Source organism: Streptomyces sp. NPDC046862 (assembly GCF_040704615.1).
In the GTDB taxonomy this organism is placed as follows: domain Bacteria; phylum Actinomycetota; class Actinomycetes; order Streptomycetales; family Streptomycetaceae; genus Streptomyces.
Window position 1 is genome coordinate 54,596 of the sequence record NZ_JBEYXP010000016.1, and the last position, 56,568, is coordinate 111,163.

Here is a 56,568-nt window from a genome sequence, read left to right on the forward strand (position 1 = left end):
CGGTACCCGCGCTCACCGCGCTGCTGATCGACGCCGTCCCGGGGGAGCGCGCGGGGACCGCCTCAGGGCTGCTCAACTCCTCCCGCCAGACCGGCGGTGCGCTCGCCGTAGCCCTCTTCGGCAGCCTGCTCTCTGCTCCCGGGGGCGGGTTCTCCCTGCCGGGTATGCGCCTCGGGCTTCTGGCTGTTGCCGGCCTCCTCCTCGCCACCGCCGCCCTCTCCCGCCTCCTCCTGCCCCGCGGCTGACCTCGCGTCAGCCCCGTCTCACCCGCCCGGCCGCGATGCCACGGGAGTCAGCGCCCAGAGTCCCGGTTTTCCGGGAGAGGGCTGTTCCGGGCGGGCGGTGGGCTGTGCGCTGTCGACTAGGTTGTCCCGTATCTGCTGGTCACGGATGAGGTGATCTTGTGGAGGTTCGGGGCGTCACTCGCGTTCCAGCCCCGCAAGTGAGTCCGAAAGGGAAACCGGGGCGCCGGCCTGATCATCCCGCACCGCCGTCGAGCACGTCTTCGCGCGGATGAAGACCTGGAAGGTCCTGCGCGACCGCCGCCTGAAAGGCGACGGCGTTCACACCGCCACGCTCGGCATCGCCCGGCTGCACAACCTCGCCCTCACGAAGTAACTCCCGCCCCCATCGGTACCAGAGAAGTCATCCAAGGGAGGCGGCTCCCCACCTCCCCGGCTCAGAGAATGCTCAGTCGATACAGAACTCGTTGCCCTCGATGTCCAACATCGGGATGCACGCGTCCTGGCCGTCATACAGCGTGCGCACGTGTATCGCACCGAGCGGGACCAGTCGGGCGCATTCGGCCTCAAGCGCGGCGAGGCGCTCTTCCCCCACGAGTCCGGTGCCCACCCGCACGTCCAGGTGCAGCCGGTTCTTGGCGGCCTTCCCTTCGGGGACGCGCTGGAAGTACAGTCGCGGGCCCACACCTGAGGGATCGCTGCAGGCGAACCATGAATCCCGTTGCTCAGGCGGCTGCGAACTCTTGAAATCGTCCCAAGTGGCAAAGCCCTCCGGTGGCGGCGGTACGACGTACCCCAACACCTCGCACCAGAAGCGAGCGAGTCGCTCAGGTTCTGCGCAGTCAAAGGTGACTTGGAACTTCTTGATCGCTGACATCGGCGCACGATAGCAAGGGACCTGGGGGCGCGCGCTGGTCCGGCAACAGTGCGGCGCGAGCCTCCTCGTCGTACTCGGCGGCACCGGGGGCACTCGGGTCGCATGCCGAAGTGGGTGAACAATGCGGGCTCGGCACTGGCGTTCTATGTGTTGCTGGTCTTGGTGATCCGGTTCGGGGGCGGTGGAACCGGTTGGGGACCGGCCCTTCTGGGTGCTCTTGTGGCGACGCCGTTGGGGCTGTGGATGATCTGGTTGCGTCGCCGACGCATGGAGCAGGCGCGGGAGTGGGGACGGCGGAGGGGGCAGCCGTGGCCTGAGGAACGGCGCCGCTGAGTCGCCTTCCACTGCTGGTCGAGTCGGGTGCGCCGTTGACCGATGAACTGCTCGGCGGCGGCGAGGGGACTTGACCCTCACGCCGCGTGAGGGCTCACGCTGGGTGGCATGTCTGAGCTCTTCAATGCTTTCGAAATCAGTCCGGTACCCCCGCCGGGTCCAGACGCGGTGCCGCCAGCACCGTTTCGTGGGATCTACGGCATGCCGATGTTTGTGACGGTCCCCACTCGCGATCTGGCCGGGTCGACGGACTTCTGGGTACGTGGCTTGGGTTTCTTCGAGTTCTTCTCGATCCCGGGGCAGGTGGTGCACCTGCGGAAGTGGGCTTTCCAGGACGTGCTGCTTGTGCCTGCCGTCGAGTCGGAGGACCTTCGTGAGTCGGCGATGCGGGTCAGCTTCGCGTGCGTGCTGAGCGAGCTCGCCCCGGTCGCCGAGGCCTGCAACGCGCTTCGTCCGGGGTGCGCGACAGCGCCGTTCGACACTCCGTGGACCACTCGCGACGTCGAGGTCGTCACTCCTGAGCAGGTGCGTGTCGTGTTCACCGCGGCGAAGCCCGCCGACCCCGGGAGCGAGGAAGCCAAGAGGCTCGCGGCTGTTGGCATCGTGGCGCCGACAGACGAGGACGACAATGTCGTACATGACGGATGAGGTGACGCGCGATGGTCTCACCGTGGGCGCGGTCGCGGATGTCGCAGGTGTCACCGTCCGCACCCTCCATCACTGGGATGAGATCGGCTTGGCCCGCCCGTCAGGGCGCACCCCCTCGGGCTACCGCCTGTATACACAGTCGGACCTGGACCGGATCGACCGCGTCCTCGCGTATCGGGAATCAGGACTCGGCCTGGACACGATCCGCGCGCTCCTCGACGACGCGAGCCCGGAGGTCGGTGCCATCCTTCGTGAACAACGTGCGCAGCTCGCGGAGCGCATCGGCGAGCTGCAGAGGGTCGATGAACGACTGGCGCGAATGAGCCAGGCGCACGAGCGCGGCATACTCCTGACCGACGCGGAACAGATTGCGACATTCGGCAACGACTGGGACCCCGAGCAATCGCAGACGGCTCGCACGCTCTGGGGCCGGACTACACAATGGGCTCAGTTCGCCGAGCGCTCCGCGTCACGCTCACGCGCAGACTGGCAGCGGCTCTCAGACGCGATGCGCGACATGCAAGCAGCTCTCGCCAACGCGATGGACAGCGGAGTTGAACCAGGAACCCAGGAGGCGGGGGAACTGGTAGAACGCCACCGCGAGCTGTTCTCCACCTTCTTCACCCTCACTCGACACATGCAGGTCTGTCTAGCGCGCATGTTCGAGGAGGATCCCGGATTCGCGTCCTACTACAACGGCCTCACTCCGGGGCTGGCGTCATGGTTCCGCCAGATCGTCGACGAGGCCGCACGTGCCCACGGAATCGACCCCGACACAGCGACCTGGCAATAGGGCGTCATCCGAGCCGACCACCCCGCGTAGCATCCGTCGGCCGGCTCTTACGAACGTGCCCGGAATCATCCCTACCCTTCGGAGAAGCCCATTGGTGCACCCCAACTCCGTCCTCACTCCGCGCACGAGACCCGTCTCGCACGAATGATCGTCGAGGAGCAGAATCCCGTCGTCCACGTCGGGGCTAGCGGCCGACCTCAGGCGAACCCGGACGTCGCGGTGCCCCGGGCACGGCCGGCGCGGCAGGCCGGGTGCGTGCCAGCATGATCGCGGGCACCGCAGCGAGGACGAAGAGCGCTCCCGCCATCGCGACGTAGAGGTACACGCCGGTCGCCGTGCTCACCGGAGCACCGTCGGCAAAGGTCCCGGGAATCTCGGTCGCTTTGAGCACCTCGCCCCCGGCGATGTTGAAGACGACCGAGCCGAGGGCGAGTACGACCGACACCAGACCGGCGATCGTGCCCTGCCGCTCGGGCGCTTCGAGACTGGTCGCCAGGTTGTAGCCGGAGGCGCCGATCGCGCCGGCGGCCATGCCGAGCAGGGCGCCGCAGGCGATCGCCGGCGGGAGCGCCGATACGCCCGCCAGCATCGCGAGGGTCGCCACTGTCCCGACGGCGATGCCGCCGAGGAGGGGCAGTGCGGGACCGAACCGCCCCGCGACCCATCCGGCGCACATGCCGCCGATGACGATGCCGAGATTGGGCGTGGCGAGCAGCACTGCGACCGCCTCTCCGTCGCCCAGCCCGTAACCGAGCCCCAGGCCGGGAGGAACCTGGGCGATGATGCTCGTCAGTTGCAGCATGCTCCGGAAGGAGCCTGCTGCCAGTACCAGGGCCAGCAGCGTCAGCAGGATCGGACGGCTGAGGGCCCGGATGTCGATGATGGGTTCGTCGACCCGCAGCGCGAGGTACGCCCAACCGGCCAAGGCGGCGGTACCGGCCACCAGCAGCGCGAGCATGCCCCCGGACAGCCATCCGAGGTCGCTCCCGAGGCTGGTGTAGGCGAGCACCGCGCCCAGGCCGCCGCCAAGCAGGAGCGCCCCGCGCACGTCGATCCGGCCGGTGCTGCGGACCGGCGACTCCGGGAGGAAGGAACGCACGCAGAGCGCGGCCGCCGCGGCGAGCAGCGCCGCCACGACGAACACGCTCCGGTAGCCGAACACATCAATGACCGGCTTCATCAGGAACGGCTCGATGATTCCGACGATCGACGAGCCGGACGTCACGAGCCCGACCACTGCCATCGCCACCCGCGGGGTGCAGATCTGGCGTGCGAGGGCCACCGTGAGGAAGACCGCGGCGAAGGCGGCGCCTTGGAGGAAGCGCCCCACCAGGAAGATCCAGACGTTGGGGGCAGCCAGGCAGACCAGCGCTCCTGTGCCTGCGAGGAGCAGCGTGCCGATGAGTATCCGGCGCTTGCCGAAGACGTCCGAACTCTTCGCGAGCAGCGGCGACCAGATGGCCCCGGCCAGCAGCGCGCTTGCATTCAGCCACGCGGCCTGGTCGGTGTCGAAATGCGCCAGTAACTGGGGCAGGACCATCATGGGCGAGCCGATGACGACGTCGGCCAGGACGTTGGCAAGGGTGAGAACGGCCGCCCACAGGATGAGCCGCTTGCTCCAGCGGTGTTCTTGGGCGGCGGGGGCGGGCTTTTCCAGCGTGTCTTTCACTATGCCTTCTCTCCAGGGCATTTGGGGTGAGATCCCGGGGAACGGCACGCCCCGTCGGCGCGCGGTCGGCGCTGGGTGCGGCCATTGGACGTTGTCCGCGTGACGCCGGGGGACCGGATACCAGTCGCATCGCGCCAGGTTCAGGGCGCGCCGGTGCCGGCCGCTTGCAGTGCCTTGTCGCGGGCGGCAATGGCAGCCCAGGTGGTCGGCAGCATGCGGTCGCGACCGCCGTAGACCCGGTCCTGGGCGAAAGTGACATAGGGGCGCTGCCGTGCCTCGTACCGTGCGAACGCGGCGGTGTGGTCATTGCCGCACCGTTCGAGTTCTTCGGCGAGGAAACGGGCGCCGGTGAGTGCGAGTGAGGTGCCCCGGCCGGACAGGAAGGCCGGGCTGTACCCGGCGTCCCCGACGAGGACGACGCGGCCGCGGTGCCAGGAGGGCAGGTGGATCTGGCTCGCGGAGGTGAAGTAGAAACCAGGGTCGGCTCGGGCCGCGTCGAGCAGCTCCGGGATCCGCCACGACCGGTAGCCCGCGAAGGCGTCGATGAGGATCTTCTTCTGGGCGTCCAGGTCGTGGTGGTCGTACTCGATGAGTTCCGAGCGGAACTGGAAGACCGCGACGGCCTTGCCCTTGTACCGGAATATGCCTGCCATCCGGCTGGGGACGTTGTATATCGAGTTGGCGCCCTCGGATTGCGCCTCACCGGGGTGGTCGGCGAGGGCGAAGTAGACGCCGAGGTGCCGGAGATAGTCCTCCTCGGGCCCGAACACGAGCCTGCGTACAGCGGAGTGCTGCCCGTCGGCACCGAGCACCAGGTCGTACCGCCCGGTGCGGCCCGATGCGAAGCGCACGTCGACGACACCGCCGTCGCCGTCGACGCCGCCGTCGGTCAGTGTCTCGATCGAGTCGTCGAAGCGGATCGCCGCGGTGTCCGGGAGCGCATCGGCGAGGATACGCACGAGGTCCTCGCGGAGCAGCTCGATGTCGTCGTCGGAGTCGCTGACCTCCGCCATCGGGATCCGGGCCACCGGCTCGCCCCCGCTGTCGACGAACTGGGTGAGCTCGGACATCCGGACTCGCTGCTTCTGGATCTTCGCGAGCAGTCCCATCCTGTCCGCGGCCTCGATCGCATCGCCGCGGATGTCGATGGGTGTGCCTTTGAGCCGCAGGCGGCGTGCGCACTCGACAAGGGTGACGTGGTGGCCGCGGATGCCGAGCTCAAGTGCGCAGGCGAGCCCGGCGATACCGGCTCCGGAGACAAGGATTTTCACGTGTGCGCTCCAGGTTTCGCTGAGGTGGGTGTGCGATCGGACCGGCCGCCGCTCGCCGGTCGGGCAGGCGAACCCGCGGAGCGGCGCGGCAGGCGGGCAGGCCGCCGACGCGGCAGCCCGACAGCTAAAGCGACGAACTGTTGCTTTTAGCGAGCCTACTTACCATCGGCTTGCACCGCAACGCGGCACCTGGCCACAATCGGCACCCGAGCAGAGAAGAGGAGATGAGCGCGGCGATGGCCAACGGGACCGCTGACCGGCCGCCTGCACGGCGCCCCGGTGGCCGCAACGCGCGGGTGAGAGAGCAGATCCTCGCCGCGACCGCCGAGCTCGTGGCGCGCGACGGCATCGCGGGCTTCCGCTACGAGGAGGTCGCCGAGTTCGCCGGCGTACACAAGACCAGCGTCTACCGCAACTGGCCCGACCGTGAGGAGCTGGTGGTCGAAGCCCTGCTGCGCTACGCCGAGGATCTCGCCTCGGTTGCCGACACCGGCGACATCCACCGGGACCTGGTGGACTTCCTGCTGGCCCTCGCCGGTGGCCTGGAAACGCCGTTCGGCCGGACGCTCGAACAGGCCATCCAGCCCGCCCGCCAAAGCCCCACTGTCCAGGCACTGACCAGGGTCCTCGACCAGCGCGTGGCCGCCATGCGGCGGCGGGTGGACACCGCCGTCGACCGGGGCGAGCTCCCCCCGGTCGACAGCTCCTTCCTCGGCGAGATGATCTCCGGCCCGATGCGCCTCATCGTCAACCGCGGCATGCGCCCGTTCACCCGCACGGACGCGGAGCGCATCGTCGGCGTGGTGCTCGCCGGCATCCGCTCCACGGCACCGCACGTCTGAGTAATCGCCCTGGCCGCACCGTTCAGGCCGAAGGCCGGAGCGCCCGTCATATCCGTTTCCAGCGCGGCAAGTCGCGGTGTCGCGTCAGTTCGCGCGTGCAGGGACGCGAACCGCCGACGGGTTCAGGAAGCGCTGGTTTCGCGGCGGTGGACTGGACCCGCCGACCGCCCGGCGCGCCGGTGCAGCCCGGGTCGAGTGTCCGCGTCGGCTTGGGCATCGATGGTTGCTCGCGGCCCATTCGGCTCTCGTTTCACGGGCGAGGCCGGGCAGTCGACGACGCCGCCGCGTGCGAAAACCTGGGGCCGGATCGGCGGACTCCGGTGGTGCGCGGACGCGGCTCGCGGAGCGCTCCGGCCGAGTATCGATGGCGGGCATGATCTGCTTCAAGACCGGCGAGCGTTCCCGGTTGATCTGCGCGACCGGGAGTAGAAGGGCGCGAGGAGCAGCCGAAAGGCGCTGGTGCGCCGTGCGGTGCCTCGACGCAGTCCGGCGCACGCTGGACGGACTGGTCCGGGCCGCTGCCGGGGAGTTTGTGGGGCACCCAGCCAGAAGGCCGACGCAACCCAGCAACTCATGGGCGCCGTCGACTCCGGCGGCCCCTTCAGCCGCCCGGTGTCCACCTGGTCGTAGCCGACACCGACGACCGGCCGGATGTGCACCGGCTACCTCACCGTGTAGAGCGTCGAGCCTGCTCGGCGCCGCTGAGGGCCCGGTCTCCGACTCGCTTGCCGAGGTTGCTTGTTCGGGTGGCCTGGTGCGGCCACAGGGTCAGGGCGAGGAGTACCAGCAGGGGCCCGGTGCCGGGGTCGGTGGCGTGACCGGTGAGCAGTCCGCCGAGGTCCTGGCCGAAGACGCCGGTGGCAGCCGCCAGGCCGATGCCCGCCACGAGGGCCCAGCGTCGCGTGCGCGGGGCCAGGACACCCACGCCGATGAGGATCTGCAGCAGCCCGAGGACGAGGGCGAACGCGATGCCCCGCCCGGTGAAGAGACCGCCCACCGCGCGGTTGACGGCGGAAATCGGGGCCGGTTCGCCCTCTCCTATGTTGGCCAGCTGGGCGGCGGGCACATGGCTGGCGGCTTCCAGCTCCAACGCCGCCGTTCCGGTCCACAGGACCAGCCACGACCAGCGGGCCACCACCCCGCCCAGGAGGCCACCGTCCGCGACGCTCGGACCGCTGCGGTCGCGACGCGGCCACAGCACCACGGCGACCAACGCGTACAGCAGGGCCGCACCCGGGGCTCCGGTCAGCAGGCTTGTACCGCTCATGAACAGGCCGCCGAAACCCTCACCGACGACCCACACCCCCAGCGCCCACGCGATCGACAGCCCCAGCGCCACGCGGGCGGTGCGTCGCCACAGCAGTCCCACACCAAGCCCCACCTGCAACGAGGCGAACAGCGCGTTCCACACGACAGGGTGTGCGGCGAGCATGCTCGCCGCGGCGGACTCCACCGCGGCCACCGGCCTCGGAAGACCCATGTTCGCCATACCGAGCGTGTCGACGAAGAAGCCGCGGGTGAACATCGACGGCTGAAGCTGCAACCCCCCGTCCAACAGCCACAGCACCCCCAGCGTGATCTCCAGACCACGCCGAGTCACCCTTCGACGACTCCGCCACGGGCCAGCCGCGCCCCCGCGCGGCTCCTCGGCCTGCCCGACCAGCCGAACGGCGGGGTCCTGGATGGAAGAGTCCCGGTCCCGCAAGCCCATCGTCCACATGAGCCGGCCCCTTCGATCGCCTGCCATCGCCTGCCTCACCCTTCACTACGAACGAGACGGACCGGCGGATGTCTGTTGCCGACCCTTTCCTACAGCAACTTCATACAAAACCAGCGACTGATCAGACTGATCGGGACGAGGCCGGCTATCTCGATGACCACGGAAAAGCTGATGCTCAATCCCTGGCGCCTGGTAAATTCCGATCTGACGCAAACTGAATCTGTCGTTCCTTTGCGGACAGCGAATCGCGCGGCACATCGGCCACGACCTCGCCACGAAAATGCCACGGGCCACTGCTCTCCGCGGTAATCGATGAGCCCGACAGAGTCGCTCTTTTAAACGGATCCTCCACTGCGGCATCCAGTAGTTGCACAGGGAAATTCCAGGTGGACTGGGCCTACGGCTGCAACCGGATGCTGAGGTTGAATTCGTGACCTAAGGCTTGTCCTGCCTTTCGAGAGGTGGGCCTGATCTGATCCCTCGTACGATCGAAGGCCCCGGGGGCTCCGGGTGTGGCTGCTAACATTCCAGCCGTAATTCGCGATCTCGTTGGTCAGAAGCGGTGCGAGGACAGATACCGGCAGGGGGGGGCAGGGCCCCTCGTCGCGGCAAGCTCTCAGGCCGACGCGGTCGACGACGTCATTTCCTCCAGCTTGTTGAGACTCTGCGTCCAGCCTTCCTCGTGAAGAGTTCGGCGCCGCTCAGTGGCGAAGTCGCCCTGGGTGAAAACCAGCTCGACCGATGTACCGCCGAGGGTGCGAAGCGACAGCGTCACCACTGTCTCCCGATCCTCGGGATCGGGAGGCTCCCATCGGAAGGTGTAGGACAGGCGTTCCGGAGGGTCGACCTCAAGGAACTCGCCCACCAGGTAGAACAGATCGCCTTCCGGAGGCTGCATTGCGATCCGATAACTGCCTCCTGGCCGAAGGTCGCTTTCCACACGCAGGGTGGCGAACCCGTCAGGGCCCCACCACTTGGCCAGTTCCTGGGGGTCGGTCAAGGCGCGGAATACGACCGAGCGCGGTGCGCGGAGGACGCGCTGCATGTGCAGCCTCAGCTTGCCACTGTGCGTCATCACGAACCTCCTCCAACCGAAGGCATCGGGATTGACCAGCATCTCGATCTTAGTACTCCACCCTCAGATCGCGAGCTCGCTGGTCAGGGGCGGTGTAAAGACAGGTGCGGCCACCGGTGATCTTCGCGTGTTGTGCGGACAAACGAAGATCAGACGGTGGCCGCAGGCCATAGCGTAGACCTCGCTCGCTGGCTGGATATCTTTGATGCCCTGATGGGCCGGATTGCGGGGCGTTTCGCACGGTCGAGCCGCGGCGCCGGGCACGGTCGCTCGTCCTGGGGCTGATGTCGGACCTTCCGCGCAAGAATTGCTGGACCATCGCCGAGCATGCAGGACACGCCACCCCGGACGGGCTTCAGCACCTGCTGGCCCGGGCCAGGAGGGACGTCGAGGCGGTCCGCGACGACCTGTGCGGATACGTCGTCGAACACCTCTGCAGCGACGACGCGGTGCTGGTTGTCGACGAGACCGGCGATCTGAAGAAGGGCACCCACACGGTGGGGGTGCAGCGTCAGTACACCGGCACCGCGGGCCGCATCGAAAACTCCCAGGTGGCCGTCTGCCTCGTCTACTCACCACCGGCTGGACACGCCGCGATCGACCGGGCGTTGTATGTCCCGCGCTCATGGATCGATGACCCGAACCGCTGCCAGGCTGCCGGGATCCCGGCGAGGTCGACTTCGCTGCCAAACCGGCCCTTGCCACCACGGTGATCACTCGCACCCTGGACGCCGGCATCCGCGCCCCCTGGGTCACCGGCGATGAGGTCTACGGCGCCAGCCCACACCTACGCTCCGCCCTCGAAGCCCGACAGATCGGAGAACGTCCACGCCGGGATCACGGCACCGGGCGATCTTGCGGGCAGGACCATCGGCGAGTTCGGCGTCTACGCTCAGGACTCCGGTGTGCGGGCCAAAGGGATCCTGATGGACGAGTACGGATTCAAACCCGAGGAGAGCCGTTGGGTGATCGGTGGCCTCCCGCGCCCCCCTTCGACTTCCTCCCCCATCCGCACCCGGCCGAAGTCGACGTGCGCGTCGCGCCCGATCAAAAGACACTGAGCGCGATGTTTGACGCCGGTGAGATCGATGCTCTGTTCTCGGCGAATGTCCCGCAGTGCGTGCTCGACGGATCCCCGAACGTCACCCGGCTGTTCCGCGACTTCGAGCCGCTGGAACGCGACTACTACCGGCGCACCGGCATCTTCCCGATGATGCACACCATCGTCATCCGGCGGGAACTGCTGCGGGACCACTCTGCGGACCACCCCTCGGGCCGGCCAAGAGAACCGCACTTCACGGCTGGCCTGATCCAGACGACGGCCCTGGTGCTGCGCCGCGGAAGTTGTGCCGATGAGTTTTTGGCGGTTGTGCGGTCTACCCGTCGACGAAGGGAGCGCACCATGCGCAAGATCATCGTTTGCACGTTCCTGACGCTGGACGGCGTCATGCAGGCGCCGGGCGGTCCGGACGAGGACGCTGAGAGCGGCTTCGAGCACGGCGGCTGGCAGAAACCGGTGGCCGACGACGAGGTCGGCACGGCCATCGCCGGTTGGTACGAGCACTCCGACGCGATGCTGCTCGGCCGCAAGACGTATGAGATCTTCGCGTCGTACTGGCCGACCGCCGATCCCGACAACCCGTTCACCGATCGGATGAACAGCATGCACAAGTACGTGGCGTCTCGGACCCTGACGTCCGTCGAGTGGCAGAACTCCACGCTGCTGGACGGCGACATCGTCGATGCCGTACGCAAGCTGAAAGCGTCCGACGGCGGCAGCATCAACGTCGTCGGCAGCGGCGACCTCGCCCAGACCCTCATGCAGCACGGCCTCGTTGACGAGTACCGGCTGACCATCCATCCGGTGATCATCGGCACCGGTAAGCGGCTGTTCGCCGACGGAGCGATCCCCACCGCGCTGGAGCCGGTCAGCGTCTCGACGACGATGGGCGGCACCATCGTCGGCGTCTACCGGCCGAACGGTAGGCCCAGCTACGACAGCTACTAGGTGTGCTGTCCGGACAGGTTGGTGACGCGGTTGGCTGGGGTCTGGCCGCGGCGGGGAGAACACAACGGCACCGCCCTGTGGGGCCAGAGGAGGGAGGTGAGGTGGCGCAACGGCAGTATGCGGCGATGTGGTGGTCGGCGCCGGCGCCGGCGGCGAAGCGCCACCAGAAGCGGGCGCCGTTGCTGTTGGAGGGCGTCCGATGGGGGTGAGGGCGGCCCGGATCGTCAGCGCGACCTGCTCGAAGTCAGTACCGGCGGACCGGGCGCGGTCGATGCGCGGGCAGGATCCGGTCGGTTGGCCATCCGGGCTCTCTTCACTGGGAAGGCCGCCGTCCAGCGTCGGTGAGAGCCGCCTCCAGCATCCGGGACAGGGTCGTCTTGCCGATGCCGCCCACCCCGTGGAAGACGAGCACGTGGTTGCGGGGCGCCTCGAGGTCCTCCGCGTCGATGCCGGGGGAGTTGATGTGCTGGAGGTGCTCGGTGAGGGTGGCCGCGACCGGTTCCCACTGCGAGGACCGGTTCGTGAACGCCTCCGTGGCCTGCACGCTGCGGTCGTTCGTACTGAACAGGGCCCTGAGACCCCGGGTGGCTACGCGCGACCCGACCAGCGCGGACGCGGTCGCCGCCGCGTCGAAGGCTGTTGACGCCGCCCGGGAACGCACTGCCGAGTACCTGCTCACGGTGCGGCTGGAGCTGCTGCGCGGGCTTCCAGCCTGTTCGTTCGGTGAGACTTGTCCCGTAACCGCTGTTCAGGGCGATGCAACGGATGCGAGGGCGGGGTCGCTCAGTGGGCGGTGACGGCGATGTCCCAGGGGCCCGCTCCCAGAAGGAGGAAGGCGTCCAGCTGACCGGTCGCGACCAGGAGGGCGCCGTGGCAGGTGCCTGATCCGGTGGACGGTTTGCGGGGCGTTGGCGTGGTGGGATCCTCTGCAGTCCAATCGAGCAGCGGTCGGACCTGCTTGACGGCCCGGACCTGCTTGACGGCCCGGGCCAGCTTCGCGGCCACGGCGCGTTCCTGCTGGTCCAGTCTGGGCGGAGGCGGCCAGATACCGATGGCTGCGTTCTGGGCACTTCCGCCTTGGGCGAGGCCCGGCGCGGCCGGCGGCGAGTATGCCGCCGAACTCCCCGCGCGCACCGCCGCGCACGTCCTCGTGGCCAAGCGATGAGCGGCAGGGCCCCGGCCCCCTGCCGCGGCCCGTACAGAACGAGGAAGGCTGTCGACCACGGTCGTGGTCGACAGCCATCCTCGTCGGCGTACAGCTCAGCCTGCGGCATCTGCCGCATCACCAACCCGGCCCGCACATCGCCCCACGGGACCGGCCCAGGTGGACATGGCTGCCACCGGTCCCGAGACCGGTCTTCAATCGGTCATGCGGTAAACGGGCCATGCGACCGGGCTCAGAAACGGTCCGGGGCACGCTCCGGGAGCGGAGACCCGGGAAGCACGTCCCGCTTCTGGTTCTTCCGTGCCTGCGCGTTCGATTCGGCCGTCGCCTCGCAGGTCACGTCCTTCGCCGGGAGCTTGCCGGTGAGCAGGTAGTCGGTGACTGTGCCATCCGTGCACGCGTTGCCGTTCGGATAGACGCCATGGCCCTCGCCGCCAAGGACGGTGAGCATTTTCGAGCCCTTCAGGTCGGCGTGCAGGGCCTGACCGCTGGGCAGCGGGGTCTGCGAGTCCCACTCGTTCTGGACGACCAGGGAGCCGACCTTGTTGTTCACCTTGGTCGCCGGTTCCACGGACTTGTCCCAGAAAGCACAGGGCTTGATGCTGGACGCGAAGTCACCGTAGAGCGGGTAACGGCCCTTGTCCTCGATCGCGTCCCGCCGGTAGCTCTCAGGATCGCGGGACCACGCGGCCGAGTTGTCGCCGCACACCACGGCGAAGAAGCTCGCCGTCATGTTGTCGGCCGGCACCTCTGCGGCATCGGAGGCGTCGGCCGTCCCGGTCCCCTCGGGTCCGGCGAACGCCGCGAGCTTCTTCGCGGAGGCGGGCTCACCGGCCGCGGCCTTCTTCAGTTCCACGACCGCCTCGGTGGCGTACTCCGGGCTGAAGACCGCTCCGCGCATGCCGCTCCGGATGTCATCACCGGTGGTCGGCTGCCCCTCCACCTCGATGGGCTTCTCGTCGGCCTGCGCGACGAGGTCCCAGAAGGTCCGGTCGACCTCCTTCGGGGTGTCACCCAAGCCGTACTTCTCCGAACGCGCGGCGGCCCACCCGGTCCACCGGTCGAACGCGGGCTCGGCGCCCTCGGCCCACCACTGGATCATCCCTCGCCAGGCGCGCGCCGGATCGACCGCGCTGTCCAGCACGAACCGGTCTGCCCGACCCGGGAAGAGCTGGGTGTAGACGGCGCCCAGGTAGGTGCCGTACGAGTAACCCACGTACGAGATCTTCTTCTCACCGAGGATCGCCCGGAGGAGATCCATGTCGCGCGCGGTGTTGCGCGTGGTGATGTGCGGGAGCGTGTCGCCCGCTTTCTCCCTGCACTTGTTCGCGACGTCGCGTGCCCAGGCGACGTCCTTGTCGAACGTCTCCTCCTTGTACGGCCGCAGCCAGTTCTCCTCCTCCGGCTCCAGACCGCAGGAAACCGGGCTGCTCTGTCCCACACCGCGCGGGTCGAAGCCAATGAGGTCGTACTTCTGCTGTGTGGACTCGGGGAGGCGCTCCTTCATCCCCAGCGGCATATAGAGCCCCGGCCCTCCGGGGCCGCCGGGGTTGGAGAACAGAACACCGTGCCGTTTGCCGGGCGCGGTGCTCTTGATCCGGGATATGGCTAAGTCGATCCGCTTGCCCCAGGGCACCCGGTAGTCCAGTGGAACCTTGATCGTGGCGCACTCCAACTCCGCCGGAGAGGCGGCTTCGCACCGCTTCCACTGCGGCTTCTGCTTCACATACTGGTCCAGCGCGCCCCTGGCGGCGGACGAGAAGGCGGTCGACGGGGTGGCGGCCGAAGCGGCGGTGGCCGTTGATGTGGTGAGCGCGGGAGCCAGCGTTGCCGTGACACCCACGGCCAACAGGGGCGCGAGACGTCGTCTGCGCACGATATCGATCCTTCCGGTCTCATGTTCGGACAGGAAAGATCTTTCAGGAATCGGCCACGCACGCGGATCCCTCGCCGGTCTCCACCTCACCTCCATCCTGGGAATGACACAACAGTCCTGGGTGGTCCCGGAGTTGTAGGGGACGGACCGCGCGCAGCGACGGGACGAACAGGAGCGGTCACAGCTTCCACTACCGCCAACCCGGCGAAGTACGAATGGCGCTCACCGGGCGCTGCTCAACACCTGTGCGGCTCGACGAGATGCCTGAGCCGATCCCCGGAGGCCTGTTCGGGCCGGTGCCGGCCCTACCTGCATGAGTAACTGCCCGAGTCGCGTGGCTGCGGCAACGACTGTGTCGTGAGGGTTGCCGCCACCATCGGCACCGCTGGCGACGCGGAACAATCCACGCACGACTCTTCGGCGACCTGATGCCGGCCGAGGTGCCCCCGTGTCCAGACGTCTGTCCAGCCGCTGATTTTGGGGCGACTGCGCCGCATGTAGTCGCCTACTGTCTCGGCTGCCGCACCGTGCCCGTGCGGGCTCCGTGGCCCCGTCTGGTTCGCGCTCTACGCATACGCCTGGATGCTGCGGACTCTGGCGGTATGGGGGCCAATGGGGATGTGCCGCGGTTGGGCGGCGAACAGTTCACGTGCCCGTTCTGCGGTCTGCCGCAGGACCGGGTGCCGACACTGGATCATGACTGGGTTCTGCTCGAACCGGGCGTGGACGTTCTGGCGCATCTGGTGCCGGCCGAGTACCGGTGGATCGTCGTGTCGGATGGTCGGGTGACGGTGTACGCCGTATGCCCGCCCGATGCGGCACAGCGGTGCCGCATCGAACATCGGCTTGCCTGCTCGGAGCAGCAACTGCCCGACCTGTGGCCATGGCTGACAGCGTTGAGGGTGGAGAACGGGAGGCGGGCGGAGCGGCGGGCGGCCGGGGAGCCGGTGCCAGTGTGGGCGGAGATCGAACTGCCGGACGCCGGCTAGACCGTGCGTGCAAGGAGGCCCCGACTTGGTCGCGTTTGGGGCAGTGGTGCGCGTGATCAGAGTGCCGCGTTGCGTTTCCTGGACGCCTTCGTGCACCTCGACGGCGGCATCGCCCGGATGAAGGACCTGACCACCTCGTCGTCCCCGTCGGCCTCATCGGCGCGACGCCCTGACCGAAGCACTTCGGGTTCAAGCGCGGCATCACCTGGCTCAACGCCGTGAACGACCAGGCCGCGGGCATCGGGCAGATGGTCTTGCTCGGCACACCGCGCGACTCCTTGCACGTCCTCGACGCGCTGCTGAACCTCGACGGCCGGGCCAAGCGGAGGTGGTGGCCACCGACAACGCCGGTTTCCGACCCCTGAAGGGATGGGGTGTCGTAGCCCGTGACCTCGTGCGATGTCTTGAGCTGACGGTCGATGGCTCGGGCGGATGTGCCCGGCCAGTGGTGGCAGGTTGAAGCCGGATGCTCGGCCGGGCGCCGCGTACTGCTCGTCGGCATGTCGCTCCAGGCACTGGCGGATGGCGCGACGAACCAAGGACCGGGTTGCCGCGCTTCGCGGCGGGGCCCGCGGGCGCTGTGTTCGTCAGTGCGGTGAGCAGTGGATCGCGGGGTGGGGAGGACGCCGTGCGGAGGCGGCGTACTGCTCGCCACGGTGCCGTACGAGGGCCTGGAGCACGAGACCGTCGGCGTTCGCTGTCCTCCCACACCGCTGGTGTGTTGAGCGCACGTTGGTATGGATCACGAACGCCGCCGCGGCGCACGGGACGTCGAACGCCTCCCACAGCACGGCGACGCCCACCTGAACTGGGCACCCGTCGCTCTCATGACCAGGCGACTGGCTGGGAAGGGCCCAGCTCCCACCTGGACGCACGAGACTTCGGCCCGATCAGGAAGCCCTGATCACTCTCAACCAGTCGCGCATCCGGCGAGGAATGGACGGACGACCGGCAGGGTGAGATCAATCCGGAGGAACGTGTCGAAATGCCCGCAGTCGGGCAGTGCAACGCACGTGGCGCCCGAGATCTGATCAGCGGTGTGCTGGATCGCCTCGAGCCCCGGGTCACGGTCCCCCGCGAGCAGAAGCATGCGCGCGGGGGTCTGAGCGAGCGTGTCCAGGACGCCGTCGCGGCCTTCGAGGGCGACAGTCAGCGCTGCCAGCGCATGCGGGTCGGCTGCCAGAATCACCGCACGCATCCAGTTCGGAAGGGGCCCCTGACGCTCCAGCATGTCGAGGAACGGGACTGTCCCTTGAGTGCGAAACAGTTCGGCTTCCTGCTGAGCGTCTGCTGGAGCAGTGACGACGCGGTCGGCATGGGCTCCGCCGGCGATCAGTCCGGTCAGCCGTTCAGGATGGCGAGCCAACAGGTTGAGGCCGATGATGCCGCCCATCGATGCTCCCCAGAAGGCCACCCGAGAGATGTTGAGGTGGTCGAGTACGGCGATGATGTCATCGATTTGCCGGTCCATCCGGTAGCTGCGCACGTCGTGGGGCGCGTCGCTTCCGCCGTGCCCACGGGCGTCGATGAGGACAAGCCGATGGCTGTCGGCCAGGGCGTCGACGTGGCCGGCTGATCGCCACGTGGTGCGGTCTCCGAAAAATCCGTGTAGCAGCACCAGCGGCTTCCCGCTCCCCACGGTCTCGAAGGCGATCCGTACTCCGTCGCTGCTGGTCGTCTGCATGGCTACTCGGCCTCGGGCGGGACCGGAGTGGCCTGGTGGTAGTACATCCGCCAGCCCGACTCCTCGCTGCGTTTGCGCCACAACGAGCTTCGGCGCGCCCGCCGTCCATCGATCGTGGTCTCGTAAGTGAGATGCACCAAACCGGGGGCCAGCACGACACCCGACATGTCCGAGGGCTCGTATCGAGGACCCTCCTCGGAGTTGCCTGACATCTCCGGCAACTCGGCAAGCATTTGCTCGTAGGACCACCGTCGGCCTGACGCACCAACCTCTACGAACTCCGGGTCCAGCAGCTGCCTGGCCAGCCCGAGCGACGTTCGCACGTTGGGATCCATGAGCCGCAGCTCGCCCACGATTGCCTCGTCCACCTCATCTGCTTCAGCGCGCACATCTGCATCATTGCCCAAGCCACCAGCCGTACCGCAACCCAGCAATCACAACCGAGCCTCGGGTGAACAGTGGTACGTGCTCGGAGAGGCGAACTACGGCTTCACTGGGTGGAGGAGATCTGCCGAACCTGGTGCCCACGGGGTTGGAAGCCGGAGGAATGCGGCCGGACCGTCTTCCAGCCCTCCGAGGCGAGCTGGCTGGTGGAGGTGACCGAAGAGTGGTGGGGCGAGACGGTCGGCCGGACCTGCACTGCACCCGCGAGAGTCACTTCCGCGTCACTGTCTTGCGACTCGTCCATGCCAAGGAGACCCCGCCCGCACAACCGCCAGTCCCCGTGTTGCCCTCGGACGGCGACTCACGCGGTCTGCTTACCTTCGGTGAACATGCTGATCAGGCCGTGGGGTGCGTCGTCTCCGTACAACAACTGGTGGACGTAGGTGCCTTCGGTAGCGGCCGTGGCGCTGCGGGGGAACATGGCCTGCTCGTATTCGGTGAACGCGGTCTCGGCGTCGCCGGGATGTGCGGAGAGGGCCTTGCCGAGTTCGGCGGCGTCGTACATGGCCAGGTTGGCGCCCTCGCCGTTCGGGAGGGAGAGGTGGGCGGCGTCGCCGAGCAGGGTCACCCCCGGCACCCGCTCCCACCGGTGCTCGATGGGCAGGGCGAAAAGGGGCCTCAGTACCGGTGCGGTGTCACCGTCGGTGAGCAACGCGGTGAGTTCCGGTGCCCAGTCGTGGAACTCCCGCGCGATCCGCGCGGTGGCCGTGGCGGAATCGGTGAAATCGATGTCCGCGAACCAGTCGCGCGGCCGGGCGAGCATCACGTAGGTGTGCAGGGTGCCACCCTTCTCCCGGTGGGCCAGGAATCCCTTGCCCGGCGCGAGCGCGAACAGCGACCCGCCGCCGACCGCTTTCGCGCCGGCCGGGTGCCGGGTGTCGGCGTCGAACAGGTAGATCTCGACGGACGATATGCCGATGTACTCGGGGGTGGCGTCGGACAGCAGTGGCCGGACTCGGGACCACGCGCCGTCCGCACCGACCAGCAGGCCGGTGGTGACGGTGGTGCCGTCGGCGAAGACCACCTCGTGGCGGCCCTCGCCGAGGGCATGGGCACCGCTGACCTTGCGCCCCCACCGGACGCTGCCGGCCGGGAGCGAGTCGAGGAGCATCTGCCGCAGCTCGCCGCGCAGCACCTCGGGCCTGCCACCGGTACCGTCGTCGGCCTGGTCGAACAGTACGGTCCCGTCCCGGTCGAGGACCCGCATCGACTGGCGGCCCTCCAGGACGAGGCCGCGGAACGTGTCCGTCAGGCCGGCTGCCTGCAAAGCCGGCTGTCCGCTGTCCTCGTGGATGTCGAGCATCCCGCCCTGGGCGCGCGCCGTCGCAGAGGCCTCCGCCTCGTAGACGGTGGCCGTGATGCCGTGGACGTGCAAGACGCGGGCGAGCGTGAGGCCGCCGAGTCCGGCACCGATGATCGTGACGTCAGTGGTCATGATGGCTCCTTGCTGTCGCACGCCTGCCGGATGGACACCCGGCAAGATCTATGGGGAACACTTCCAAGACCCGCCGACAAACCACCGACACCGGACCGACGACGGACCGACACGGGACCGACGACCGACCGACAGCCACCGACATGTGTCTGACACCGCGGCTTTTCCGTCCGATCACCCCAGTTCAAAGCACTGACCGGCAGGGAAGGCTCAGCGCGCTGTCGGACACGCATGCGGTGGGGTGTCCTGGGCTGGGTCACCGCAGGCCGTGTGCGGAGGCCAGGGCCATGACGGCGGCCAGGTCGCGGGTGGGGCGGCGGGCAGCGACGTAGCCGTCCGGGCGGGATGAGGACGAACTCGCCGCCGTGTCTGGCGGTCGGGTCGCTGGTCGCGCTCGCGCCTGGAGATGAACCTCCGTGCACTCGGACGCACGGAGAAAGCCGATGAAGCCCACGGCGGAATCCGCAGTTCCTACCGCCTTCTTGAGGACCACGACAGGGCCTGACCTCGCCGACAGGACGAAGCCCCGGGAGTTCGTCCTCTGGCGTGCCGGGGCTTCGTGGTTTCGTGTTTCACTGTATGCGGATCACCGCGTACGTCTCTCCGTTTCTGGGCGGCCGCGTCCAGGAGCGGGTGGTGAACGTGTGCAGCCGCCCGTTGACGATTGCGTGACGGGGCAGATGGGCACCGAACTCCACGGCCACCGCTTCCAGCAGTGACCGTTCCGTCTCGGCGCCGTCCGCCAGGTCACCGAAGAACCGGCTCGGGTCCAGCGCCCGCGGTATCTCCCCGCTTCGCCGGATCTCTCCGTCCGCGTACGTGAAGGCGTACTGCTCGGCGCCGTCTCGCGCCACCGAAAGGTGGAAGAACGGCTCCCCGTGCCACGTTCTCAGGCCGCTCCACACCACCACCGCGCGGGTGCCCGCGCTGGCGCTCGCGGCTGGGGAGACGAACCGCCGTTGGTCGAACGAGGCGGGATCGCCGTCGAAGGCGAAGCTCCAGCCGGTGCCGGCCCGGCCGACAGCCATGAGAGCCCTGTCGTCGTAGGACGAGAACTCCCTCCGGTTGTGCAGCGACCTGTCGCACGCCTCCCAGAAGGTCATGGGTTCGTTCAGACCGGCGCCTTCCCCATCCACGAGACGTACCGGCAGCTCCTCAGGCTCCACGCCTTCCACCAGGACGAACCGGTAGGACGTGCGGTTGTTGCCCGGGTCCGGCTCCGCGAGCCAGGCCAGGTCGTCCGGGTCGAGCCCGGCCGCCGGCCTCGGTGCCTCAGCCGCGTGCCCGCCTCTTGGCGTGGACAGCAGCTCGCGGCCCCGCTCCGGGGTCAGCAGCGGACCGAGCACGGGGTCGGCCACCCATCCCAGCGGAGCGAGGTGGTCCGGTCCCAGCGGCTCCCACAGCGGCACAGCGCCTATCAGTGTTCGCCACGCCCCGTCGGTGTCTCCCCACCGAGCCAGTTCCCGCGCCTGCTCGACCGCCTCTCCGAACGGTCCGGCGGCCGTGTACCGGTAGGTGCCGTTCCTCACCTGATCCAGCGTCGCGTAGGCCAGCACCACCAGGTCGTCGTCGGCACCCCGCAGATGGAACATCAGCGAGGAGTCGTCCCGGTACGAGTGCTCCGCGTGCTCGGCGACCAGCGGCAACAGCAGATCGGGCGCGTACCGCGGGTCCGTCACCAGGCCGTCGAAGTACACCGTCGAGGTCTGTCCGAGCAGGTGGCGTATCTGGTCGCCCAGCCCGGCGGCCCGCGGTCTGCCGTACTCGTTGGCCTCGTCCAGCGCCTTCCCGGCCTGCTCCCAGCCGCCGCGCAGTGCCTCGAGCCGGGCGTCCTCCACCTGGGCGTCCAGCTTTCGCGTCGTGTCGTTGGCGAACACGGGCTCCCCGTCGCTCCGGTGCGCCCGGAGACTGTGGAACTCCCGGTACATCTCCCGCATGAACTCAAGGAAGTTGGCGTGCCGCTCGGGTGGCTCGGCCCGCCAGCTCGCCCACGTGTACACGGCCCACTCGCCGTCCTCGTCCACGTCCTCGGGATCCATGAGGACGTGGGTGATGTCGGACTTCACGTCGAGCTGCAGTCCGCTCCGCCAGATGTCCGCCTCCCGCCGTTCCTCGGGCCCGGCGTCCTCGTCCAGGTACTCCTCGAACATGTCGGCGAGTCCCGACTCGTTGTTGTGCCAGTGCGCGTCCTGGGTCCCCGCCAGCAGCCACACGAACCCGCCCGCGTGCCGCCATCCGTCGCTGACCTTGAGGAACTCCCGGTACGACGGTGGCATGCGCCGGCCGAGGCGCTCCTCCATGGCTGCGATCCGCTCCTCCGACGCGGGCGGTAACCCCAGCCACCGCGTCCGGCGGGCGGTCTCGTCGTCCTCGCCCCGCGTCTCGTCGTCCGGCAGGGAATCTGCCCACTCCCCGCTCCACCTGAGCAGGAAAGACCGCCAGCCGAATGTCGTGGTGTCCGTCATGCACCCGATGCTGCCACCTGCCACTGACAACGCCCCGCCGCTTGCTGCTGCCAATGACGCCGCGGTGACCAGGGCCCGTGGCCCTCCGATGCGCGGCCTACGGCCCAGATTCCTGGACGGCGCCCGTACCTCTGGAAGGGGGACGGCAACTGCCCCTACCTCAGGCCCTGCCCGGCTCACACCCATCGGCCGAACGGCCCGGCTTGCACGTCATCGCCAGGAGCCGCGACCCCCAGGCCGCTGAAGCCGCACCTTACCCACGGCACGAGGCCCCGAGCCGCCGCAGGCCGCCTCAGCTCGCCGTGATGCGGGCGTTGACCCGGCGCATCCAGTCCTGGTCGGTGTGCCACATGGGGTGGTGCGGGGCGGCGTTGGAGGTCAGGACGATGCCGTGGAAGCCCGCCGCGAGGCAGCGGTCGACGACGAACTCCGCGATGTCCCTGCCGACGGTGTCCTCCTCGAAGCGTGTCAGGAGAGGGGTGTACCCCACCACGCCCTCACCGAGGACGGTGGGAATCCGGCGGCGGCGGGCGAAGTCGGCGACGGAGTCGACCCACTGGGCCAGTGTCTCCCGCATGGCGTCCCGGTGTGCCGCATAGTTCTCGTAGAGCCACAGGTCCCAACGGTCGGGGTCCACCCAGTCGTGCGCGTAGAACAGTTCGCGCGGAATGCCGGTGGCCGCCAGTCGCCACGGCTCGTCCGGCTGGTAGTCGGCGAAAGCGGGCGCGTCCGGGCGCAGCATCCCGGCCAGTTCGGGGGTGGGCCAGGTGGCCGTGCGGGGCGCGGATTCCGTGCCGTGTGCGAGTCCGACAGCCTCGTACAGCGCGCCGAGTACGCCATAGACGTAGAAGTGGAAGTGGGCGATCTGCGCCCCGTCCGGCAGGTCGTCGAGCTCGCTGGGCCACGGCTCGCCCAGCGAGTAGGTCACGGGGACGCCGGGGTGGCGGCTCCGCAGCAGCTTCACGGCGCGTTCGAGGGGCCCGCGCAGCCGGGCGTAGTGGGTGGCGCCGTCACTCGGTACCAAGGAGCAGTTGTCGACCTCGTTGTGCACTTCGACATAGGCGACGTGGTCGGAGAGCCCACGCTCGTGGAGGAAGTCCAGCAGTTCGGCGAGGGCTTCGGCCACCACCTCGGCGCGGTCCGGGCCGGGCACCTCGGCCAGGGCGCGGTGCCAGGCGTCGGTGTCGGCGAAGCTGGGGGACTGCTGGTACTCCCAGGAGGACACGATCACCTTGCAGTCGTGGCGCGCGGCCGCCTCGAACAGCCCGACGAGCCGTCGTCGGCCGTCCAGCGGGTAGCCGCCGCGCACGTTGTACCAGCGGGTGCGCTGTCCGAACTGCTCGCCCAGGCCGCGGACCTGGACGGACTCCGGCTCCTGGACACGCCCGGAGAACAGCAGAAAGGGCATGGCGCAGACGCGCACGGTGTTGAAGCCCCGTTCCACCGTCTCGGCGAAGGCGCGGTCGAGGTCGGCGAACGGCTCGCCGGGTCCTGCCTGTGTGTACCAGCTGAAGTCCCACAGGGTGATGGCCAGGCGGTCCGCGTTCTCGCGCGTGCCGGCCTGCTGCTGTGCGGTCATGAGGTCACCCGTCGTTCGTGTGCGTAAGGGCCGTCGGCGGCTCGGCGGCACCACATGCTAACTCAATTCATTATTTATGAATAATCCTTGACGCGGGTGACGGGGTTGTCCAGGCTGTGGGGCGAATGAACCCGCACGGGCCGTGAGGAGCCGCCTGACATGACCGGAACCATCCATCCATCCCGACGTACCGTCGTCACGGCACTCGGCGCGGCCGCCTTCGTCGCCCTGCCGGCCTGGCCCGAAACGGCACGAGCGGCGGACGGCACGGCCGTCGCCGCAGCGAACGGCCCGGTGCTCGACACCCACCCGGCCACCGAGCCCTCCGGCACCCATGTGCGCGATGTGGGCGGCACCAACGTCGTCTTCCAGTACGGCGCGGTGCTCCCCGCCTTCGACGGCTGGCGCACCCATGAGCCCACTCGCGACTACCTGTCCCTGGACAAGCGGTGGCGCTTCCACTTCGACCCCGCCGACCAAGGGCTCGACGAGGGCTGGCAGTCCCCGCACCACGACGACAGCGCGTGGGGCCGCATTGATGTGCCGTCGGCCTGGGACCTGCTGGACACTCCCGGATTCGGCTCGGAGTCCGCTCCCTTCGGCAGGGGCACGGCGTTCACCGACGGGTACGCCTGGTACCGCACCACGGTCGACGTACCCGCCTCCTGGCGCGCCCGGCATGTACGCATCGCCTTCCTGGCCGCCGGGTACAGCGCCGAGGTCTGGGTCGACGGCACGCACGTCGGCAAGCACGAAGGCGCCAACTCGCCGTTCGCGCTTCCGGTGGCGGGGGCGCTGCGGCCGGGAGCGCGACAGACGATCGCCGTGCGGGTCTTCCGCCGGGCGAGCTACACCGACTACACGGCGTCGGCCCCGCAGCCGGTCACCGACGACCACGAGTTGCCGTACAAGCCCGTCGACTACTGGCCCTACGCGGGGCTGACCCGGTCGGCCTGGATCGAGGCGGTCCCGCAGGTCACCGCCGCCAAACTGCTCGTGACCGCCGCGGACGGGCGGCTTGAGGCACGCGCGGTCGTCGAGAACCACGGTGACGCCGACTTCGACGGCCGGCTCACCCTGGACCCCGGCCGGGGGAGCGGCGGCCGGCCCACCGGGGTCGCGGCAAGGATCGAGGCCCGATCGGCCGGCGTCGTACGCGTCGTGATCCGCATACCGGGCGCCCCGCGATGGAGCCCGGCCTCGCCGCAGACGCTCACCGCCCGTGCCACGCTGACCGCCGGCAGATCAGCGGGCCCTCGGGTGGACACCCTGTCCACCGTGTACGGCGTGCGCGAACTGACTGTCGCGGACGCGCAGTTGCGGCTGAACGGCGAGCCGCTCTTCCTGAAGGGGCTCAACTGGCACGAGGAGACGGCCGCGCGCGGCAGGGCGATGACGCCGGCTGAGTACGACCGGGAACTGGGCCATGTCACAGCCCTGGGCGCCAACTTCGTCCGCAACTGCGTCTACAACCGCCACCCCTATGTCTACGACTGGGCGGACGCGCACGGCGTGCTGGTGATGGACGACATCGACACGATGTGGCTCAACACCCCCCAGGAGAAGCTCCAGACCGAGCGCTACGGCCTCGCCCGCGCGCTTGCCCTGACCATGGCGTGGAACCAGCACAACCGCCCCTCGGTCATCCTCTGGGGCCTGCAGAACGAGTCGGAGATCGACGCGGACGGCGCTCCGGTCTACCGGGCCTGGCTCAGGGACCTCAAGGCGGCCGTGAAGGCGGTCGACCTCACCGCCCGCCCGGTGACCTGGGCCTCCAACACCAGCAACGACCCTGCCTTCGATCTCGCCGACGTGATCGGATTCAACGAGTACTTCGGCTACTTCTACGGCAAGGACGCCGATCTCGGCCCGACGCTGGACGCGGTGCACGCGAAGTATCCCGACAAGCCGATCCTGATCACCGAGAACGGCACCTGGGCCGTGGCCGGCACCCACGGCCCCGACACCACGCAGGGCACGGAGGAGTGGCAGGCGGAGAGTTTCACCGCCCACTGGGCGCAGGTGACCGCGCGCAGCGCGTTCGTCGCCGGGTTTACCTACTGGGTGCTCAAGGACTACAAGGAGCGGGCCGGGTACAACCAGTCCTACAACGGCATTTCCGTCATGGGCCTGCTCACCTTCGCCGAGGAGCGGCCCAAGCTCGTCTACGACGCGTTCCGCAAGGCGGCGAATCCCAGGGGCCGGTGACCTGTCATGGCGCGGCAGGAGGGAGGGGGCTGCCCCCCTCCCTCCTGCCATCGAGCTCTCAGCCCTTGGCCCTGACCTGCGTCAGGTTGTGCAGCCACTGAGGCCCGGAGAAACCACAGCCCGAAAATGCCGAAGAGCCGCGCACTGCTCTCGGAGAAGTCCACCACCAGCCAGTACGGAACCATCTCTGAACCCAGAGCCCCGCGGATCGCTTGACGAAGAACACAGAGGCCCACCTGTGATCCCACCGGAGCACAGACCACCGCTAGGTGCATGAACCATCCAGGTATGTACCTCATGGGCATACACTGCGGCTCGTTCGGTTTTCTGCGCCTCGATCAGGACGGCTACTCCGGCTCCCGGCAGCGTGACGCGGTCGGCGGGAGCCCCGCCCTGGGCCAGGGCGTCGGTCATCGGCTCGGGGAGCCTGATCTCCACCTCTTCCTGACCGTGGTTCAACGGAAGGACGAACCGTCCGCCGTCGCCCTCGCGCACGGTCGCCTGGACGTGTTCGGGAGGCCCGGGAAGGGCGGGGCCGGCGCCGGACTCGGCCACCGGCTGGGCGCCTTCGGGCACGACGGCCTCCGACCACAGGTCGGCGTGGCTGACCGACTCCTCGACGCGCAGGCCCAGTGCCTCGCGCAGCAGTGCGGGATATCCGCCGAGGTGCACCCGGTCGCAGGCGTCGACGATGCCGGAGAAGAACGACACCAGCAGATGGCCGCCACCGCGCACGAACTGGGCAAGGGGCAGGGCCGTCCGGTCCGGCGACGTCAGCCCTTCACGCTGCCCTCGGTCAAACCGCTGCGCCAGAAGCGCTGCAGGGCGACCATGGCGATCATCAGCGGAACGACGGAGACAAAGGCCCCTCCAACGGTCAGCTGATAGAGCTGCGGTTGGCGGTCGGCGAAGGACTGCCACGACGTCAGGCCGAGGGTGATGGGGTACATCTTGGAGTCGGACAGCATGACCAGCGGCAGGAAGTAGTTGTTCCAGATGCCGACGAACTGGAAAAGGAAGATCGTCACCAGCGCGGGGGTCATGATGCGCAGAGCGACGACCGTGAAGATGCGGATCTCTCCCGCGCCGTCGATGCGGGCTGCCTCCAACAGTTCGTCCGGTATGGATGCCGCGGCGTAGATCCGGCACAGGTACACGCCGAAGGGACTGACGAAGCTCGGCAGCAGTACGGCCCAGTAGGTGTTGGCCAGGCCTGCCTTGCTGAACAGCAGGTACATGGGCAGCGCCAGCGCCGTGGCAGGGATCAGGACGCCACCCAGCACGATGTTGAAGATCGTGTCGCGGCCGGCGAAGGAGAACTTGGCCAGCGCGTAGCCGGACATCGCGGCCAGAAGCGTCGCAACGGCTGCGCCGACGCCCGCGTACAGCAGGCTGTTGGCGGCCCAGCGCAGGTAGATCGCATGGTCGTAGGTGACGACCTGGTGCAGGTTGCTCCAGAACTGGGGACGGGAGAACCACAGGCCGAAGCTGCCGAACAGGCCGCCGGTGGACTTGGTGGACGCCACGACCAGCCAGTACACCGGGAGCAGGAAGTACCCGGCGGCCGCCACGAGCAGGCCGGTGACCAGGATGCGACTGCGCGTGGTGACCCCGGTGATACCGCCGCGCGGCGTCGTACCGTCGTCGGAGGCCGGCGTCCCGCCCCCTGGCGGGACGGTGCGGGCCGGTGTCTGGAGACTCACGCGTCCCCACCCCCTCTCTTGTTGATCAGCCGCAGGAAACCGAAGGAGAGCACGAACGCGGCGAGGGCGAGCAGCACTGCCTCGGCGGCGGCGAGGTGGTAGTTGTCGTTGGTGAACGCCTCGTTGTAGGCGCTGAGGTTGGGGGTGTAGGCACTGTCGATACTCGAGGAGACGGGCTTGAGCACCAGCGGTTCCGCGAACAGCTGCAGCGTGCCGATGATGGTGAAGACCGTGGTGAGGATCAGCGCCGGGCGCAGCAGCGGCAGCTTGACGTGTCGGACCGTCACCCACGCACCGGCGCCGTCGATGCGGGCGGCCTCGTACAGCTCCGCGGGAATGGTACGCAACTGGGCGACGAGAACCAGAACGTTGTAGCCGGCGAACTCCCACGTGACGATGTTCGCGATGGACCACAGGACCGTGTTTCCGCCCAGCAGGTCGACCGAAATCCCCAGGTGACGCATGCCGTCCACGAGAGGGCTGACTCCCGGAACGTACAAGAAGCCCCACAGGATGGACGCGATGACCCCCGGGACGCCGTAGGGCAGGAAGAAGGCGGCGCGGAAGAACCGCACGCCCCTGGCCGAGGCGGTGTCCAGCAGCAGCGCGAGCCCGGCGGACAACGCGACCATCACCGGCACCTGGACGACCGCGAACAGCAGTACGCGACCGATGCTGCGCAGAAAGGCGTCGTCGGACAACGCGTCGGAGTAGTTGCGCAGCGCTACGAAGACGGTGCGGGTGCCGCCGAGACCCAGGGCTCCGGTGTGCTCGACATCCATGACGCTCTGGTAGACGGCGTAGCCGATGGGTAGGGCGAAGGTCAGTAGGAACAGCAGCAGGAACGGCGCGACGAAGGCGTAGGGCGCCAGATTTCTGCGGCGGCGGGGCGCTCGGGTGGGCATCAGGGTTCTTTCTGGAGTCCGGAGGGGAGAACGGCGGCGGCCGTGTCGCGCCCTCCGGAGGTGGTCACTGGCCGGTGGAAACCTTCAAACCCTTCCGCTTCAGGTCCTCGACGGTCTGCTTCTGTGCCTGCTGCACCGCGGAGACGAAGGTGCCCTTGCCGGCCACGGCGGCCTGGAAGCCGTCGTTGAGGTGCTGGTAGGTGGCGTCGATCGTCGGTATCCACTTCCACGAGTTGTCGATGCTCTTGTCCGACTGCGCGAAGACCTCGTTGTACTTCTGGCCTCCGAAAAACTTCGACGGCTTGTCCAGCGAGGTGCCCTTGTACCCGTCGGTCGCCGCGGGCCAGCCGTATCCGCCCTGCAGCAGCAGGTCGACGCTCGCGGGGTCGGTGTTGAGCCATTCGGCGAACTTCAGGGCCTCGGGGATGTGCTTGGCACCCTTGAGGACAGCCGTGGAGGATCCTCCCCAGTTCGCGGACGCGTTCGCGCCCTCTGTCCACTGCGGCATGGGTGCGACCGCCCATTTGCCGGCGGTCTGAGGAGCGTTTCCGCTGATGATGGCGTCGCCCCACTGGGCACTGACCCACGAGGTGATGCCACCGGTCTGCAGGTCCTTGTACCAGCCGTTGGCGAAGTCGGGTTCGGTCTTGATCAGCCGCTTGCTGCGCAGTTTGTCCCAGAAGGCGGCGACCTTGAGGGTCTGCGGGGAGTCGATGTTCACCGACCAGGTGTCGCCGTTCACGTCGAACCACTTGGCGCCGGCCTGCCATGCGAGTGCGGTGAACCAGGCGGAGTTGCCGGCAGGGAAGGTGCTGATGTAGGCCTTCGGGTCGGCGTTGCGGATCTTCTGTGCGGCCTTTGCGAACTCGTCCCACGTGGCGGGCGGCTTGACGCCCCACTTCTTGAACAGGTCAGCGCGGTAGAACAGGCCCATCGGACCGGACGCCTGGGGGATCGCGTAGACAGCCGAGCCGAAGACTCCCTGCTGCCACTGCCAGTCCACGAACTTCGGCCGGGCCTTGTCCGCGCCGTACGGGGACAGGTCCACCAGGCCTTTGTCCAGCAGGAACGAGGGGATCTCCTGGTATTCCACCTGTGCCAGGTCGGGCGCGTTGCCGCTCTTGAGCGCGGCGCGCATCTTCGCGTAGCCGCCGCTGCTGCCTGCCGGGATCTTCTCCAGTTTGACGTGGATGTCCGGGTGAGTGGCGTTCCACTTGTCGACGGCCTTGTCGACACCGGGAACCCACGACCAGAAGCGCAGGTCGACCTTCTGGCCGGGCTTGACGGGTGACTGGATTCCCTTGTCTTCCTGCGAACCGGTCGACCCCCCGCAGGCGGAGATCACCAGGGAGGCGGCGGCAAGGGTCGCTGCGAGTGCGCCCCGGCTTCTGCGGAGGTGTGTGGTGCGGCTCATGGGAGGAGGTCCTTCCTCGCTTCGTGCTGAAGGTGCCTGTTGCTTGCCGGTCAGTTTCGGAGCGGCATCGCCACCCCGTCAAGATATATTCATAATTAATTGAAACAGCTATGATGGGTGCAGGCGTCAGAGGCGCAGGCACCAGATGGGGAGACATACGCGATGGCGGAATGTCGCAGGATGGCCGGGCTCGTGACGGTGATCACCGGCGCGGCGCACGGAATCGGCGCGGCCACGGCTCGAAGGCTCGCGGCCGAGGGTGCGACGGTAGTGGTCACGGACGTGGACGACGCGGGCGGCAAGGCGGTCGCCGCAGGCATCGAGGACAGTGGAGGACGCGCCGAGTACGTACGCTGCGACGTCACCTCGGCCGCCGACTGGGAGAACCTGGCCAGCCACGTCGGCGAGCGTCACGGGCGGCTTGACGTGCTGCACAGCAACGCCTTCGCCCAGCTCAACAAGCCTGCCCATGAACTGAGCGAGGCCGAATGGGACGGCCAGATGGCCGTACTCCTCAAGCCGGCCTGGCGAGGGATGAAGACCTTCGCGACCATGCTGCGTGAGGCCAGGGGGTCCGTCGTCCTCACCTCCTCGGTGCACGCGGTCATCGGCCTGCCGGGCCATGCCGCCTACGCCGCCGCGAAGGGCGCGCTGTGCTCGCTGGGGCGGCAGTTGGCCGTCGAGTACGGGCCGGACATCAGGGTCAACACGGTGCTGCCCGGACCCATCCTGACCGCCGCGTGGGAGGGGATCCCGGAGTCCGACCGGGCGCGCAGCGTGGCCGCCACGGCGGCGAAGCGGTTCGGGCAGCCGGAGGAGGTCGCCTCCGCCGTCGCCTTCCTGGCATCGGCGGACGCCTCCTATGTGACCGGAGCGAGCCTGGTGGTTGATGGAGGATGGAGCGTCATGAAGGAGTCCTCGTGAGCGCCGCGGACCGTGCGGTGAGCCGTGCGCGGCGTCCGCGGACAGGACCGATACGGAAACGGAGACTGTGGTGACCCATCCCGGTAGGGGACTGCACGGCCAGGCCGTGGAGGAGCTGGGCCGACGCATCATCCGCGGCGACTACCCCCCCGGCTCCGTCGTGGACCCGGCCAACTTCGAAACAGAGCTCGGCGTCAGCAAGACCGTCGTGCGTGAGGCGCTGCGTGTGCTGGCGTCCAAAGGCCTCCTCGAATCGCGGCAGAAACGCGGCACGACCATCCGGCCCCGCGCCGACTGGAACCTGCTCGACAGCGACCTGCTGCGCTGGCAGGGCAGCAGCGCTCCGACCGAGAGCTTCCTGGAAGACCTCGCCGAGGTCCGCGCGATAGTCGAGCCCGCCGGCGCCCGGCTCGCCGCGGCCCGCCGCACCGCATCCGACCTGGACGCCCTGCGGCAGGCGCTCGACGCGATGGCGGCCGCGGGGACCGACGCGGACGCCATGGTCGAGGCGGACCTGGCCTTCCACCGTGCCCTGCTGGACGCCGCCCACAACGAACTACTCAGCCGCATGGAGGTCGTCATCGAGGCCGGTCTGCGCGTTCGCGACCGGATCGTGCACGGCGCACGGCACTTCTCCGACTCCATTCCCGTGCACCAGGAACTGCTGGACGCGGTCGAGGCGGGCGACCCGGACGCCGCCGTGGCCGCCGTCGAGTCACTCCTGGCGCAGGCGTCCGACGACCTGGCGGCCCTACGGGCGGGGGAGGACGACGCCGTCGCAACCGACCCGCAGTCTAAGGAAACTCCTTGAAAATAACGGGACTTGAGACCTTCCTCGTCGCGCCGCGCTGGCTGTTCGTGCGTATCGCCACCGACGAGGGGATCACCGGATGGGGCGAACCGGTGGTCGAGGGCCGCGCCGAGACGGTACGCGCCGCGGTCCACGAACTGGCCGACCACCTCGTCGGCCGGGACCCGCTGCGCATCGAGGACCACTGGCAGGTGCTCACCAAGGGCGGCTTCTACCGCGGCGGCCCGATTCTCTCCAGCGCCGTCGCCGGCATCGACCAGGCGCTGTGGGACATCGCCGGCAAGACCTACGGCGTCCCGGTGCACCGCCTCCTCGGCGGCCCGGTACGAGACCGCGTGCGGATGTACGCCTGGATCGGCGGCGACCGCCCGAGCGACGTGGCGGAGCTGGCCAGGGAACAGGTCAAGGCGGGCTTCACCGCGGTGAAGATGAACGCCTCGGCCGAACTCGCCGCGATCGACACCCCGGCACGTACCGCCCAGGTCGTCGAGCGCGTCGCGGCCGTCCGCGAGGTCATCGGCGACGAGCGGGACATCGCCGTCGACTTCCACGGCCGGGTCTCCACCGCCATGGCCCGCCGCCTGCTGCCCCTGCTGGAACCGCTGCACCCGCTGTTCGTCGAGGAGCCCGTCCTGCCGGAACACTCCGGTCACCTGCGCAGCCTGGTGGAGTCCACGAACGTGCCCCTCGCGACGGGCGAACGCCTCTACTCCCGATGGGACTTCCGCGAGGTGCTGACCAGCGGCATCGCCGTGGCCCAGCCGGACCTCTCGCACGCCGGCGGCATCTCCGAGGTCCGCCGCATCGCCGCCATGGCCGAGGCGCACGACGTCACCATGGCCCCCCACTGCCCGCTCGGCCCGATCGCCCTGGCGGCCAGCCTCCAGATCGCCTTCGCGGTACCGAACTTCCTCATCCAGGAACAGAGCATGGGCATCCACTACAACCAGCAGTGCGATCTGCTGGAGTACGTGATGGACCCCGAGCCCTTCCGTTTCGACGGCGGCCATGCCGTCGCCGCCACACGCCCGGGACTCGGTGTCGAGATCGACGAGAAGGCGGTACGCCGAGCCGCGGAGACCGGCCACCGCTGGCGCAACCCCATATGGCGGGGAGCCGACGGGGCGTTCACCGAATGGTGACAGACCGTCAGGCAGCCCCCGTACCCCACGTCCAAGGAGAGCCCGCTCGCATGAACCTGGTGGAATCGCTACGCGCCCACCGCCTGTTGGCGATCGTACGCGGCAAGGACCCCGCCGCGGCCCTGCGCACCGTACACACCCTTGCTGAAGAGGGCATCGCGGCCGTCGAGGTCTCCCTGACCACCGCCGACGCCCTGACGGTGATCAGGCAGGCGCGCACCGAACTGGGCCCCGAGGCACTGCTCGGCGCCGGAACCGTGCGTTCGGCCGAGGACGCCGCCCGCGCCGTGGACGCCGGTGCGTCGTATCTCGTCACCCCGGCGCTGGTCGACGGGCTGGAGCCCTACGGCACACCCGTGCTGATGGGAGCCCTGACGCCGAGCGAGATCGAAGTCGCCCTCGCACGGGGCGCCGACGCGATCAAACTCTTCCCCGGCTCCCTCGGCGGCCCCGGCTATCTGCGGGCCCTGCGCGACCCCTTCCCCGAGGTGCCCTTCGTGCCCGTCGGCGGAGTGGACGCGCAGGCCGCCCGCGACTACCTGGACCGGGGTGCCCTCGCCGTCGGCGTCGGCTCACCACTCGTCGGGGACGCGGCCGACGGCGGCGACCTGGCTCAACTCCGAGCCCGTGCGGCCGTGTTCCGCAGGGTGATCGCAGGGGAGACGCCGTGACGACGCCGGAGCGCCAGGCCCCGCCCGACGTGGTGACCTTCGGCGAGACGATGGCTGCGATCCGGGCCCACGGTGCGCTGCGGCTGGGCGGGGGTCTGGGCCTGTCCGTGGCGGGAGCCGAGTCCAACGTCGCGATCGGTCTCGCCCGGCTCGGACACCGGGTGCGCTGGGTCGGCCGGGTCGGTGCGGACGAACTCGGCGCGCTGGTGCTGCGCACACTCCGCGCCGAGAGTATCGACACCGACCATGCGATCACCGACGACACCGGCCGGCCCACGGGACTGCTGCTGACCGAACCCCGCCTGGGCACGCTGACCCGCGTCAGTTACTACCGTGCGGGTTCGGCGGGTTCGGCCGTCTCACCGGCCGACGTACTGCCCGCGCTGGTCCCCGGGACTCGCATCCTGCATCTGACCGGCATCACGCCTGCGCTCGGTCCGTCGGCGGCCGAGGCCGCCCTTGCCGCCGCCACGACCGCTCGCGACTTCGGTATCACCGTGTGCCTCGACGTCAACTACCGCTCCCGACTGTGGAGTCACGACCGAGCCCGCACCGCCCTCCAGCCGCTGCTGGCTCTCACCGACCTGCTCATAGCCTCGGAGGACGAGCTGCCGCTGGTGCTGGAACGGCGGTCCGACGCACGAGAATCCGAGGCCGTGCACAGCGTCCTGGCCGCAGGTGTCGGAGAAGTGGTCATCAAGCGTGGCGCACGCGGAGCGACGACCTTCACTGTCGACGGGTCGACCGACCGCGCCGCTCAGCAGGTTGGCGCGGTCGACGTGGTCGGCGCCGGTGACGCCTTCGTGGCCGGATACCTGTCCGGACTCCTGGGCGGCGCGGACACCCCCGCCCGTCTGCACCGAGCCGTCACCACCGCGGCCTTCGCCGTCGCCACCCGGGGCGACTGGGAGGGCCTTCCCACGCGAGACGAACTCGGCCTGTTCGACCAGCCGGACGGCACGACTGTCCGCTGACCCTGACCCTGGCCCAGGAGACTGATCATGACATCCACGGGAGTGCCGGCGACGGTTGTCGTCAAGGGAGAGTACGAACTCGCCGAGGGCGGCCGTTGGGCCGACGGCCGGTACGTGTACGTCGACATCCTCAGCGGACGGCTCTTCGAACTGCGCGACGGGTTCGGATCGGCCCCACGCCAACTGGCCCGACTCGACGTGCCGTTGGGTGCAGTCGCACCGGTGGGCGACCGGCCGGGCGCGTGGATCGCCGCCGCAGGTACCGGCATCGCACTGCTCACCGCCGACGGCACACTCGAATGGCTGGACCGCCCCGAGGACCGCACTCCGCACCCCAGCCGGATGAACGACGGCGTCGCGGACCCCGCCGGCCGCTTCTGGGCCGGCAGCATGGCCTACGACGGCACCCACGGCGCGGGCTCGCTCTACCGTACGGACGCCGACGGCACAGTGGTACGCGTCCTCGACGGTCTGACCATCGCCAACGGGCCGGCGTTCACCGCCGACGGCACGACCATGTACCTTGCCGACACCGCTGCCGGCACCATCCTCCGCTGCCGGGTCGACCCCGCCTCGGGTGACCTCTCCGGCGGCCCGGAGACCTTCGCCCAACTGCGCGACGGCGAAGGCAGCCCCGACGGAATGACCGTCGACGACGAGGACTGCCTGTGGGTCGCGATGTGGGGTGCGGGCGCGGTCCGCCGGTACCACTCCGACGGCCACCTGCTCCACACCCTGACCGTGCCCGCCCCGCACCCCACGTCGGTCTGCCTGCACCCCGGGGACGACCGCCTCTTCGTCACCACGGCCCGCCACGGGGTGAGGAACCCGACCTCGGCCTCCGGCGCGGTGCTCAGCGTCCCTGTACCGGTTGCGGGAACGGCGGCTTGCTCCTGGCGGGGCGCCGACGCTGAAACGAACCCTCCCACGGTGGGAGCAACGGCTCCACCAACGCCCACTGTTCATCGGTCGAGTCCGGCGGATACAGGGCAGCGCCCGTCGCGGCTGGTTTAGCGGCGAGTCCTCGTCGTCGCCCTGGCCGTCGCTACAGACCGGGAGCGTCGAACCCGTTGAGGGCCCACAGCGCGGCCGTGTACCACAGCACCCCGATGGCGCCGAACAGGAGGCCTCCAGCGGCTGGGAGCATCCAGCCCGGCAGTCGGCGGCTGCGTACCACCAGTACCTTGGCGACGAAGGCTCCGTACAACACGCAGCCGGCGACCGAGTGCATGAAGACCCGGGTGCTCGTGGTTTCCACGCCATAGGTGCGGACGCAGTGGAAGGCGATGGGCACCGACAGCAGGAAGGCCGCCCATCCCACCACGCGGTGCGCGATGCGGACGCGGCGGGGCGCGGCAGTGAGGCCGGGGAGCCGCCCGTACATCCACAGGGCCAGCAGAAGTTGGACGATCGCGAGGCCGAACAGAGCAGAGCCCAGGCGGGCCTTGAGAGTGACCGCATCGGCGCCCTGGGCGCCGAAGAGGCTCGTTGTGTACTGGGGGCTGTGGTGCCGGCCGGTCACCCAGATCGCCACCGCCGTAGCCACCGGCAGGGCGGCGCCGAGCGCGATGGCGGCGGCCCGCGCCGGCGAGAGCCGGCGGTGGGCTCGGTGACCGGTCTTCGACATCACGTCGATCGCCTGTTCATTCGGTCGTCACCGGTCAGTCCAGGTCGACCTTGTTGCCACCGGTGTCGAGTACGTACCACTCGGCGCCGAACTGGTTGAGAGCCTGGCCGTTTGTGTCGCCCGCCTTGGAGTCTCCCGCGTACAGGTAGAGCGGGTGCCCGTGGTAGGTGACCTGCGTCTTGCCGTCGGACCGCTTCGACGTGCCCAGCAGCTTGGACTGCGCCGAGCCGCCGGTCGACGGTGCCCCGGACGTCAGCAGCGGCGGCCAGGCCGCGGCGCACGCTCCGTTGCAGGTCGAAGTCGTCGACTTGTCCGCCTCGAACAGGTACAGGGTGCGGCCCTTTCCACTGACCAGAATGGTGCCGAGCTTGCCGGCCGAGGCGGTCTTCACCATGGCCTGTGCACCGGTCGGCGTGCTGGTCGGGGTCGTCTTCGACGGCGTCTTGGTTGTCGAGCTCGAAGAACCTCCGCCGTCATCGGAACATCCACTCGCGGCAACGATCATCACAAACGCGGCCGTCCCCACGACGGCCAGGCGGAAACGCCTCATCACAACTCCACAATGAGTGAGGCCCGATGTCTGAGGGGCCGATGAACGCATACTCGCTGATCATGGATTCTCTGCGGTCCACGGTGCCGATGGCTGCCCCGAGATTCACTGAAATGGCGGTGAGCGGAGCCGGAGTGCACTTCCGCCTTCGCCGAGCCGACTTCGACGCGCTCGGTGCGGCGGGGCAGGCGCGCCGAACTAGTGGTTGTCCGGAGGCGGCGGATGATCGGGTGTGCCGGCGTCCGTCGGTGCGCGGTCACGGGGTTTCCGCGGGACAGCGAAGTCGGGATACACCAGAGCGTCTCCCGTCCCCCACTTGAAGGCGAGGGCGCAGAGCACGAACAGCTCGGTCAGGAGAGCGAAGACGAAACCCAGCCACAGCCCGACGCCGGTGTTGACGTGCGCGCCGGTGAGCGAGGCCGCCAGCTGGCTGTACAGGTTTGCCAGATCGGAGACGTCAGCGACCTTCACCACGTAGATGGCCAGGAGGATCGAGGACGGTACGAATGCTCCTCTTACGTACTTCCTGTTGACCGTTGCCAGGGCTGCGGTCAGGAAGGCGATCGTGGCGAGTGCTGTGACGATGATCAGTGCCGGACCTGCCGACTGTGACCCTTCGCCGAAGGCGTTCACGCTGTCACCCTCACTCGTGAGCCAGGGCGGGAAGAGCATGACGAAGCTCAGGAGAGCCGAGAATGCGGCTGCGGCGAGGGGCCAGTCCCGTGACGCCTTGAAGCGCAGCGAGTAGCGCGGACGGCGAGCGGTGATCGTCATGCGTCCTCCTGGGAGGTCCACCGATCCCGGGGCAGAATCCGACCGCGGACGTGCTACGGGCGGTTGCCTGGTCACTCCACCGTGGCCCGCACGTGTGGCTGTCGCACGTCGCGCGTCACCCGATTGGAGTAGTGCGGAGGGGGTGTGAGGCATTCGCAGAGCCGCTCTGGTCGCTCCAGTCAGCGCCATCGCTCTCGGAGACCGCCACCATCCCTGAAGGGGCGCCCTCGCAGACGAAGGCACCGAGCCCATGCGCGTCGCGTCACTGTTCCGGCGGCCGAGCGGGTGGCTCTCACGGTGGCCGGGATCGGGAGGACGTCCGGCAGAAACACTGCTCGGGGGAGCCGCGCCGACGCGCAGGTCTGTTTCATGGAGGACACCATGACCGGAGAGAGTGTTGCCGGCAGGCGGTCGGCGGCGGTTCTTGGGCAGGCCGGCATCCGGATCTTCAAAGGGACCGCCGGTCTGCTCGCACCCCCGCGCCCTGCCAACAGACTCGACCGGGGCCCGAGCCAAATCCCGCCGATGTCCACGCCTTGTGTCCTGCACCTGCTCGATGGGGCGCTCCAACGACGTCGGCTGCCGAAGCCAGCACTGTCGAAGCATCCGCAAGGAGGACCTGATGACCGGCCAACGACCGTCCGACGGCGGCGAGAGCCTCGGCTACCGCCGCACACTGCCCTGGCGCATCGTCAATGGCGTCGCAGAGTACCTGGACCGCAGGATCGGCTGGGACAAACTGCCCGTCCCGCTCGGCCTCACCACCCTGCTCGGGCTGCGCGTGAAACTGCGGCAGGAGAACCTGCACGACACCAACCGGATCCCGGCGGCCGACGTCCCCGAGCCGACCCCGCGCAACGGCACCACGCACCTGGTCAACCGGACCGCGGACGGTAGTTACAACGACCTGGACCAGCCGCGCATGGGCATGGCGGGCACCCGCTTCGGCCGGAACATCCCGCTGGACAAGATCCCTCCGGTCTCGCCCGCCGACGTGCTCTCCTCGCCCAACCCGCGCGTGGTCAGCCGCGAACTGCTCACCCGGGACGAGTTCATCCCCGCCGAGACCGTGAACTCCCTCGTGGCGGCCTGGCTGCAGTTCATGGTGCGTGACTGGTTCAGCCACGGCACGAGCCCCACGGACCGGCCCTGGACCGTACCGCTCCTCGACGACGACCCCTGGCCCGAGCGGCCCATGCAGATCATGCGCACCCCCGACGACCCGACCCGCGCACCTCACGTCCCGGCCGGGACGCCCGACACGCGCGTCAATGTCTCCTCGCACTGGTGGGACGCCTCCCAGATCTACGGGTCGAGTGAGGAGGAGCAGCGCGCCCTGCGCTCCGGGGAGAACGGCAAGCTGCGCCTGTGGGGCGACGACGGCACGCCGTTCCCGCCCGACCCGGACCGCGACCCGTCCCGGGTGCCCGGCTTCTGGCTGGGGCTCGCGATGATGCAGACGCTGTTCACCAAGGAACACAACGCGATCTGCGACCATCTGCACGCGCAGTACCCCGGCTGGGACGACGAGGAGCTCTTCCAGCGGGCCCGGCTGGTCAACGCCGCTCTCCTCGCCAAGATCCACACGGTGGAGTGGACCCCGGCGGTCATCAGTCATCCGACCACCGTCACCGCGCTGCGTGCCAACTGGTGGGGACTCGCGGGCGAGCGGGTGCACAACCTCTTCGGACGCATCAGCGGCTCCGAGGTGATCAGCGGCATCCCCGGCGACGAGACCGACCACTACGGTGTTCCGTACGCGATGACCGAGGAGTTCGTCGCTGTCTACCGCATGCACCCGCTGGTCCGCGACGACTGGCACCTACGAGCAGCCGGCCACGACCAGACACTGCGGGAGGCCACCTTCCGCGAGCTCGCCGGCTCCGAGGCTCTGAAGCTCATGGACACCATCCCCATGCGTGACCTGCTCTACAGCTTCGGCACGCTGCACCCGGGGCTGGTCACCATGCACAACTTCCCGAAGTTCCTGCAGGAGTTCCAGCGGCCGGACGGTAGCCTGCAGGACCTCGCGGCCACCGACATCCTGCGCAGCAGGGAACTCGGCGTCCCGCGCTACAACGAGTTCCGCAGGCTGCTGCGCCTGAAGCCCGCCAAGAACTTCGAGGACCTCACCGACAACCGGGACTGGGCCGACCAGATCAAGCGGGTCTACGACGGCGACATCGAGAAGGTGGACCTGACCGTCGGCCTGTACGCGGAGAAACTCCCCGCGGGGTTCGCCTTCAGCGACACCGCGTTCCGCATCTTCATCCTCATGGCATCCCGCAGGCTCAACAGCGACCGGTTCTTCACCGAGTACTACACGCCCGAGGTCTACTCGAAGGCCGGACTGCGCTGGATCGACGACAACACCATGGGGACCGTACTGCTGCGCCACCACCCGGATCTGCGGACCGCACTGGCCGGAGTGAAGAACGCCTTCTCGCCCTGGAACATCGCCGTTCGGGAATGAAACGGAGCTGAGCACTCACCCCTTGTAATGGAAACGCACCCGGCTCCCCAGCCACACCGTGCGGGTGGTCTCCAGCAGGCGACCGTCGGCGAGGCGGGAGACCGACCAGATCACGAACAGGGCGGCGTCGAGGGGTGTGTTGAGCAGCCGGGCCTCATCGGGGTCGGTCGTTCCGACCTCCAGGTAGTGGTCGACGTCGGCCGGGTCGAGCCCGTAGCTCTCGCGGAGCGTGCGCGAAAGGGAGCCACGGTCGAGGCTCCGTCCGCGCAGGCCGGGGACGAGATCGTCCGGGATCCATGAGTCGGTCAGCCCGATCGCGCGCTCGTTGACGAGATGCAGACGCTTGAGGTGCAACCTGGGCAACGCCGCTTCGTCGGCATCGATCAGCCGGGCCAGCTCGTACGGCTCGGGCCGGGCGTGCTCCTCGCCGAGGAGGACGGACTCGGTGGACAGTCCGGCCTTTTGGAAGCGATCCCGCCACGGCACGGTGAGGCCGAGATCGTGCTGCACGGGTTCGGGCCGGTCCGCGACGAAGGTCCCCGCCCCCTGCCTGCGCTCGATGTAGCCGTCCGTCACCAGTGCGCCCAGGGCCTGCCGGATGGTGATGCGGCTGACGCTGTACAGCTCGGACAGCTCCCGCTCGGTGGGCAGTTGGTACCCCGTGGGGAGTTCCTGGTCGATCTGGCGACGCAGATCCCTCTGGACCTGCGCCCACGCGGGCATGGGAGACCTGCGGTCGACAGGGCGGGCGGACCTGAGCACTCGGCCCTTCGCCGCACCGTCGACGGGGGACGCGGGCATAATCGTCTCCATCCGTGAGCCGCGTTGCTCACACCGACCACATTGGTTCAATTGGTCAAGATATTATAACCCATTGGCGTCCTCAAACTTCGATCTTGATGTGTGAGGCGTCCATGTTCACCGCTCCGCCCCGGAACGGCGGGCGTCCCCAGCGCCTCCGCGCCTCGTCGGCGAACCAGGTTCCGGCAACCGCGACGGCCAGGTCGCGGACAAGATCCGCCCGTGGGCCGGAGGCGTCCACCAGATGTGCGGCATCAACCTGGCGCACGGTCTGGCCGGTTGTGCGCAGTGCCCCGGCGAGACGGTCGAAGCGGGCCCGGCCGCGCGGGCCGAGAAGCTGCACGGTGAGGTGGGCCTCGGGCCCGATGAAGTAGTCGACGTGGCCACTCTCCTCCAGCGGTACGCTGCGAACCGCCAGCCCGCACGCCTCGATGATCTTCAGCGACCAGAAGTCGGCGCCGGCCCGCAGTTCGGGCAGGGACAGCACGGAGACGGCGGCGGGCATGGCGGCCGGTAGTTCTGCCGCCGCGGCGTCGACGAGCGTGCACACCCGGTCGAGGGCGGCGGCGAGATCGGCGTTGACGGTGGAGGTGTCGGTCCCGCAGACGGCGGCGACGCCCTGGGCGAGCATCAGATGCCCGGCGCAGGGCACCACCTCCTCGACCGCCAGCGTGGGCACCTTCTGCACGGTGTCGGCGCTGTCGGCGAGCGGAGAGCCGGGTTGCGAGGTGACGGCGACGGTTCTGAGTCCCGCGTCCCGGGCGATGCGCAGGGCCCGGACGGTGGCGCCGGAGGTTCCGGAGTGGGAGATGCCCACCAGGGTGTCGCAGCCGGCGGGAACCGTGCCGTTCCATGTGACGTCGCCCGCCGAAAGGGCCCGGTGCCCGGCCGCGGTGGCGATCAGCGCGGAGGCGAGGGAGTCGCCGGACCCGACGAAGACCGCTCGTCCGGGCTCGATGACAGTACCGGTGGGGGTGGCGGGTGTCGCCAGCAGCGCGCTGCGCAGAGCCTGGCGTTCGGCGGTGGTGGGCATGGTCAGCTCTCCTTGCGGGTGGTGATGCCGGGGTGAGGGCGGGGGAGGGGGGTGGCTTCGGTGAGCGCCAGATGTCCCCAGTCCGCGAGAGCGGTGCGTGCGACCGCCACGCCGAAAGCGGCCGCTTCGACCAGTTCGGCTCCGCCCGCCAGCGCGGCCACGACGGCGCCGGCCGAGGAGTCGCCCGCGCCGGTGGTCTCCACGACGGAGACCAGCCGGTCGCGCACCGACCACGTGTCCTCGCCCGCGACCACATAGACACCATCCATGTCCAGGCGGGCCACGACCGGGACCCGCAGACGGGCGGCGAGGTCCCGGGCGGCGCGGCGGGGGTCCGGGTCCAGCAGCTTGAGCTGGACCCGGCTGGGCAGCAGCACGGTGTCGGGGGTGCAGATCGCGACCGCGTGTGCCGCGCCGTCGCGGGCGATCAGCGCCTGGTGCGGGTCGAGCCCGACGCGGGTGCCCGGGACGGCGGCGGGGCGTTCGGCCGGCGCGGAGGCCACCAGCCCGTCGAGTCCCTCGAAGAACGCGGGGGGCGGGAGCGGTGGCTGAGGGTCGTCGGCCTCCGCGGGGCCGCCGCGCTCCAGTTCGGTGCCCGCGGGAGGTTCCAGGGAGACGATGCGCCTGCCCCGTGCCGAGGCGAGGACCCACACACGGGGTACGTCCGGCACCGCGAGGCAGTGCCGGCGGTCCCATCCGAAGCGGTCGGCCAGGGCGGCGAACCGGTGGTCGGCCTCCGGGAGAGGGCAGGTGAGCCGGATGCCTGTGCCCTCGACGAGCCGGGCCCCGAGAGCGGCGTACAGCGCGGGCCCGCCGGGGCACGAGAAGCGTGCCCCGGCGGGTTCCGACACCAGGTGGTCCACCGACAGACCGGCCTGGATGCCGACGACGCTCACGGGTGGAACCGGGAGAAGGCGTACTGCACGGTGCGATCCCTTGGTCCGTCCAGCTCCAGCAGGTACACGCCCTGGCTGTGCCCGATGCCCAGTTCACCACCGATGACCGGCAGGGTCAGCGACTGGGTGCCGAAGACACAGCGGACGTGCGCGGCGGCGTCCTGGGGTCCGTCGTGGAGATGGACGAAGGGGCGGTCCACGGGTATCTGGCTCTCGATGAAGAGGCGGATGTCGTGGAGCGTGGTGCCGTCGACACCGGAATTGAGGATCAGCGTGCAGGTGGTGTGGGGCACGTAGACGGTGAGCGTGCCGTCGCCGAGGCCGGCGGGCAGGGCGGCGCGCAGGCGCGGGGTCAGATCGGTGTAGCCGACGGGTGCGGCGAAACCGTCGACGGGCTTGGTGTTGAGTGTGATCCTCTGCCAGCTGCCGATGGTGGGGGTGCTCATCCGGATGATGCCTTTCGTTCGCGGTCGGTCATGCGGGTAGCCGTGCTCAGGGCGCGGCGGATCTGGTGATCAGGGCGCCGTCGGCCTGGACGGCGCCGCCTTCGACGAGGAACCCGGCGGCTCCGCCCAGGGCGTCCTCGGTGGTGGCGGTCAGCCGTGCGACGCCGTCGACGGTGAGGGTCAGTTCCCGGCCCCGGCAGCGCAGTTCGACGTCGTAGGGCCGGTCGGGCCGGTACTGGAAGGGGGTCTCGGCGAGCACGGTGCGCACGCCGTCGTGCTGGCGCAGCAGCAGGAGGCGGTCGCGGCCGCTGAAGACACCGGCGTGGAAGCGGCGGTGTCCCCGGCTGCGGACCACCAGCCCGGCCGCGTCGTGCAGCGAGAAGGTGAGCCGGCTGGCGATGGTGTAGTCGGTCCAGTCACGGGTGCCGGTGGTGACGACACCGAGGGGCCCGGGATGGGACACGGAGTAGGTGACCGTGAAGTCGGCCTCGAAGTTCTTGGCGGAGCTGACCCAGGGGGCGAGTGCCGCGGGTGTGGTGTCCCAGATGGAGGAGAGCAACAGCCCCTGTTGCTCGAACCGTTCGGGTGCGCCGTCCCAGTCGAGTTCGTGCAGGCGGGCCTCGGCCGGCTGCTCGTCTCCATCCGTGCCCGTGCCCGTGCCCGGGGCCAGGGCCGGGGCGGAGAAGGAGAAGCCCAGCCGGAACGGTACGTGGTTGCCGAGGGCGGGCACCTGCCACCGGACGGTGTGCGGCTCGGGACCGGGAGTGCTCTCCTCCCCGTACCGGGTGGTGACCGAGCCGTTCTCGCCGGTGGCGTAGAGGGCGTACGGCCGTACGCGGATGCCGTGGCCGACGGCGGAGACCCGGGCGGTGATCGTCTGCCCCGGGTAGAGGGAGGGGCTGGCGACGGTGGAGAAGTTGCCGGCGGTCTCGGCCGGGTCCAGGAACGTCGGGGTGGACACGTGCGCGGTGGCACCGAAGCGGACCAGGAGCGCGCCGCCGGGCACGGACGGGTCGTTGCGGACCTCCGGGACTTCAGTGACCTGCGGGACCTCCACGGTGTCGGGGACATCGATGTCCTGGGCGTTCGGCAGGATCGGTCGGCCCGCGTGGTAGCGGCAGGCGGTGAAGCCCTGGACGGATCCCCGGTGGGCGAAGGCGAAGCGGGGGCGGCGCGGCAGTGGTCGGCCGGTGGCCAGCAGGCTCGCCGAGGAGACGATGCGGTCGGCCTCGCGGGTGGCGTCGGAGACGCACTCCCCGCCCTCGGCGGTGACGACGAGCAGCCGGTCGGCGACGCGCGTCCGCAGGTCCGGTCCGGTGGCGAGCGCGTCGAGGCCGAGGCGTACGCCGTTGAGGCAGCCGACGGTTCCGGCGTTGCTGTCGGTGTCGAAGCCGACCGAGGACGCGATGGCCACCGAGCGCGGGAAGTCGTCCCCGGCGGCGATGAGCGCGCCGAGGGACATCGCCAGATTGGACAGGGCGTGGCAGGGGCCGGGGTAGCGGGCGTATCCGTAGTGCTCGTCCACCCAGGCGCGGACGGCCCGCCAGTCCTGGCCGGTCGAGCAGTGCGCGCGTACGTCGTCGAGGAGGGCGCGGACAGCCGGTGACGTCACCACGTGGGCGGCGGTGTCGAGGAGGACGTCGAGATCGGACTCGTCGAAGGCGAGCGCGCGCAGGGCTGCGAGCAGTCCGGCCGACTCCAGGGCGTCGCCGTCGTGGCTGACGGAGGCCGCGGCGCGGGTGAGGGCCGTGGCGCGTTCGGGGTCGCCGGGGCACATCAGGCCGAAGGCGTCGCTGAAGATCTGGGCGCCGATCTGTTCGGAGAGCGTACGGCCGTTGAGCTCGGCCGAACCGCTGTGCGGAGCCGGGATGCCGCGGCGCAGGTTGAGGAAGGCGGTGTGCTCGGTGGAGCGCCCCATGCCACCCCACCACAGAATGGTGCGGTCCTCGATGATGTAGTTGAGCCAGGTGTCACCGACGTCCGCGGGTCCCGGGACGCGGCCGGGGTTGTCGAGGACGGCCCGGGCGAAGGCGAAGGTGCCCGAGATGTCGTCGTCGGCGACGATCAGCGGGATGCCGAGGGCGTCGTTGACATAGGTGGCCACCAGTCCGAACCGTTCGGTGATGGCGGAGTAGGGCCAGCCTTCGACGGGGCGTCCGAGGTAGACCCCGATGATCTTGCCGAGGACTCCGGCGTAGACCTTCTCGGCGTACCGCCGGGAGGTCGTGCCGTTCGTCACGGGGGTCGTGTCGTTCGTCGCGGGGACCGTGTCGTACATCGTGGTGTCACCCCTTGACCGTGCCGCTGGCCATGCCGTCGACGACGAAGCGCTGGAGCGCGATGAAGATGCCCAGGACCGGCAGGATCAGGATCAGAGCGCCGGCCATCATCGCCCCGAGCTGCGTGGAGAAGGTGCCGTTCATCGACAGGAAGCCGAGGGTCACGGTCTGGTGGGCGGGGTCGTGGAGGAAGGTCGAGGAGATCAGGAAGTCGTTCCAGGCGTTGAGGCCGACGATCACACCGACCGTGATCAGGCCGGGCCGCACGACCGGCAGCAGCACGCGGCGGACCAACTGGAACAGGTTGGCGCCGTCGACCAGGGCCGCCTCCTCCAGCTCCTTGGGAACCTGGAGGAAGAACGTCCGCATCAGGAACGTCGCGAACGGCATGTTGATCGCGGCAAGGATGACGCCGACGACGAACACGTTGTCGAGGAGGCCGAGGGCGGCCACCCCGGCGTACAGCGGGAAGACGAAGAGCTGGATCGGCACCGTCATGGCCATCGTCAGATAGGTCATGACGACGGGCCACATACGGATCTTCTGCCCGGCGAGCACATAGCCGGCCATGGAGGAGCACAGCAGCACCACGATCACGGTGGTACCGGTGAGCTGCACGCTGTTGAGGAATCCGCTGCCGAAGGCGCCGTACTCCCAGGCCGTGCGGAAGTTGTCCAGGTTGAAGGACCCGGGCAGCGCGAGCGGACTGCGGGTCAGGTCGCCTTGCGCCTTGAAGCTGTTGAGCAGGACCAGCAGCAGGGGGAAGAGCGCGGTGGCGGCGAACACCAGTAGCACGATGTGCGCCACGAGGTTCTTGGAACGCTTTCTCATGACTCCAGTTGCCTCCGGCTCATCCAGGTGTAGACGCAGGACGCGATCAGGCCGAAGAAGCTCATGATCAGGCCGACGGCGGACGCCTTGCCGAACTCGAAGGCGGAGAAGGCGAAGGCATAGGCGTAGGTGCCCATCACCTCGCTGGAGTGCGCGGGCCCGCCTTGGGTGAGCAGGTAGACGTAGTCGAACGCCAGGAAGGAGAAGATCACGGTCATCACGCCCATGAGCAGCAGAGTGGGGCGGATGCTCGGCAGATAGACGTGCCGGAAGACCTGCCAGGAGCCTGCTCCGTCGACGATGGCGGCCTCGACCTGGTCGACGGGGGTCTGTCGCATCGCGCCGAAGTAGACGACCGTGAGGAATCCCCAGTAGTGCCACATGTCCACGGCCGCCGCCGCGTACAGCGCGCCGTTCAGGCTGGACAGCGGGGAGGTGAGATGCAGCCCCATGGCGTCGAGCGCGGAGATGAGGCCGCCGTCGGGGTTGTAGATGATGTTCAGCCAGACCAGGGCGTTGACCACGGGGGCCAGGACGTACGGCATCAGATAGACGACCTGGTAGAACGTGCGGGTGCGGCGGCGGCGCAGCAGGAGCCAGGCGGTCAGCAGTCCGATGACGGCGGGCAGGGTCAGGAACAGCACGAGCCACTTGATGTTGTTGCCGAGCGCCGTGGCGAAGACGGGGTCGTCGAGGATGGCGGTGAAGTTCCGCAGTCCCACGAAGGGTTTCGGGAAGCCGCTGCCGTTCCAGTCGGTGAACGCGGCGTACGCGGTGAGGGCGCCGGGGACGACGACGATCAGTGCGGACAGCAGCAGGGCCGGGGCGACCAGGAGGTGGTTCGTCAGCGAGCGACGCCGTCGCAGTCGGCGCCCGGCGGGGGAGACGGCCTGGGGGGCCGGGTGCTCGGATCGCGGAACGAGGGTTGCCGGAGCGGTCATGGGCGAATTCCTCCGGGCGTCGGCCGCCGGGCCTTGAGGGGTTCCGGCGGCCGAGCCACGATCCGACGGTGGGCAGCGGTCACGAGGCGGGCTCGGGAAGCGGCGGCACCAGGCCCTTCGCCTTCTCGCCGTCGAAGGTCTTCTGGACGTCGGCCAGGAAGCTCTTGGCGCTCTCGGTGCCGAGCCAGACGCTGTCCACGTCGGTGAAGGCGGTGGCCGTCGCGGGCGGGAAGAAGGTGCCGGCGAACAAGCCGTAGTCGCCCTTGTTCACGGTCGCGATGGTGTCCTTGGCGGACTCGACGAACGCCTTCGACAGGCCGGTGTAGGAAGCGGGATCGAGGTTGAAGTCCTTGAGCGGGACGGCCCAGTAGCCGGGCCAGCTCTTGTTGATCTGCTGGGCGAACTTCTCGCTCATCATGTAGTCGATCACCTCGGCCGCCCCGTCCTTGTTCGGCGAGTGCGCGTTGATCGACAGCGACGCGGTCGTGCCGAGCGTGGTGGCCGGAGAGGGCAGGCCGGGGGTGACGTTCGGGAAGGTGGTGAACCCGAGATCGGCGATGTTGCCGGCCTTGTCGTTGAAGTACGAGTCCGCGAACTGGAAGGCCAGGGTGGGGCCGAAGAAGAAGGGCGACTTGCCCTCGGCCAGGAGCTGCATCGACTCCAGGAAGTTCAGGTTGGCGTAGTCCTTGCCGCCGAGGTAGCCCTCCTTGTAGAAGGCGGCGGAGGCCTCGACGGCCTTGACGATCTTGGGGTCGGTCCACTTGGTGGTGCCCTGGAGCGCGTCGTAGACGGCCTTCCCGCCGGCCACATGGGTCAGGAACATCGAGATGTAGTTCTGGTTGACCGGCTTCCAGCCCTTGTTCCCGGTGACCGAGGCGTACATCCCGGCGTCCTTCGCCTTGTTCATGGCGGCGACGAGTTCGTCATAGGTGGTGGGGACGCCCACGCCGAGTTTGGCCAGGACCTTCTTGTTGTAGAAGATGCCAAGGCCCTCCAGGGAGTTCGGCAGGGAGTAGAGCTTGCCGTGCATGGTTCCCGACTCGTACATCGGGGCGAGGACGCGGTCCTTCCAGCCGTACTTCTCGGCGTAGGGCGTCATGTCGGCGAGCTTGCCCTGGGTCGCGTAGGCGGCGGCGAAGGCGGGGCCGGAGCCGTAGACGATGTCGGGGCCCTTGTTGGCCGACAGGGCGACCTGCACGTTCTTGTCGACCGCGTTGTTGAAGGTCACCTGGAGCTTGTACTTGCTCTGCGACCTGTCGAATCCGCCGACCAGCACATCGCGCATCACCTTCTGCTGCTGGGGCGAGGCCCCCCAGAACCACAGCTGGAGGGTCTTGGTGCCCGAGCCGCTCACAGACGTACCGCTCGAGCACGCCGTGAGGACGAGCCCCGCCGCCATCAGCCCCGCACCGAGAACACTGCTTCGCGATCTCATCACCTACAGCTCCTTCACTTACCGCACATCGGCCCTTTCGAGCAGCCGGGGGTGTCGACGGCGCCAGCAGAATTGGCGCTATGGATATATACTTATGACCAATCCTTCGCAGCGTCAATGCTTTTCGGCCACGCCGTTGGCGGGGTGTGAGGCGGCCCGCCAGGAGACCCGGCCGCCGGAGGCCGCACGCATGGCGTCCAGCCGGGCCAGCCGCACGACTCCGCGCAGCGCCACGTCCATGGCGGCCACATGACCTGCTCCGGCGGTGAAGGGCCGGTCGGCGACGACGTTGTCGGCGACCGAGCAGACCGAGCCCCCGCGCTTGCCGAAGAGTGCCGCGAGCGTCACGATCGCGGCCGACTCCCGGTCGCCGTTGAGGACCCCGGCGCGAGCCCAGACCTCCAGGACGTCCTGGTGCCACGGCTGGAAATAGGCGCCCACGCCGGGACGGCCCACGCCGACGAAGTCGGAGTCGCTCGAACGGGTCACGCCCTGGTGGTAGGCGCAGCCCAGTTCCTCGGCGGCCAGGGACATCGCGAGCACCACGTCGTGGTGGGCGACGGCCGGGTAGGACGCCGGAACGTACGCGCGGGTCATCCCCTCGTCGCGCACCACACCCGTGGTCACCACGACATCGCCGGGCTCGGCCCGCGGATGGATGCCTCCGGAGCCGCCGACCCGGACGAAGGTGTCCGCCTCGGTGAACTCCAGCAGCTCGTGCATGACCAGCTCGGCCTCCGGTGAGCCGCTGCCTCCGGAGACCACGGTGACGGGCACACCCTCGTAGCCACCGGTGTACACGGTGAACATCCCGGAGCTGCCGATGCGTTCGGCGTCGTCGAGGCGTCCGGCGAACTGTTCCGCAGGGTCCTCGTCATAGGCGCACAGCGGGTCGCGGACGGTGATCAGCACATACCGGGCGACCTGCTCCGGGGTGATGCCGGACAGCGCGGGCCGGCCGTCCACCAGCAGCCCGCGCCGGGGCAGACTGCCGGAGAACCGGTATTCGTCGTAGAGCCGGGCGGGGTTCCAGTCGGGGCCGGTCACGGCGCACCTCCATCAGGGCAGCGGGACGACCGGGACGTCCTCGGCGAGCTTGCGGACGGTGGCGCGGACCTGGTCGTCGACGGAAGGGGCGCCGTACCCTGCGATGACGAGGGCCGCGGCAGCGGCGGCGGCCCGGCCCGCGGCCAGGACGTCGCCGGTTTCGGCCCAGGCGGCCAGAAAGGCCCCGGAGTAGGCGTTGCCACCGCCCGTGGGGTCGGCCACCGGTCCGGGTGCCGCCCCCACGTGCCACCGCCGCTGGCCCTGCCGGACCAGCGATCCCGCCGCCCCGCAGCGCAGCACCGTCACCGGCGCCGCATCCCCCAGAACGCCGAGGGCGGCCGACGGATCGGACCGGCCGGTGAGCGCCGCGGCCTCGGTGCTGTTCAGCGATAAGACGTCCACCAGACCGGCGAGTTCCAGGACCCGGCCGCTCAGCCCGGGTGTGCAGGCGTTGGCCGCGATCTCCCACAGCACCGGGCCCCGCCAGCGGGTGCGCGCCTCGGCTGCCTCACGCCAGAACCGCTCCTCGGTGTCGTGGAAGAGATAGGCGCCGGCCATGTGCTCGTCCGGTAGTGGAGACCGGCTCGGATAGGGGGTGTGCGCCGCGAAATGCTGGTCACCGTACAGGGATTCCTCTACGCGTTCCCCGTCCGGCAGATACCGGATCCGGGTGACGGGGCTGTGCCGGCCGACCACGAACAGGCCCGACGGGTCCACCTCGCGGCGGCGGAGCCACTCGGTGAACCGGGGCCGGTCGGCGGCGCCCACGCCGGAGACGACCGCGGCGCGCCCGGGGCCGGTGACCAGGCTGGCGCCCACGCCCGCGTACGCGCCGGCCCCGCCGACGGAACGGGCCTGGAAGCAGCCGTCGGCGCCGTACACCTCGTCCGTCACGGCGTGGGAGAAAACGGCCAGGAGTCCGTGTGACACTTCGGCCCCCTTCGGTCGGGCGTGGCCGCCGCTGACGTTCGCCGCCGGAGTCCCGGCGGGAGCCTGCACCCCCATTGAAACTTATGGTTGTTATATCTACAATACCTTTCTGTCGCCGAGCTTCACCGCACGGAAACGACAGGCACGTTCACGAGGGGCGCGGATGAAGAACCTTCTGATCGACACCGACCCCGGCATGGACGACGCCCTCGCGATCCTCCTGGCCCTGAAGTCGAAGAACCTGCGCACCCGCGCGGTCACGGCCGTGACGGGCAACCTGCCCTCCGACCGCACCGCCGCCAACGCGCTGCGAGTCCTGGATCTGCTCGGCCGCGACGACATCCCCGTCGCGCAGGGCCCCCTGCTGCCCCTGGGCGGCGACTACCCGGTGGACCCCTTCTCGCACGGCAGCGACGGCCTCGCCGAGTCGCACTTCCCGCCACCGAGCCGCGACATCGACCCGCGCCCGGCGGCACAGCTGATAGTGGACACGGTCAACGCCCACTCCGGAGACATCGCCATCGCCGGACTCGGCCCCCTCACCAACATCGCCCTGGCCCTGGAGATCGACCCGAGACTGCCCGAGAAGGTGGACAAGCTCGTCATCATCGGCGGCTCCTTCGGCTTCACGCCCTACGCCTGGTCCCAGGCCACCGGCGACAACGCGGTCAGCGAATGGAACATCTTCGTCGACCCCGACGCCGCGCACATCGTCTTCCGGGCCGGATTCGACCTGACCGCCGTCGGACTCGACATTGCCACCCACCCCCGTATCAACTTCCGCCCCGCCGACCTGGTCCGGCTGCGCGGGGCCGGCACGCCCGAGGCCGACCTGGCCTCCCGCGTCGTCGGCTTCGTCAACGGGCGCGGCTATCAGTCGTACTGCTCCCTGATCGACAGCGTCGCCGTCGCCGCCATCGCCGATCCCACCCTTGTCGAGTGCACCCGGATCCGCTGCGACGTGGAGAGGAAGGGCGAACTCACGCGCGGCATGACCGTCGTCGAGCGCCGGGCCCACCACGCCCGCGAGGACCTCCCCACCATCGAGGCCGTCTCCGGCCTCGACTTCGACCGCTTCCTCGACCTGGTGACCGGAGCACTGAGCGAACCCCACGGCTGACGTCCGGCCACGCGGTCCGCCGGCCCCCCGGTAGAGCCGGAACTCCATCTCGTGCCGGACCTATGACGGGTCGGTCGTGGCCGACCTCCGCGCCACCCACGCCATAGTTCAGGCGTCGTAGGTGTGGAAACCGTGGCCGCTCTTTCGGCCGAGGTGGCCTGCGGCGACCATGCGGCGCAGGAGGGCGGGGGGTGCGTACAGCGGCTCCTTGAACTCCTCGTACATCGACTCGGCCACGGCCTGGGCGGTATCGAGGCCGATGAGGTCGAGCAGGCGCAATGGCCCCATGGGGTGGGCGCATCCGAGTTCCATGCCCCGATCGATGTCTTCCGGTTGTGCGGAGCCCGACTCCACCATCCGTACCGCGCTGAGAAGGTAGGGCACCAGGAGTGCGTTGACGATGAAGCCGGAGCGGTCGGGCGCCTGGATGGCCCGTTTGCCCAGCCGCATGGCCAAGTCACGGGCGCGCTGCAGGCTGTCTCCGCTGGTGACGAGAGTGGGAACGAGTTCGACCAGTTGCTGCACGGGCACGGGGTTGAAGAAGTGCATGCCGATGACCTGCGCGGGCCGCTCGGTGGCGACGGCGAGATCGACGACGGGGATCGAGGAGGTGTTGGTGGCCAGGACTGCCGCGGGGTCTTCGACTGCCTTGTCCAGGGCACGCAGGACGTTGGTCTTGATGTCGCGGTTCTCGGCGACGGCCTCGATGACGAACTGGCGGTCGGCCATGTCGCTGAGGTCATGGGTGAACGAGAGCCTGGCGAGAGCTTGGTCTCGCTGTTCCTCGCTGAGCTTGCCGCGCCGTACGCCTCGGTCCAGGGATGTCGCGAGTCGGCGGCGGCCTGCCTTGAGCGCGTCCAGTGTGGCCTCGGCCACGCGGACGTCGAGGCCGCTGCGGGCGCCGACTTCGGCGATGCCGGAGCCCATGAGGCCGCATCCGACGACACCGAGACGTGTAACGGGATCCATCTGAAATCCTCTCTGATGAGTCGCTGCGGTGTGGTTTCCGGGGCCGTGTCGGCCGTTGTGCCGTCCCGCGGGCGCACGGGGCGACGCGGCTAGCTCATGATCGCCGTCACAGGTCGAGGACCAGGCGAGGGCCGCATGAGCGGGAGACGCAGATGAGCATGGTGTCGCCGGCGGCCCGCTCGGCCTCCGTCAGCAGTGAATCCCGGTGGTCGGGCCTGCCCTCGAGTACGTCGGTCTCGCAGGTACCGCACGTGCCTTCCCGGCAGGAGAAGTCGACCGCGACGCCGGCCTCCTCCACGGTTTCGAGCACCGAACGGTCCGGGGGCACGGTGAGGGTGAGCCCGGAACGGGCCAGCTCCAGCTCGAAGGCCCCGGTCGGGCCGGTTTCGGCCGCCCGTGCCGGGGCGAACCGCTCGACGCCCAGTGTGCCCGGCGGCCAGCCCGCGCACTGCTCCCGCACCGCCTCCAACAGGGGTTCGGGACCGCAGGCGTGCACCAGGGTGCCCTCCTCGGGGTCGCCGAGATGGGCGGCGAGGTCCAGCAGGCCGTACTCGTCCTGCGGACGGATGAGCACGCGGTCCCCGTGCGAGGTCAGGCGGTCCAGGAACGCCATGGACGTACGGGTGCGGCCGCCGTACAGCAGACGCCAGTCGGCCCCCGCGGCCGCGGCGGCCTCGACCATGGGAAGGATGGGCGTGATACCGACGCCGCCGGCGATGAACAGATGGCGCGCGGCGGGCCGCAGCGGGAAGTTGTTCCGCGGTCCGCGGACTCGCACCGTGGCGCCTTCGCGCAGGTGGTCGTGGACGTATGCGGAGCCGCCGCGCCCCTGCGGCTCGCGCAGCACGGCGATCTGCCAGGCCCCGCGTTCGGCCGGGCGTCCGCACAGGGAGTACTGACGGACCAAGTGGCCGCCGTCGTCGCCGTCCAGGATTACGTCGATGTGGGCGCCCGGCGTCCAGGAGGGGAGCGGGCCGCCGTCAGAGCGGCGAAGAGTCAGGGAGACGACTCCGTTGGCGGCGAGAGCGCGTGCGGTGACGGTGAGAACTGTCGGGGCCGGGGGCAGCACGTCGTTCATGGTGTTCAGCTCCTGGGGTTCAGGCCTGCGTCGGTACATGCAGCAACAGCGCGTCGCCCTGGCCGCCGCCACCACACAGGGCCGCCGCTCCGCTGCCGCCGCCGCGCCGCCGCAGCTCCGCCGCGAGGGTCAGCACCAGCCGGGCTCCGGTCATGCCGACCGGGTGCCCGAGCGCGATCGCTCCGCCGTTGACGTTCACCCTCTCCAGGGGGATGTCCAGCTCCCGTACGGAAGCCAGGGCCACTCCTGCGAACGCCTCGTTGATCTCGAACAGGTCCAGGTCGGTGGCCTTCAGCCGGCCGTCCCGCGACAGGGCGTCGCGGACCGCGCCGGCCGGCTGGACGAGCAGTGAGGGATCGGGGCCCGCCACCGTGCCGTAGGCACCGATCTCGGCGAGCGGTGTCAGGCCTTCTCGCCGGGCGCGTTCCGCGCTCATCACGACGAGGGCCGCGGCGCCGTCGGAGAGCTGTGACGAGTTGCCCGCGGTGATGGTGCCCGCGGGGGAGAAGGCAGGCTTCAGGCGCCCGAGGCCGTCGGCCGTGCTGTCCGGCCGTACGCCCTCGTCGGTGTCCACCACCGTCTCGCCCCGGCGTCCGGTCACGGTGACGGGGGTGATCTCCTCGGACAGCGCGCCCGACTCCTGGGCGCGGGCGGCCCTTTGATGGGACAGCGCGCTGTACTCGTCCTGTTCCTGGCGGGTCAGGGCGAACGGCTGCTGGTAGCGCTCGGTGGCCGCGCCCATGGAGACGCCGTCGAAGGCGCAGACGAGGGCGTCACGGTCGAGGGCGTCCTCCGCGGCGGTCGTGCCGTACTTCCAGCCGGTGCGCGATCCGCGCAGCAGGTGCGGCGCGCCCGACATGGACTCCATGCCCCCGGCGACGACCACCTCGTGTCGACCGGAAGCGATCATGAGGTCGGCCAGGGCGATGGCGTGCAGACCGGACAGACAGAGCTTGTTGACGGTACCGGCCGGGACGGAGAACGGAATGCCGGCACGGATCGCCGCCTGCCGAGCCGAGTTGGGGCCGGCTCCTGCCTGTACGACATGACCCATGACGACGGCTTGCACGGCCGCCGGGTCCAGTCGGACGGTGGCCAGGGCCGCTGCGATGGCGTGGGCGCCGAGGTCGACCGCGGGCAGGGTACTAAGGGAGCCCATGAGTCTGCCGATGGGCGTCCTTGCTCCCGCGACGATGACGGATCCGGGCATGACCGGAACCTCCTGGGGTGTGGGGCGAGGTCAGGCGACCGAGTCGACGGCGCGTTCGGCGATCATGTGGGCCATCTCGTTCACCGAGTGCGGGACGATCCGGCCGCCGGGCATGCGCCGCACCCGGCTGACGGACGTGTAGCCGGGATGGAACCAGAACATCCGGGGCAGGCCGAGCACCGTCGCCAGGTAGGTGTTGGTGATGCCGCCGTGGCACACGGCCGCGACCCGCCCGCCGGGATGGGCGTCGAGGATGGTGTCCATGGCCCGCACGGCACGCGCGCGAAAGGCGTCCCAGTCCAGGTCGGGCACGAAGTCCTCGAAGCGTCCCTCGGCGAGAGCCGCCGCCCGGGGATCGCCCGCGCCGATCTGCTCCGGCGGTGTGTAGGGCTGGGACACGTCCGTGTCCCACTCGCGCAGGTCGTCGAGGACGGTGGCGGTCATGCCGGTGAGCCGTTCCAAGGGCGCGACTGTCTCGCGGGCACGCCGGAACGGGCTGGAGTACAGGGCGTCGACGCCCTCGTGCGCGAGCCAGGCGGCGAGGCGTTCGGCCTGGACGGTGCCCTCCGGCGACAGCTCCGGGTCGAACACACCCGCCACGGGGAGGCCGTGCCGGACGAGGAGGAGTTCGGTCATGGATGGTCCTTGGTGCGTGGGAGAGGTGGGCGGGGGTGGCTCAGCCGGCGATGGTCCGTTCCGAGCTCCAGTAGGGTCGCCGCATCGCGCGTTTGTCGAGCTTGCCCATGGCGTTGCGCAGGAGCTCGGGAACGAACTCGTACGACTTCGGGCACTTGTAGGCGGCCAGGTGCTCGCGGCAGAACCGGTCCAGCTCATCGGCTGGCGGCTCGTCCGCCGCCACGACCAGCGCCCGCAGGGACTCACCGAAGTCCGGGTCGGGCACGCCGATGACCGCGACCTCCGCGACCGCCGGGTGCTGCCGCAGCACGGCCTCGCTCTCCGCCGGGTAGAGGTTGACCCCGCCGGAGACCACGACGTCCGCGGCCCGGTCGGTGATGAAGATGTAGCCGCCGGCGTCGACATAGCCGATGTCGCCGAGCGTGAAGACGCCGGGGGAGAGATAGGCGGCCCTGGTCTTGTCCGGGTCCGCGTGGTAGCGGACGCCGTGGTCATCCGGCGCGCGGAAGGCCAGCAGCCCGCGTTCGCCGGGCGGCAGTCGCCTGCCGTCCTCATCGGTGACCAGGACCTCGAACGGTGGCCGGACACGCCCGACCGAGCCGGGGTGAGCCAGCCACTCGGCGCTGCTGATGCGAGCCACGGTTCCCGCCTCGCTGGCGCCGTACGACTCGGTCAGCACCGGCCCGAACCAGTCGATCATGGCTCGCTTCACGTCCGGCGGACATGCGGAGCCGGTGTGGGAGACCTGCCGAAGGCTGGAGACGTCGTACTGGGCGCGGACCTCTTCCGGAAGGGCGAGCAGCCGTTGGAAGTGGGTCGGCACCATCACGGTCGAGGTGACCTGCCACTTCTGCACACTGCTGAGGAACGCCTGTGCGTCGAATCTGCCGAGGGCGACCACCGGCTGACCGGCCGCCAGGTGCCGCAGCGAGGTCAGCGGCGCGTTGTGCTGCAGGGGGCCGCACACCAGGTGTGGTCCCGGAGGGAATCCGGGGCGGGCGGACATCGCGGCGAGGTAGGCGGAGGCGTCGGCGACCGGAACGCTCACCCAGCGCACCTCGGTGCCGCGCGCCCGTCCGGTGGTTCCCGAGGTGTAGACGAGCGGGGGCCGGGCGGGCCGGTCGGTCGCTGCGGTCCGTCCGGCGGGTGCGGCCGCCAGCCACAGGTCCCAGTCGAAGGCGTGCCCGATCGCCGTGGTCCCGTGTATCACCAGCGGTAGCCCCAGTTCCCGGGCCGCGTCGAGGGCGGTGCCCGCGCCGATGGGGCCGGCGACGATCCCGGTCACGCCCGCGTCGATGATCTGGTCGACGAGCTCGCCGGAGGTGAGGTTCCGGGATGTGGCCACGGTCCCCACACCGGCGTGCAGGCCTGCCAGATGTGCCACCAGCGTCGGGATCGCGTTGTCGCCGAGGACGGCGACACGGTCGTCGGGTCCGGGCGCCAACTCCAACAGCCGTGCCGCCGCCCGCGCCACCTGGTCGGCGAGGCCGGACCAGGACAGCACGCCCAGGTCGTCCGCCAGGGCGGGCTCGTCGGGTGTCTCGTGGGCGCGACGGTCGAGTGGCAGCAGCGACATGGCTCCTCCGGCGGCTCCTCGGTCCTCTCCCGATTCAACGGAGAGGGGA

At 69.4% G+C, this 56,568-nt stretch carries 49 protein-coding genes and 4 pseudogenes (1 of these 53 running past the window's edge); 18 read left to right on the forward strand and 35 right to left on the reverse strand.

Annotation, left to right across the window (positions count from 1 at the left end):
• Both AB0959_RS19550 and AB0959_RS19555 read left to right on the forward strand, forming a co-directional pair.
• Positions 1-245 carry the 3' portion of an MFS transporter gene (locus tag AB0959_RS19550; protein ID WP_366827793.1) on the forward strand. It extends 1,159 nt beyond the left edge of the window, so 245 of the gene's 1,404 nt are visible here — the last part of the coding sequence; the start codon falls outside the window, past its left edge; the stop codon is at positions 243-245.
• A 247-nt stretch (positions 246-492) separates the two neighbouring features.
• Positions 493-618 (forward strand): annotated as a pseudogene (locus AB0959_RS19555) (IS5/IS1182 family transposase); the annotation flags it as partial.
• A gap of 72 nt (positions 619-690) precedes the next feature.
• Here AB0959_RS19555 and AB0959_RS19560 read toward each other — a convergent pair.
• Positions 691-1,119 carry a VOC family protein gene (locus AB0959_RS19560; RefSeq protein ID WP_366827666.1) on the reverse strand — a complete coding sequence of 143 codons (429 nt, stop codon included), beginning with the start codon at positions 1,117-1,119 and terminating at the stop codon, positions 691-693.
• Between the two features lie 441 nt (positions 1,120-1,560).
• Here AB0959_RS19560 and AB0959_RS19565 point away from each other — a divergent pair, with 441 nt between their 5' ends.
• Together AB0959_RS19565 and AB0959_RS19570 are read left to right on the forward strand one after the other, a co-directional pair.
• A complete protein-coding gene (locus AB0959_RS19565; RefSeq protein WP_366827667.1) occupies positions 1,561-2,100 on the forward strand; it encodes a VOC family protein in 540 nt (179 codons plus the stop codon).
• Positions 2,090-2,893, forward strand: a complete 804-nt coding sequence (locus AB0959_RS19570; protein WP_366827668.1) for a MerR family transcriptional regulator — start codon at positions 2,090-2,092, stop codon at positions 2,891-2,893. The genes AB0959_RS19565 and AB0959_RS19570 overlap by 11 nt, the downstream gene beginning before the upstream one ends.
• 184 nt (positions 2,894-3,077) lie before the next feature.
• Here the strand turns inward: AB0959_RS19570 and AB0959_RS19575 are convergent, their stop codons facing one another.
• Positions 3,078-4,562: an MFS transporter gene (locus tag AB0959_RS19575; protein ID WP_366827669.1), complete on the reverse strand. Its 1,485-nt coding sequence runs from the start codon at positions 4,560-4,562 to the stop codon at positions 3,078-3,080.
• 140 nt (positions 4,563-4,702) lie between these two features.
• On the reverse strand, positions 4,703-5,833 hold the full coding sequence (locus AB0959_RS19580; RefSeq protein ID WP_366827670.1) for an FAD-dependent monooxygenase: 1,131 nt from the start codon (positions 5,831-5,833) through the stop codon (positions 4,703-4,705).
• Between the two features lie 224 nt (positions 5,834-6,057).
• On the opposite strand from AB0959_RS19580, the gene AB0959_RS19585 reads away from it, so the two are divergent.
• A complete protein-coding gene (locus tag AB0959_RS19585; RefSeq protein WP_366827671.1) occupies positions 6,058-6,675 on the forward strand; it encodes a TetR/AcrR family transcriptional regulator C-terminal ligand-binding domain-containing protein in 618 nt (205 codons plus the stop codon).
• A gap of 667 nt (positions 6,676-7,342) precedes the next feature.
• Here AB0959_RS19585 and AB0959_RS19590 read toward each other — a convergent pair.
• Together AB0959_RS19590 and AB0959_RS19595 are read right to left on the reverse strand one after the other, a co-directional pair.
• Entirely contained in the window at positions 7,343-8,275 is a 933-nt protein-coding gene (locus tag AB0959_RS19590) for a hypothetical protein (protein ID WP_366827672.1), read from the reverse strand.
• Between the two features lie 736 nt (positions 8,276-9,011).
• Positions 9,012-9,512 (reverse strand): SRPBCC domain-containing protein, encoded by a 501-nt coding sequence (locus AB0959_RS19595; protein WP_366827673.1) that lies wholly within the window; start codon positions 9,510-9,512, stop codon positions 9,012-9,014.
• A gap of 171 nt (positions 9,513-9,683) precedes the next feature.
• On the opposite strand from AB0959_RS19595, the pseudogene AB0959_RS19600 reads away from it, so the two are divergent.
• Both AB0959_RS19600 and AB0959_RS19605 read left to right on the forward strand, forming a co-directional pair.
• Positions 9,684-10,281, forward strand: a pseudogene (locus AB0959_RS19600) (IS701 family transposase); the annotation flags it as partial.
• 591 nt (positions 10,282-10,872) lie between these two features.
• The gene (locus AB0959_RS19605) at positions 10,873-11,478 is read left to right on the forward strand and encodes a dihydrofolate reductase family protein (RefSeq protein WP_366827794.1); all 606 of its coding nucleotides are present in this window, start codon (positions 10,873-10,875) and stop codon (positions 11,476-11,478) included.
• A 313-nt stretch (positions 11,479-11,791) separates the two neighbouring features.
• Here the strand turns inward: AB0959_RS19605 and AB0959_RS19610 are convergent, their stop codons facing one another.
• The 3 genes from AB0959_RS19610 to AB0959_RS19620 form a co-directional block, all read right to left on the reverse strand.
• Entirely contained in the window at positions 11,792-12,157 is a 366-nt protein-coding gene (locus AB0959_RS19610; protein WP_366827674.1) for a hypothetical protein, read from the reverse strand.
• 104 nt (positions 12,158-12,261) lie between these two features.
• Positions 12,262-12,636, reverse strand: a complete 375-nt coding sequence (locus tag AB0959_RS19615) for a hypothetical protein (protein WP_366827675.1) — start codon at positions 12,634-12,636, stop codon at positions 12,262-12,264.
• Positions 12,637-12,875: 239 nt separating this feature from the next.
• The gene (locus tag AB0959_RS19620; protein WP_366827676.1) at positions 12,876-14,519 is read right to left on the reverse strand and encodes an alpha/beta hydrolase; all 1,644 of its coding nucleotides are present in this window, start codon (positions 14,517-14,519) and stop codon (positions 12,876-12,878) included.
• Positions 14,520-15,121: 602 nt separating this feature from the next.
• Between AB0959_RS19620 and AB0959_RS19625 the strand changes: the two genes are divergently transcribed.
• Entirely contained in the window at positions 15,122-15,508 is a 387-nt protein-coding gene (locus AB0959_RS19625; RefSeq protein ID WP_366827677.1) for a DUF6083 domain-containing protein, read from the forward strand.
• Between the two features lie 137 nt (positions 15,509-15,645).
• Positions 15,646-15,872, forward strand: a pseudogene (locus AB0959_RS19630) (Tn3 family transposase); the annotation flags it as partial.
• Positions 15,873-16,418: 546 nt separating this feature from the next.
• Here the strand turns inward: AB0959_RS19630 and AB0959_RS19635 are convergent.
• The 5 genes from AB0959_RS19635 to AB0959_RS19655 form a co-directional block, all read right to left on the reverse strand.
• Positions 16,419-17,192 carry an alpha/beta fold hydrolase gene (locus tag AB0959_RS19635; RefSeq protein ID WP_366827678.1) on the reverse strand — a complete coding sequence of 258 codons (774 nt, stop codon included), beginning with the start codon at positions 17,190-17,192 and terminating at the stop codon, positions 16,419-16,421.
• A 2-nt stretch (positions 17,193-17,194) separates the two neighbouring features.
• Positions 17,195-17,581: a DUF4440 domain-containing protein gene (locus AB0959_RS19640; protein WP_366827679.1), complete on the reverse strand. Its 387-nt coding sequence runs from the start codon at positions 17,579-17,581 to the stop codon at positions 17,195-17,197.
• Between the two features lie 356 nt (positions 17,582-17,937).
• Positions 17,938-19,071 (reverse strand): NAD(P)/FAD-dependent oxidoreductase, encoded by a 1,134-nt coding sequence (locus tag AB0959_RS19645; protein WP_366827680.1) that lies wholly within the window; start codon positions 19,069-19,071, stop codon positions 17,938-17,940.
• Between the two features lie 572 nt (positions 19,072-19,643).
• The gene (locus AB0959_RS19650) at positions 19,644-21,536 is read right to left on the reverse strand and encodes an SMI1/KNR4 family protein (protein ID WP_366827681.1); all 1,893 of its coding nucleotides are present in this window, start codon (positions 21,534-21,536) and stop codon (positions 19,644-19,646) included.
• A 292-nt stretch (positions 21,537-21,828) separates the two neighbouring features.
• A complete protein-coding gene (locus AB0959_RS19655) occupies positions 21,829-23,115 on the reverse strand; it encodes a cellulase-like family protein (protein WP_366827682.1) in 1,287 nt (428 codons plus the stop codon).
• Between the two features lie 159 nt (positions 23,116-23,274).
• Between AB0959_RS19655 and AB0959_RS19660 the strand changes: the two genes are divergently transcribed.
• Complete coding sequence (locus AB0959_RS19660) at positions 23,275-25,323, forward strand: glycoside hydrolase family 2 TIM barrel-domain containing protein (RefSeq protein ID WP_366827683.1); 2,049 nt, start codon at positions 23,275-23,277, stop codon at positions 25,321-25,323.
• A 399-nt stretch (positions 25,324-25,722) separates the two neighbouring features.
• Here the strand turns inward: AB0959_RS19660 and AB0959_RS19665 are convergent.
• The 4 genes and pseudogenes from AB0959_RS19665 to AB0959_RS19680 form a co-directional block, all read right to left on the reverse strand.
• Positions 25,723-26,070: pseudogene (locus AB0959_RS19665) on the reverse strand (beta-galactosidase trimerization domain-containing protein); the annotation flags it as partial.
• 26 nt (positions 26,071-26,096) lie between these two features.
• Positions 26,097-27,026, reverse strand: coding sequence for a carbohydrate ABC transporter permease (locus AB0959_RS19670; protein WP_366827684.1), 930 nt, complete (start codon positions 27,024-27,026; stop codon positions 26,097-26,099).
• Positions 27,023-27,931 carry a sugar ABC transporter permease gene (locus tag AB0959_RS19675; RefSeq protein WP_366827685.1) on the reverse strand — a complete coding sequence of 303 codons (909 nt, stop codon included), beginning with the start codon at positions 27,929-27,931 and terminating at the stop codon, positions 27,023-27,025. The genes AB0959_RS19670 and AB0959_RS19675 overlap by 4 nt, the downstream gene beginning before the upstream one ends.
• A gap of 64 nt (positions 27,932-27,995) precedes the next feature.
• A complete protein-coding gene (locus tag AB0959_RS19680) occupies positions 27,996-29,345 on the reverse strand; it encodes an extracellular solute-binding protein (protein WP_366827686.1) in 1,350 nt (449 codons plus the stop codon).
• Between the two features lie 180 nt (positions 29,346-29,525).
• Here AB0959_RS19680 and AB0959_RS19685 point away from each other — a divergent pair, with 180 nt between their 5' ends.
• The 6 genes from AB0959_RS19685 to AB0959_RS19710 all read left to right on the forward strand — a co-directional run bounded on the left by AB0959_RS19685 (position 29,526) and on the right by AB0959_RS19710 (position 34,881).
• Positions 29,526-30,269, forward strand: coding sequence for an SDR family oxidoreductase (locus AB0959_RS19685; RefSeq protein WP_366827687.1), 744 nt, complete (start codon positions 29,526-29,528; stop codon positions 30,267-30,269).
• A gap of 67 nt (positions 30,270-30,336) precedes the next feature.
• A complete protein-coding gene (locus AB0959_RS19690; protein ID WP_366827688.1) occupies positions 30,337-31,080 on the forward strand; it encodes a FadR/GntR family transcriptional regulator in 744 nt (247 codons plus the stop codon).
• On the forward strand, positions 31,077-32,222 hold the full coding sequence (gene dgoD / locus AB0959_RS19695; protein WP_366827689.1) for a galactonate dehydratase: 1,146 nt from the start codon (positions 31,077-31,079) through the stop codon (positions 32,220-32,222). Before AB0959_RS19690 ends, dgoD begins: the two co-directional genes overlap by 4 nt.
• A gap of 50 nt (positions 32,223-32,272) precedes the next feature.
• Positions 32,273-32,893, forward strand: coding sequence for a bifunctional 4-hydroxy-2-oxoglutarate aldolase/2-dehydro-3-deoxy-phosphogluconate aldolase (locus AB0959_RS19700; RefSeq protein WP_366827690.1), 621 nt, complete (start codon positions 32,273-32,275; stop codon positions 32,891-32,893).
• Complete coding sequence (locus tag AB0959_RS19705) at positions 32,890-33,867, forward strand: sugar kinase (RefSeq protein WP_366827692.1); 978 nt, start codon at positions 32,890-32,892, stop codon at positions 33,865-33,867. The genes AB0959_RS19700 and AB0959_RS19705 overlap by 4 nt, the downstream gene beginning before the upstream one ends.
• Before the next feature lie 27 nt (positions 33,868-33,894).
• A complete protein-coding gene (locus tag AB0959_RS19710; RefSeq protein ID WP_366827693.1) occupies positions 33,895-34,881 on the forward strand; it encodes an SMP-30/gluconolactonase/LRE family protein in 987 nt (328 codons plus the stop codon).
• A gap of 31 nt (positions 34,882-34,912) precedes the next feature.
• On the opposite strand, the gene AB0959_RS19715 is transcribed toward AB0959_RS19710, so the two are convergent.
• From AB0959_RS19715 to AB0959_RS19725, 3 genes are all read right to left on the reverse strand, one after another.
• Positions 34,913-35,494: a DUF6529 family protein gene (locus AB0959_RS19715; RefSeq protein WP_366827694.1), complete on the reverse strand. Its 582-nt coding sequence runs from the start codon at positions 35,492-35,494 to the stop codon at positions 34,913-34,915.
• Positions 35,495-35,528: 34 nt separating this feature from the next.
• Positions 35,529-35,888, reverse strand: coding sequence for a hypothetical protein (locus AB0959_RS19720; RefSeq protein WP_366827695.1), 360 nt, complete (start codon positions 35,886-35,888; stop codon positions 35,529-35,531).
• Positions 35,889-36,242: 354 nt separating this feature from the next.
• A complete protein-coding gene (locus tag AB0959_RS19725; RefSeq protein ID WP_366827696.1) occupies positions 36,243-36,818 on the reverse strand; it encodes a hypothetical protein in 576 nt (191 codons plus the stop codon).
• A gap of 622 nt (positions 36,819-37,440) precedes the next feature.
• On the opposite strand from AB0959_RS19725, the gene AB0959_RS19730 reads away from it, so the two are divergent.
• Positions 37,441-39,291: a peroxidase family protein gene (locus tag AB0959_RS19730; RefSeq protein WP_366827697.1), complete on the forward strand. Its 1,851-nt coding sequence runs from the start codon at positions 37,441-37,443 to the stop codon at positions 39,289-39,291.
• A gap of 15 nt (positions 39,292-39,306) precedes the next feature.
• Here AB0959_RS19730 and AB0959_RS19735 read toward each other — a convergent pair whose 3' ends face one another.
• The 10 genes from AB0959_RS19735 to AB0959_RS19780 all read right to left on the reverse strand — a co-directional run bounded on the left by AB0959_RS19735 (position 39,307) and on the right by AB0959_RS19780 (position 49,930).
• A complete protein-coding gene (locus tag AB0959_RS19735; RefSeq protein WP_366827698.1) occupies positions 39,307-40,092 on the reverse strand; it encodes a GntR family transcriptional regulator in 786 nt (261 codons plus the stop codon).
• A gap of 82 nt (positions 40,093-40,174) precedes the next feature.
• Entirely contained in the window at positions 40,175-41,125 is a 951-nt protein-coding gene (locus tag AB0959_RS19740; protein ID WP_366827699.1) for an SIS domain-containing protein, read from the reverse strand.
• Positions 41,126-41,127: 2 nt separating this feature from the next.
• The gene (locus AB0959_RS19745) at positions 41,128-42,021 is read right to left on the reverse strand and encodes a PfkB family carbohydrate kinase (RefSeq protein ID WP_366827700.1); all 894 of its coding nucleotides are present in this window, start codon (positions 42,019-42,021) and stop codon (positions 41,128-41,130) included.
• Entirely contained in the window at positions 42,018-42,467 is a 450-nt protein-coding gene (locus tag AB0959_RS19750) for a secondary thiamine-phosphate synthase enzyme YjbQ (protein WP_366827701.1), read from the reverse strand. The genes AB0959_RS19745 and AB0959_RS19750 overlap by 4 nt, the downstream gene beginning before the upstream one ends.
• Before the next feature lie 46 nt (positions 42,468-42,513).
• Entirely contained in the window at positions 42,514-44,745 is a 2,232-nt protein-coding gene (locus AB0959_RS19755) for an ADP-ribosylglycohydrolase family protein (RefSeq protein ID WP_366827702.1), read from the reverse strand.
• 7 nt (positions 44,746-44,752) lie between these two features.
• Positions 44,753-45,577, reverse strand: a complete 825-nt coding sequence (locus tag AB0959_RS19760; RefSeq protein WP_366827703.1) for a carbohydrate ABC transporter permease — start codon at positions 45,575-45,577, stop codon at positions 44,753-44,755.
• A complete protein-coding gene (locus AB0959_RS19765; protein ID WP_366827704.1) occupies positions 45,574-46,518 on the reverse strand; it encodes a sugar ABC transporter permease in 945 nt (314 codons plus the stop codon). Before AB0959_RS19765 ends, AB0959_RS19760 begins: the two co-directional genes overlap by 4 nt.
• A gap of 79 nt (positions 46,519-46,597) precedes the next feature.
• Positions 46,598-47,953: an ABC transporter substrate-binding protein gene (locus tag AB0959_RS19770; protein ID WP_366827705.1), complete on the reverse strand. Its 1,356-nt coding sequence runs from the start codon at positions 47,951-47,953 to the stop codon at positions 46,598-46,600.
• A gap of 114 nt (positions 47,954-48,067) precedes the next feature.
• Positions 48,068-49,000 carry a nucleoside phosphorylase gene (locus AB0959_RS19775; protein ID WP_366827706.1) on the reverse strand — a complete coding sequence of 311 codons (933 nt, stop codon included), beginning with the start codon at positions 48,998-49,000 and terminating at the stop codon, positions 48,068-48,070.
• A gap of 12 nt (positions 49,001-49,012) precedes the next feature.
• Entirely contained in the window at positions 49,013-49,930 is a 918-nt protein-coding gene (locus AB0959_RS19780; protein ID WP_366827707.1) for a PfkB family carbohydrate kinase, read from the reverse strand.
• A gap of 163 nt (positions 49,931-50,093) precedes the next feature.
• On the opposite strand from AB0959_RS19780, the gene AB0959_RS19785 reads away from it, so the two are divergent.
• The gene (locus AB0959_RS19785) at positions 50,094-51,050 is read left to right on the forward strand and encodes a nucleoside hydrolase (protein ID WP_366827708.1); all 957 of its coding nucleotides are present in this window, start codon (positions 50,094-50,096) and stop codon (positions 51,048-51,050) included.
• Between the two features lie 108 nt (positions 51,051-51,158).
• Here AB0959_RS19785 and AB0959_RS19790 read toward each other — a convergent pair whose 3' ends face one another.
• From AB0959_RS19790 to AB0959_RS19810, 5 genes are all read right to left on the reverse strand, one after another.
• Positions 51,159-52,019 carry a 3-hydroxybutyryl-CoA dehydrogenase gene (locus AB0959_RS19790; RefSeq protein ID WP_366827709.1) on the reverse strand — a complete coding sequence of 287 codons (861 nt, stop codon included), beginning with the start codon at positions 52,017-52,019 and terminating at the stop codon, positions 51,159-51,161.
• A 106-nt stretch (positions 52,020-52,125) separates the two neighbouring features.
• A complete protein-coding gene (locus tag AB0959_RS19795) occupies positions 52,126-53,097 on the reverse strand; it encodes a PDR/VanB family oxidoreductase (RefSeq protein WP_366827710.1) in 972 nt (323 codons plus the stop codon).
• A 19-nt stretch (positions 53,098-53,116) separates the two neighbouring features.
• A complete protein-coding gene (locus tag AB0959_RS19800) occupies positions 53,117-54,307 on the reverse strand; it encodes an acetyl-CoA C-acyltransferase (RefSeq protein ID WP_366827711.1) in 1,191 nt (396 codons plus the stop codon).
• A 30-nt stretch (positions 54,308-54,337) separates the two neighbouring features.
• Positions 54,338-54,943 carry a histidine phosphatase family protein gene (locus AB0959_RS19805; protein WP_366827712.1) on the reverse strand — a complete coding sequence of 202 codons (606 nt, stop codon included), beginning with the start codon at positions 54,941-54,943 and terminating at the stop codon, positions 54,338-54,340.
• Between the two features lie 40 nt (positions 54,944-54,983).
• Positions 54,984-56,519 (reverse strand): AMP-binding protein, encoded by a 1,536-nt coding sequence (locus AB0959_RS19810; RefSeq protein WP_366827713.1) that lies wholly within the window; start codon positions 56,517-56,519, stop codon positions 54,984-54,986.
• Between the last annotated feature and the right edge of the window lie 49 nt (positions 56,520-56,568).

What these genes read in the sequence shown, in the direction of transcription:
- AB0959_RS19720 (WP_366827695.1), bottom strand. Translation starts at nt 35,888, where the DNA reads ATGGTGAAGACCGCCTCGGCCGGCAAGCTCGGCACCATTCTGGTCAGT.
- AB0959_RS19740 (WP_366827699.1), bottom strand. Translation starts at nt 41,125, where the DNA reads ATGCCCACCACCGCCGAACGCCAGGCTCTGCGCAGCGCGCTGCTGGCG.
- AB0959_RS19680 (WP_366827686.1), bottom strand. Translation starts at nt 29,345, where the DNA reads ATGAGCCGCACCACACACCTCCGCAGAAGCCGGGGCGCACTCGCAGCG.
- AB0959_RS19730 (WP_366827697.1), top strand. Translation starts at nt 37,441, where the DNA reads ATGACCGGCCAACGACCGTCCGACGGCGGCGAGAGCCTCGGCTACCGC.
- AB0959_RS19810 (WP_366827713.1), bottom strand. Translation starts at nt 56,519, where the DNA reads ATGTCGCTGCTGCCACTCGACCGTCGCGCCCACGAGACACCCGACGAG.
- AB0959_RS19725 (WP_366827696.1), bottom strand. Translation starts at nt 36,818, where the DNA reads ATGACGATCACCGCTCGCCGTCCGCGCTACTCGCTGCGCTTCAAGGCG.
- AB0959_RS19650 (WP_366827681.1), bottom strand. Translation starts at nt 21,536, where the DNA reads ATGACGGACACCACGACATTCGGCTGGCGGTCTTTCCTGCTCAGGTGG.
- AB0959_RS19570 (WP_366827668.1), top strand. Translation starts at nt 2,090, where the DNA reads ATGACGGATGAGGTGACGCGCGATGGTCTCACCGTGGGCGCGGTCGCG.
- AB0959_RS19710 (WP_366827693.1), top strand. Translation starts at nt 33,895, where the DNA reads ATGACATCCACGGGAGTGCCGGCGACGGTTGTCGTCAAGGGAGAGTAC.
- AB0959_RS19805 (WP_366827712.1), bottom strand. Translation starts at nt 54,943, where the DNA reads ATGACCGAACTCCTCCTCGTCCGGCACGGCCTCCCCGTGGCGGGTGTG.
- AB0959_RS19800 (WP_366827711.1), bottom strand. Translation starts at nt 54,307, where the DNA reads ATGCCCGGATCCGTCATCGTCGCGGGAGCAAGGACGCCCATCGGCAGA.
- AB0959_RS19560 (WP_366827666.1), bottom strand. Translation starts at nt 1,119, where the DNA reads ATGTCAGCGATCAAGAAGTTCCAAGTCACCTTTGACTGCGCAGAACCT.
- AB0959_RS19595 (WP_366827673.1), bottom strand. Translation starts at nt 9,512, where the DNA reads ATGCTGGTCAATCCCGATGCCTTCGGTTGGAGGAGGTTCGTGATGACG.
- AB0959_RS19765 (WP_366827704.1), bottom strand. Translation starts at nt 46,518, where the DNA reads ATGACCGCTCCGGCAACCCTCGTTCCGCGATCCGAGCACCCGGCCCCC.
- AB0959_RS19605 (WP_366827794.1), top strand. Translation starts at nt 10,873, where the DNA reads ATGCGCAAGATCATCGTTTGCACGTTCCTGACGCTGGACGGCGTCATG.
- AB0959_RS19660 (WP_366827683.1), top strand. Translation starts at nt 23,275, where the DNA reads ATGACCGGAACCATCCATCCATCCCGACGTACCGTCGTCACGGCACTC.
- AB0959_RS19565 (WP_366827667.1), top strand. Translation starts at nt 1,561, where the DNA reads ATGTCTGAGCTCTTCAATGCTTTCGAAATCAGTCCGGTACCCCCGCCG.
- AB0959_RS19655 (WP_366827682.1), bottom strand. Translation starts at nt 23,115, where the DNA reads ATGACCGCACAGCAGCAGGCCGGCACGCGCGAGAACGCGGACCGCCTG.
- AB0959_RS19675 (WP_366827685.1), bottom strand. Translation starts at nt 27,931, where the DNA reads ATGCCCACCCGAGCGCCCCGCCGCCGCAGAAATCTGGCGCCCTACGCC.
- AB0959_RS19755 (WP_366827702.1), bottom strand. Translation starts at nt 44,745, where the DNA reads ATGTACGACACGGTCCCCGCGACGAACGACACGACCCCCGTGACGAAC.
- AB0959_RS19760 (WP_366827703.1), bottom strand. Translation starts at nt 45,577, where the DNA reads ATGAGAAAGCGTTCCAAGAACCTCGTGGCGCACATCGTGCTACTGGTG.
- AB0959_RS19625 (WP_366827677.1), top strand. Translation starts at nt 15,122, where the DNA reads ATGGGGGCCAATGGGGATGTGCCGCGGTTGGGCGGCGAACAGTTCACG.
- AB0959_RS19770 (WP_366827705.1), bottom strand. Translation starts at nt 47,953, where the DNA reads ATGAGATCGCGAAGCAGTGTTCTCGGTGCGGGGCTGATGGCGGCGGGG.
- AB0959_RS19700 (WP_366827690.1), top strand. Translation starts at nt 32,273, where the DNA reads ATGAACCTGGTGGAATCGCTACGCGCCCACCGCCTGTTGGCGATCGTA.
- AB0959_RS19635 (WP_366827678.1), bottom strand. Translation starts at nt 17,192, where the DNA reads ATGCAGACGACCAGCAGCGACGGAGTACGGATCGCCTTCGAGACCGTG.
- AB0959_RS19735 (WP_366827698.1), bottom strand. Translation starts at nt 40,092, where the DNA reads ATGCCCGCGTCCCCCGTCGACGGTGCGGCGAAGGGCCGAGTGCTCAGG.
- AB0959_RS19790 (WP_366827709.1), bottom strand. Translation starts at nt 52,019, where the DNA reads ATGGATCCCGTTACACGTCTCGGTGTCGTCGGATGCGGCCTCATGGGC.
- AB0959_RS19795 (WP_366827710.1), bottom strand. Translation starts at nt 53,097, where the DNA reads ATGAACGACGTGCTGCCCCCGGCCCCGACAGTTCTCACCGTCACCGCA.
- AB0959_RS19715 (WP_366827694.1), bottom strand. Translation starts at nt 35,494, where the DNA reads ATGTCGAAGACCGGTCACCGAGCCCACCGCCGGCTCTCGCCGGCGCGG.
- AB0959_RS19585 (WP_366827671.1), top strand. Translation starts at nt 6,058, where the DNA reads ATGAGCGCGGCGATGGCCAACGGGACCGCTGACCGGCCGCCTGCACGG.
- AB0959_RS19645 (WP_366827680.1), bottom strand. Translation starts at nt 19,071, where the DNA reads ATGACCACTGACGTCACGATCATCGGTGCCGGACTCGGCGGCCTCACG.
- AB0959_RS19785 (WP_366827708.1), top strand. Translation starts at nt 50,094, where the DNA reads ATGAAGAACCTTCTGATCGACACCGACCCCGGCATGGACGACGCCCTC.
- AB0959_RS19750 (WP_366827701.1), bottom strand. Translation starts at nt 42,467, where the DNA reads ATGAGCACCCCCACCATCGGCAGCTGGCAGAGGATCACACTCAACACC.
- AB0959_RS19685 (WP_366827687.1), top strand. Translation starts at nt 29,526, where the DNA reads ATGGCCGGGCTCGTGACGGTGATCACCGGCGCGGCGCACGGAATCGGC.